Annotated in this window: 41 protein-coding genes and 3 pseudogenes (2 of these 44 running past the window's edge); 26 read left to right on the top strand and 18 right to left on the bottom strand. The window is 71.3% G+C overall.

The genetic code is table 11. The annotated features are described in order from the left end of the window. The 4 genes from ACWCPI_RS09575 to ACWCPI_RS09560 all read right to left on the bottom strand — a co-directional run. The coding region annotated (locus ACWCPI_RS09575; RefSeq protein WP_451037570.1) for a type I polyketide synthase crosses the window boundary (this coding region is incomplete at its 3' end): on the bottom strand, positions 1 to 5,856 show 5,856 of its 9,498 nt. Its footprint begins 3,642 nt before the window's first position. Between the two features lie 76 nt (positions 5,857 to 5,932). Next, positions 5,933 to 6,205: an acyl carrier protein gene (locus ACWCPI_RS09570; protein ID WP_451037569.1), complete on the bottom strand. Its 273-nt coding sequence runs from the start codon at positions 6,203 to 6,205 to the stop codon at positions 5,933 to 5,935. Further along, entirely contained in the window at positions 6,202 to 7,728 is a 1,527-nt protein-coding gene (locus ACWCPI_RS09565) for an amino acid adenylation domain-containing protein (protein WP_451037568.1), read from the bottom strand. The genes ACWCPI_RS09570 and ACWCPI_RS09565 overlap by 4 nt, the downstream gene beginning before the upstream one ends. Beyond that, the gene (locus tag ACWCPI_RS09560) at positions 7,725 to 8,867 is read right to left on the bottom strand and encodes an acyl-CoA dehydrogenase family protein (RefSeq protein WP_451037567.1); all 1,143 of its coding nucleotides are present in this window, start codon (positions 8,865 to 8,867) and stop codon (positions 7,725 to 7,727) included. Before ACWCPI_RS09560 ends, ACWCPI_RS09565 begins: the two co-directional genes overlap by 4 nt. 276 nt (positions 8,868 to 9,143) lie before the next feature. On the opposite strand from ACWCPI_RS09560, the gene ACWCPI_RS09555 reads away from it, so the two are divergent. Both ACWCPI_RS09555 and ACWCPI_RS09550 read left to right on the top strand, forming a co-directional pair. Next, complete coding sequence (locus tag ACWCPI_RS09555) at positions 9,144 to 10,160, top strand: threonine ammonia-lyase (protein WP_451037566.1); 1,017 nt, start codon at positions 9,144 to 9,146, stop codon at positions 10,158 to 10,160. Positions 10,161 to 10,265: 105 nt separating this feature from the next. Continuing rightward, the gene (locus ACWCPI_RS09550; protein WP_451037565.1) at positions 10,266 to 12,014 is read left to right on the top strand and encodes a 3-hydroxyacyl-CoA dehydrogenase family protein; all 1,749 of its coding nucleotides are present in this window, start codon (positions 10,266 to 10,268) and stop codon (positions 12,012 to 12,014) included. Between the two features lie 661 nt (positions 12,015 to 12,675). On the opposite strand, the gene ACWCPI_RS09545 is transcribed toward ACWCPI_RS09550, so the two are convergent. Then, positions 12,676 to 14,229: an MFS transporter gene (locus ACWCPI_RS09545; RefSeq protein ID WP_451037564.1), complete on the bottom strand. Its 1,554-nt coding sequence runs from the start codon at positions 14,227 to 14,229 to the stop codon at positions 12,676 to 12,678. A 78-nt stretch (positions 14,230 to 14,307) separates the two neighbouring features. On the opposite strand from ACWCPI_RS09545, the gene ACWCPI_RS09540 reads away from it, so the two are divergent. Continuing rightward, positions 14,308 to 14,964, top strand: a complete 657-nt coding sequence (locus ACWCPI_RS09540; RefSeq protein WP_451037563.1) for a TetR/AcrR family transcriptional regulator — start codon at positions 14,308 to 14,310, stop codon at positions 14,962 to 14,964. 40 nt (positions 14,965 to 15,004) lie between these two features. On the opposite strand, the gene rffA is transcribed toward ACWCPI_RS09540, so the two are convergent. Both rffA and ACWCPI_RS09530 read right to left on the bottom strand, forming a co-directional pair. Then, complete coding sequence (rffA, locus tag ACWCPI_RS09535; protein ID WP_451037562.1) at positions 15,005 to 16,198, bottom strand: dTDP-4-amino-4,6-dideoxygalactose transaminase; 1,194 nt, start codon at positions 16,196 to 16,198, stop codon at positions 15,005 to 15,007. Continuing rightward, entirely contained in the window at positions 16,195 to 17,439 is a 1,245-nt protein-coding gene (locus tag ACWCPI_RS09530; protein WP_451037561.1) for a nucleotide disphospho-sugar-binding domain-containing protein, read from the bottom strand. The genes rffA and ACWCPI_RS09530 overlap by 4 nt, the downstream gene beginning before the upstream one ends. 207 nt (positions 17,440 to 17,646) lie before the next feature. Here ACWCPI_RS09530 and ACWCPI_RS09525 point away from each other — a divergent pair, with 207 nt between their 5' ends. Beyond that, entirely contained in the window at positions 17,647 to 18,768 is a 1,122-nt protein-coding gene (locus ACWCPI_RS09525; RefSeq protein ID WP_451037560.1) for a DegT/DnrJ/EryC1/StrS family aminotransferase, read from the top strand. Here ACWCPI_RS09525 and ACWCPI_RS09520 read toward each other — a convergent pair. Further along, the gene (locus tag ACWCPI_RS09520; protein ID WP_451037559.1) at positions 18,688 to 19,515 is read right to left on the bottom strand and encodes an NAD-dependent epimerase/dehydratase family protein; all 828 of its coding nucleotides are present in this window, start codon (positions 19,513 to 19,515) and stop codon (positions 18,688 to 18,690) included. The two genes, ACWCPI_RS09525 and ACWCPI_RS09520, sit on opposite strands and share 81 nt — an antisense overlap. 197 nt (positions 19,516 to 19,712) lie before the next feature. Between ACWCPI_RS09520 and ccrA the strand changes: the two genes are divergently transcribed. Both ccrA and ACWCPI_RS09510 read left to right on the top strand, forming a co-directional pair. After that, complete coding sequence (gene ccrA, locus ACWCPI_RS09515) at positions 19,713 to 21,089, top strand: crotonyl-CoA carboxylase/reductase (RefSeq protein WP_451037558.1); 1,377 nt, start codon at positions 19,713 to 19,715, stop codon at positions 21,087 to 21,089. Beyond that, positions 21,086 to 21,856, top strand: a complete 771-nt coding sequence (locus tag ACWCPI_RS09510; RefSeq protein ID WP_451037557.1) for a thioesterase II family protein — start codon at positions 21,086 to 21,088, stop codon at positions 21,854 to 21,856. Before ccrA ends, ACWCPI_RS09510 begins: the two co-directional genes overlap by 4 nt. Positions 21,857 to 21,992: 136 nt before the next feature. Here ACWCPI_RS09510 and ACWCPI_RS09505 read toward each other — a convergent pair whose 3' ends face one another. Beyond that, complete coding sequence (locus tag ACWCPI_RS09505) at positions 21,993 to 25,163, bottom strand: non-ribosomal peptide synthetase (protein ID WP_451037556.1); 3,171 nt, start codon at positions 25,161 to 25,163, stop codon at positions 21,993 to 21,995. Positions 25,164 to 25,407: 244 nt separating this feature from the next. Here ACWCPI_RS09505 and ACWCPI_RS09500 point away from each other — a divergent pair, with 244 nt between their 5' ends. The 3 genes from ACWCPI_RS09500 (at position 25,408) to ACWCPI_RS09490 (ending at position 29,760) form a co-directional block, all read left to right on the top strand. Then, positions 25,408 to 26,229, top strand: a complete 822-nt coding sequence (locus tag ACWCPI_RS09500; RefSeq protein WP_451037555.1) for a hypothetical protein — start codon at positions 25,408 to 25,410, stop codon at positions 26,227 to 26,229. A 179-nt stretch (positions 26,230 to 26,408) separates the two neighbouring features. After that, positions 26,409 to 26,732, top strand: coding sequence for a hypothetical protein (locus ACWCPI_RS09495; RefSeq protein ID WP_451037554.1), 324 nt, complete (start codon positions 26,409 to 26,411; stop codon positions 26,730 to 26,732). A 166-nt stretch (positions 26,733 to 26,898) separates the two neighbouring features. After that, entirely contained in the window at positions 26,899 to 29,760 is a 2,862-nt protein-coding gene (locus ACWCPI_RS09490) for a helix-turn-helix transcriptional regulator (protein WP_451037553.1), read from the top strand. 77 nt (positions 29,761 to 29,837) lie between these two features. Here ACWCPI_RS09490 and ACWCPI_RS09485 read toward each other — a convergent pair whose 3' ends face one another. The 3 genes from ACWCPI_RS09485 to ACWCPI_RS09475 form a co-directional block, all read right to left on the bottom strand. Continuing rightward, positions 29,838 to 31,064, bottom strand: a complete 1,227-nt coding sequence (locus ACWCPI_RS09485) for a cytochrome P450 family protein (RefSeq protein WP_451037552.1) — start codon at positions 31,062 to 31,064, stop codon at positions 29,838 to 29,840. Between the two features lie 39 nt (positions 31,065 to 31,103). Further along, positions 31,104 to 32,441, bottom strand: a complete 1,338-nt coding sequence (rfbH, locus tag ACWCPI_RS09480; protein WP_451037551.1) for a lipopolysaccharide biosynthesis protein RfbH — start codon at positions 32,439 to 32,441, stop codon at positions 31,104 to 31,106. A 65-nt stretch (positions 32,442 to 32,506) separates the two neighbouring features. Beyond that, a complete protein-coding gene (locus tag ACWCPI_RS09475; protein ID WP_451037550.1) occupies positions 32,507 to 33,841 on the bottom strand; it encodes a cation:proton antiporter in 1,335 nt (444 codons plus the stop codon). 613 nt (positions 33,842 to 34,454) lie between these two features. Between ACWCPI_RS09475 and panD the strand changes: the two genes are divergently transcribed. Both panD and ACWCPI_RS09465 read left to right on the top strand, forming a co-directional pair. After that, positions 34,455 to 34,877: an aspartate 1-decarboxylase gene (gene panD / locus ACWCPI_RS09470; RefSeq protein ID WP_388806013.1), complete on the top strand. Its 423-nt coding sequence runs from the start codon at positions 34,455 to 34,457 to the stop codon at positions 34,875 to 34,877. Between the two features lie 44 nt (positions 34,878 to 34,921). Beyond that, on the top strand, positions 34,922 to 35,269 hold the full coding sequence (locus ACWCPI_RS09465; RefSeq protein ID WP_451037549.1) for a GNAT family N-acetyltransferase: 348 nt from the start codon (positions 34,922 to 34,924) through the stop codon (positions 35,267 to 35,269). 1,082 nt (positions 35,270 to 36,351) lie between these two features. On the opposite strand, the gene gndA is transcribed toward ACWCPI_RS09465, so the two are convergent. Next, positions 36,352 to 37,791 carry an NADP-dependent phosphogluconate dehydrogenase gene (gndA, locus tag ACWCPI_RS09460; protein ID WP_451037548.1) on the bottom strand — a complete coding sequence of 480 codons (1,440 nt, stop codon included), beginning with the start codon at positions 37,789 to 37,791 and terminating at the stop codon, positions 36,352 to 36,354. A gap of 295 nt (positions 37,792 to 38,086) precedes the next feature. Between gndA and ACWCPI_RS09455 the strand changes: the two genes are divergently transcribed. After that, the gene (locus tag ACWCPI_RS09455) at positions 38,087 to 39,277 is read left to right on the top strand and encodes a transglycosylase family protein (RefSeq protein WP_451037547.1); all 1,191 of its coding nucleotides are present in this window, start codon (positions 38,087 to 38,089) and stop codon (positions 39,275 to 39,277) included. On the opposite strand, the gene ACWCPI_RS09450 is transcribed toward ACWCPI_RS09455, so the two are convergent. Then, a complete protein-coding gene (locus ACWCPI_RS09450) occupies positions 39,267 to 40,391 on the bottom strand; it encodes a DMT family transporter (RefSeq protein ID WP_451037546.1) in 1,125 nt (374 codons plus the stop codon). The two genes, ACWCPI_RS09455 and ACWCPI_RS09450, sit on opposite strands and share 11 nt — an antisense overlap. A 210-nt stretch (positions 40,392 to 40,601) precedes the next feature. Here ACWCPI_RS09450 and ACWCPI_RS09445 point away from each other — a divergent pair, with 210 nt between their 5' ends. The 5 genes from ACWCPI_RS09445 (at position 40,602) to ACWCPI_RS09425 (ending at position 47,443) form a co-directional block, all read left to right on the top strand. Continuing rightward, the gene (locus tag ACWCPI_RS09445; RefSeq protein WP_451037545.1) at positions 40,602 to 41,357 is read left to right on the top strand and encodes a (2Fe-2S)-binding protein; all 756 of its coding nucleotides are present in this window, start codon (positions 40,602 to 40,604) and stop codon (positions 41,355 to 41,357) included. 41 nt (positions 41,358 to 41,398) lie between these two features. Then, positions 41,399 to 42,550, top strand: a complete 1,152-nt coding sequence (gene glgA, locus ACWCPI_RS09440; RefSeq protein ID WP_388806001.1) for a glycogen synthase — start codon at positions 41,399 to 41,401, stop codon at positions 42,548 to 42,550. Between the two features lie 51 nt (positions 42,551 to 42,601). Next, positions 42,602 to 43,822, top strand: a complete 1,221-nt coding sequence (gene glgC, locus ACWCPI_RS09435; RefSeq protein WP_388805998.1) for a glucose-1-phosphate adenylyltransferase — start codon at positions 42,602 to 42,604, stop codon at positions 43,820 to 43,822. A gap of 661 nt (positions 43,823 to 44,483) precedes the next feature. Then, positions 44,484 to 45,821, top strand: coding sequence for a wax ester/triacylglycerol synthase family O-acyltransferase (locus tag ACWCPI_RS09430; protein ID WP_451037544.1), 1,338 nt, complete (start codon positions 44,484 to 44,486; stop codon positions 45,819 to 45,821). A gap of 101 nt (positions 45,822 to 45,922) precedes the next feature. After that, positions 45,923 to 47,443, top strand: a complete 1,521-nt coding sequence (locus tag ACWCPI_RS09425; RefSeq protein ID WP_451037543.1) for an SDR family NAD(P)-dependent oxidoreductase — start codon at positions 45,923 to 45,925, stop codon at positions 47,441 to 47,443. Here the strand turns inward: ACWCPI_RS09425 and ACWCPI_RS09420 are convergent. After that, positions 47,422 to 48,321: an SDR family oxidoreductase gene (locus ACWCPI_RS09420; RefSeq protein ID WP_451037542.1), complete on the bottom strand. Its 900-nt coding sequence runs from the start codon at positions 48,319 to 48,321 to the stop codon at positions 47,422 to 47,424. The genes ACWCPI_RS09425 and ACWCPI_RS09420 overlap by 22 nt on opposite strands. A 25-nt stretch (positions 48,322 to 48,346) precedes the next feature. Then, positions 48,347 to 48,796 (bottom strand): hypothetical protein, encoded by a 450-nt coding sequence (locus tag ACWCPI_RS09415; RefSeq protein ID WP_451037541.1) that lies wholly within the window; start codon positions 48,794 to 48,796, stop codon positions 48,347 to 48,349. A 472-nt stretch (positions 48,797 to 49,268) separates the two neighbouring features. Here ACWCPI_RS09415 and ACWCPI_RS09410 point away from each other — a divergent pair, with 472 nt between their 5' ends. From ACWCPI_RS09410 to ACWCPI_RS09390, 5 genes and pseudogenes are all read left to right on the top strand, one after another. Continuing rightward, positions 49,269 to 49,442 (top strand): hypothetical protein, encoded by a 174-nt coding sequence (locus tag ACWCPI_RS09410; protein ID WP_019759059.1) that lies wholly within the window; start codon positions 49,269 to 49,271, stop codon positions 49,440 to 49,442. Positions 49,443 to 49,494: 52 nt separating this feature from the next. Continuing rightward, positions 49,495 to 49,719, top strand: a pseudogene (locus tag ACWCPI_RS09405) (N-acetyltransferase family protein); the annotation flags it as partial. A 150-nt stretch (positions 49,720 to 49,869) separates the two neighbouring features. Then, positions 49,870 to 50,448 (top strand): TetR/AcrR family transcriptional regulator, encoded by a 579-nt coding sequence (locus ACWCPI_RS09400; RefSeq protein ID WP_451037540.1) that lies wholly within the window; start codon positions 49,870 to 49,872, stop codon positions 50,446 to 50,448. A 31-nt stretch (positions 50,449 to 50,479) separates the two neighbouring features. After that, positions 50,480 to 51,697, top strand: a complete 1,218-nt coding sequence (locus ACWCPI_RS09395) for a GDSL-type esterase/lipase family protein (RefSeq protein ID WP_451037539.1) — start codon at positions 50,480 to 50,482, stop codon at positions 51,695 to 51,697. Positions 51,698 to 51,705: 8 nt separating this feature from the next. Continuing rightward, entirely contained in the window at positions 51,706 to 52,023 is a 318-nt protein-coding gene (locus tag ACWCPI_RS09390) for a hypothetical protein (RefSeq protein WP_451037538.1), read from the top strand. Positions 52,024 to 52,026: 3 nt separating this feature from the next. Here ACWCPI_RS09390 and ACWCPI_RS09385 read toward each other — a convergent pair whose 3' ends face one another. After that, the gene (locus ACWCPI_RS09385) at positions 52,027 to 53,385 is read right to left on the bottom strand and encodes an amidase (RefSeq protein ID WP_451037537.1); all 1,359 of its coding nucleotides are present in this window, start codon (positions 53,383 to 53,385) and stop codon (positions 52,027 to 52,029) included. 268 nt (positions 53,386 to 53,653) lie between these two features. Between ACWCPI_RS09385 and ACWCPI_RS09380 the strand changes: the two genes are divergently transcribed. After that, complete coding sequence (locus ACWCPI_RS09380; protein WP_451037536.1) at positions 53,654 to 54,475, top strand: N-acetylmuramoyl-L-alanine amidase; 822 nt, start codon at positions 53,654 to 53,656, stop codon at positions 54,473 to 54,475. 100 nt (positions 54,476 to 54,575) lie between these two features. On the opposite strand, the gene ACWCPI_RS09375 is transcribed toward ACWCPI_RS09380, so the two are convergent. Continuing rightward, positions 54,576 to 55,280, bottom strand: coding sequence for a FadR/GntR family transcriptional regulator (locus tag ACWCPI_RS09375; RefSeq protein ID WP_451037535.1), 705 nt, complete (start codon positions 55,278 to 55,280; stop codon positions 54,576 to 54,578). A gap of 196 nt (positions 55,281 to 55,476) precedes the next feature. Between ACWCPI_RS09375 and ACWCPI_RS09370 the strand changes: the two are divergent. The 3 genes and pseudogenes from ACWCPI_RS09370 to ACWCPI_RS09360 all read left to right on the top strand — a co-directional run. After that, positions 55,477 to 56,157 (top strand): annotated as a pseudogene (locus ACWCPI_RS09370) (sugar ABC transporter substrate-binding protein); the annotation flags it as partial. Next, a pseudogene (locus tag ACWCPI_RS09365) lies at positions 56,154 to 57,000 on the top strand (ABC transporter permease); the annotation flags it as partial. The pseudogenes ACWCPI_RS09370 and ACWCPI_RS09365, both read left to right, overlap by 4 nt. A 45-nt stretch (positions 57,001 to 57,045) precedes the next feature. Then, positions 57,046 to 57,671 carry the 5' portion of an L-fuconate dehydratase gene (locus ACWCPI_RS09360; protein ID WP_451037534.1) on the top strand. Its footprint extends 727 nt past the window's final position, so only the first 626 of its 1,353 coding nucleotides appear in the window; its start codon is at positions 57,046 to 57,048; the stop codon falls past the right edge of the window.

Below are 57,671 nucleotides of genomic sequence, written 5' to 3'. Positions count from 1 at the left end.
ACCGTGCACATGGACCTCGGCCAGACTGGTGTGGAAGCGCCGCCACCCGCCGTCGTCGCGGCGCAGCGACCCGGTCACCACCGCCTCCGCCGCCGCACGGGCGCTGTCACCGGCCGTGGCCGCGACGTCGTCCAGGGTCTCGCGGACGCCGACGGTGAGCACCGGGTGGGGGCTCGACTCGACGAAGGTGGTGAAGCCGTCGGCGCACAGCCTGCGGACCGCCTCCTCGAACCGTACGGTCTGACGCAGGTTCCGGTACCAGTACGCGGTGTCGAGCCCGGCCGTGTCGACACGGCCGCCCGTGACCGTCGAGTAGAAGGCCGTCGTGGCGGACCGGGGCGCGATGCCGTCGAGGACCTCCATCAACTCGTCGCGGATCGCCTCCACCTGCGGTGAGTGCGACGCGTAGTCGACCGGGATCCTGCGGGCCCGTACTCCGTCGGCCAGGTACGCGGACACCAGCGCGTCCAGCGCCTCGGGGTCGCCGGCGACCACCGTCGAGGAGGGTCCGTTCACCGTGGCGACGTTCAGCCGGCCCTCCCAGCGGGCCAGATCATCCGCCACCCGGCCGGCGGGCAGCGGAACCGACACCAGCCCGCCGCTGCCGGCCAGCCGCACCAGCGCGCGGCTGCGCAGCACCACGATCCGCGCCGCGTCCTCCAGGGAGAGCGCACCGGCGACGCACGCGGCGGCGATCTCGCCCTGCGAGTGCCCGACGACCGCGTCCGGCACCACCCCGAAGGAGCGCCACAGCTCGGCCAGGGACACCATCATCGCGAACAGCGCGGGCTGTACGACGTCGACCCGGTCGAAGGACGGCGCGCCCGGTACGCCGCCCAGCACCTCGGTCAGCGACCAGTCGACGAGGTCCGCCATGGCCCGTTCGCACGCCTCGACACGGCCGCGGAACACCGGAGAGGTGTCCAGCAGCTCCCGTGCCATGCCCATCCACTGCGAGCCCTGACCGGGGAAGACGAACACCGTCCCGCCCGGGGCCGCGCCGACGGCGCCCGAAACGAGCTGCGGCGCGCTCTCTCCCGCCGCCAGGGCGCGCAGGCCCCGAACGGTCTCGTCCGGGCCGGCGGCGACGATCACCGCCCGGTGGTCGAACGACGAGCGGGCCGTGGCGAGCGCCGCGCCGAGGGGCGGCACGGGATCCGGGCCCGGCTCGTCATCGGTGGCTGGGGACAGGCGCTCCAGCAGCCGTTCCGCCTGTCCACGCAGCGCCTTGGCGGATTTCGCCGAGACCAGCAGGGGCACCGGCGTGGGCGCCGTGCGGTCGGCGTCCGCGGCGGGGGCGACAGCGGACGGGGCGTCGCTGCCGTCGCCGTCGGGGGGAGCTTGCTCCAGGACGACATGGGCGTTGGTACCGCTGATCCCGAACGAGGAGACACCCGCGCGACGGGGGCGCCCGGTGTCGGGCCACTCCACGGCCTCGGTGAGCAGCCGTAGACCGCTGCCGTCCCAGTCGATGTGCGGGGACGGCGCGTCGACGTGCAGCGAGCGCGGAAGCACCCCATGCCGCAGGGCCTCGACCATCTTGATCACACCACCGACACCGGCAGCGGCCTGCGTATGGCCGATGTTGGACTTGAGTGAGCCCAGCAGCAGCGGCCGCTCCGCCGGCCTGCCCCGGCCGTACACGGCGCCCAGCGCCTCGGCCTCGATCGGGTCGCCGAGCACCGTGCCGGTGCCGTGCGCCTCCACGGCATCGACCTGGTCGGCGGTCAACTCGGCGGCGGCCAGGGCCTGTTCGAGCACGTCACGTTGGGCGGGACCGCTGGGCGCCGCCAGCCCGTTGCTCGCACCGTCCTGGTTGACGGCCGAGCCGCGCAGCACGGCGAGGACCGGGTGGCCGTTGCGCCGGGCGTCCGAGAGCCGCTCCAGGACGACGATTCCGGCGCCCTCCGCCCATGACGTACCGTCCGCGGCGGCGGCGAACGCCTTGGCCCGCCCGTCCGGCGCCAGGCCCCGCTGCCGGCTGAACTCCACGAACATTCCGGGCGACGCCATCACGGCCGCGCCGCCCGCGAGGGCCATCGCGCACTCGCCCTGCCGCAGTGCCTGGCTCGCCAGATGCAGAGCGACCAACGACGAGGAGCAGGCCGTGTCAACGGTGACCGCGGGACCACGCAGGCCCAGCGTGTAGGCGATGCGGCCCGAGGCGACACTCACCGTGCCGCCGGTGAGCAGATAGCCGTCGAGTCCCTCAGGCGCCTCGTGCAGCCGCGGCCCGTAGTCCTGCGCCATCGCGCCGACGAACACCCCGACCCGCTCGCCGTGCCAGGAAGCGGGTGGAATCCCGGTCCGCTCCAGCGCCTCCCACGACGTCTCCAGCAGCAGCCGCTGCTGCGGGTCCATCGCCAGCGCCTCGCGCGGGCTGATCCCGAAGAAGGCAGCGTCGAAGAGATCCGCGTCGTACAGGAACCCGCCGGACCGCGCGTAGGAGGCGCCCGGCGCCTCAGGGTCCGGGTCGTACAGTCCCTCCAGGTCCCAGCCACGGTTCTCGGGGAAGGCGCCGATGGCGTCCCTGCCCTCGGCCACCAGCCGCCACAGATCCTCCGGCGACTGCACGCCGCCCGGGTAGCGGCACGCCATGGCCACCACGGCGATCGGCTCGTCGCCGGGTGCTGCGGACATCGCACCGGGGCCTTCGGTCTCCTCGGCGGCGCCGAGGACCCGGGTGCGGAGATGGTCCACGACAGCGGTGGGCGTGGGGCAGTTGTAGGTCAGGGCGGCCGGCAGGCGCAGGCCGGTGACCTCGGTCAGCCGGTTGCGCAGTGCCACAGACGACAGCGAGTCGAAGCCGAGCTCCTTGAACGCGAGCCGGGTGTCCACGTCCTGCGGTGAACTGTGCCCCAGGACCTCGGCGACCGCCGTGCGCACCACGTCGAGCAGCACCCGTTCCCGCTCGCCGCCGGCCAGTGCCGTCAAGCGTCGCGCCCAGGAAACCTGCGCGTCCGGGGCAGCGTCCGCGCCTGCGGCGGTTTCCCCGTCGGCCGTCTCCGCGGCCGGTCGCCCTGCCGTGACGGCACCAGAGGCCGCGCCGAGCCGTGGCCAGTGGCTCCGCCGCTGGAAGGCGTACGTGGGCAGCGGCACCCGCGAGGCGGTCGGCCCGTCAGAGGGCGAGGCGACCGCGTCCCAGCGCACCGGGATGCCGTGGACGTGGACTCGGGCGAGGGCGTCCAGCAGTGTTTCGGGCTCCACGCGGTCCGACGCCAGCGTCGCCGCGAGCACGTCCGGCCGGTCGACGGCCGCGGTCGGCCCGGCCAGGTCGTCGAGGCAGTGCTCGGCGATACCCGTGAGCACCCCGCCGGGCCCCAGCTCGAGGTACGCCGTGGCACCTTGGGACCTCAAGGTCGCCATACCGTCGCGGAACCGGACGGTTCGCCGCACGTGGCGGGCCCAGTAGCCGGGCGAGCACAGCTCGTCGGCGTCGGCGAGCCGACCGGTGACGTTCGACACGACGGGGATCCGCGCCGACGCGTACGACAACGAGCGGGCGACCTCCTCGAACTCGGCCAGCATCGGCTCCATCCGGGGCGAATGGAAGGCATGGCTGACCCGGAGCGGCTTGACCTTGCGTCCCAGGCCCTGCCAGTGGGCGGCCAGTTCGGCCACGGCCTCCTCGTCACCCGAGAGCACGACGGCGCCGGGGGCATTCACCGCGGCGACCGAGACACGGCCGGATTCCGGGAGCGCGGCGAGGACTTCGTCCTCCGACGCCGCCACGGAGAGCATCGCGCCGCCGCGCGGCAGGGCCTGCATCAGCCGGCCCCGGGCCGCGACGAGGGTGCAGGCGTCGTCGAGCGAGAGCACCTCCGCCACATGGGCCGCGGTCAGCTCGCCGACCGAATGCCCGAGGACGAAGTCCGGCCGTACCCCCCAGTGCTGGACCAGCCGGAACAGCGCGACCTCGACGGCGAAGAGCGCCGCCTGGGTGTACGCGGTCTCGTCGAGCTGTTCCGCCCCGGCCGAGCCGGGCTCGGCGAAGACCACCTCGCGCAGCGGCCGTCCGAGGTCGGGGTCGAGCCTGTCGCAGACTGCGTCGAAGGCCTCGGCGAACACCGGGTACGTGTCGTACAGGCCCCGGCCCATGCCCGCGTACTGGCTGCCCTGCCCGGTGAAGAGCACCGCGAGCCGCGCGTCGCCACGGACCCGGCCGCGCACGGTTCCGGTTCCGGTGCCGGCCACCGGGTCGGCGGCGAGGGCCGTCAGTCCGGCGAGGAGCGTCTCCCGGTCACCGCCGAGCACGACGGCACGGTGGGTGAAGGCGGTGCGGGTGGCGGCCAGCGACCAGCCGACATCCCGGGGGGCGAGACCGGGGTGGGCGTCGACGTGCGCGCGCAGGCGCTCGGCCTGGGCGGCCAGTGCCTCCGGCTCCCGCGCCGACAGCACCCACGGCACGGGCCCGGCACCGCGCCGGTCACCGTCCACCGCCCGGCCGGCCGGGCCGTGCCCGGCCTCCGAGAGCCCGTCCGCCGCGCCACGTCGCTCGTCGGTGCCGTACCCGGCCGCCGCGGCGGCCGGCGGCTCGGTGAGCACGACATGGCAGTTCGTGCCGCCCATGCCGAAGGAGCTGACGCCCGCGAGCAGCGGTCGATCCGGCGCGGGCCACGGACCACGGCCCGTCACCACCCGGAGCTTCAGCGCCTCCTGGTCGATGCGCGGGTTGGGCGACGCGAAGTTCAAACTGGCGGGGATCTCGCGGTGCCTGATGCTGAGCACGGCCTTGACCAGACCCGCGATCCCGGAAGCCCCTTCCAGGTGACCGATGTTGGTCTTCACCGAGCCCACCAGCAGAGGGCTCCCGGCGTCCCGCCCAGGGCCGTAGGCACCGCCCAGGGCCGCGGCCTCGATCGGGTCGCCGACCTTGGTGCCCGTGCCGTGCAGTTCCACGTACTGCACCTCGGCCGGGTCGACCGCGGCACGCAGACAGGCCTGCCGGACCACGTCCTCCTGGGCTTCCCGCCCGGGCACCGTCAGCCCGTCGGTGGCGCCGTCGTTGTTGACGGCGCTGCCCCGGATCACACCAAGGACGGTGTCCCCGTCCGCGAGCGCGGCGGTCAGGGGCTTGAGGGCGACGAACGCGCCGCCCTCGCCCCGGACGAAGCCGTTGGCCCGGGAGTCGAAGGTGTAGCAGCGTCCGTCCGGGGACAGCGCCCCGAACCGGGCTGTCCGGGCGGTGCTCTCCGGCCCGATGATGAGGTTCACCCCGCCGGCGAGGGCCAGCGTGGACTCCCCGGTCCGCAGGCTCTCGCACGCCATGTGGACGGCGACCAGGGACGATGCCTGGGCCGCGTCGATCGTCATGCTCGGGCCGCGCAGCCCCAGCGTGTACGAGACCCGGTTGGCGATGATGCCGCGACCGGTGCCCGGCAGCGAGTGCGAGCCGTAGGCGTCGGCGCCGCGCCGGCCCAGCAGGGCCGCATAGTCGTCCGCCATGGCCCCGACGAACACACCGGTACGGCTGCCCGCCAGGCTCCCCGGGACGACCCCGGCGTCCTCCAGCGCCTCCCAGCCGAGCTCCAGCATCAGCCGCTGCTGCGGGTCCGTCTCCACCGCCTCCAGCGGTGAAATCCCGAAGAAGCCGGCGTCGAAGCCGTCCACGCGGTCCAGCAGTCCTGCGTGGCGGACGTCCTGCGCGGCTGCCGGGACGTCCGTACCGGGGTTCCACGTCTGCTCCCACCGGCCGGCCAGCGTCTCCGACACAGCGCTGTGGCCGTCCCGGAGCAGCCGCCAGAAGGCCTCTGGCCCGTCTGCCCCCGGCAGCCGGCAGGCGATTCCGACCACAGCGATCGACGAAGCGTCGGTAGTGTCCAGAGGGGAGGATTCAGGACTGCGCCCGAGGGACATCTGTGCTCGCCCTTCTCCGACCGGTTGAATTCCCCTCGATGTTCACCAGTGGGGCTAAGGGTCCACTTGGAGCGACCTAAAGCGGGGAAGTGCTGCACACCAGCGCCGAAATGCTCCGCACGTTCTTGAAGTTACCGCCGCTGATTTTCGCCAGCGGAATATCGGCGGCGAGTTCCTCCCGTATGAAGTTCAACAAAATGGCGACCTTCAGTGAATCGAGGACACCGTATTCGAGGAGCGGGGTCTCCTCGTCCAGTTCACCCTTCGGGTCGCCGGACAGGAACTTCTCCCTGATGAAGGCGATCAGCCGCGCGGTGACGTCGACCTCGGACCGTGTGCTGGAACTCATGGGACCCTCTCCTGGTTGGTTTCCGCTGGGGTGTGCGCATCGCCGGCCAGCGCGGCCCGGTCGACCTTGCCGTTGCGGGTGCGGGGCAGGCATGCGACGAAGTGGAAGGTGTCGGCGACCATGTAGGGCGGGAGTCGCTCGGCCGCGTGCCGTTTGAGGGACAGCACGCCCGGGGCGGGGCGCCCGCGACGTGGTACGACGAAGACCTCCAGCCGGGCGTCCAGCCCCGTGCCGGCGACCACCGCCACGGCCTCGTCGACGTCCGGGTGCGCGGCGAGCGTGGCTTCCACGTCGCCGAGGTCCACACGGTGGCCGCGCACCTTGACCATGTGGTCGCGGCGGCCCAGGTAGTCGAAGGACCCGTCCTGCCGCACCCGGACGATGTCGCCGGTGGCGTACGGGCCCTCCTGCGGCTCCCGGCCCCAGTAGCCCGACATCACGGTCGGCCCGGACACCAGCAGCTCGCCCTCCTCGCCGGGGCCCACCCGGCGTCCCTCGGTGGTGACCGCCCAGACCGCGTCGCCACAGCAGGCGGTCCCGATCGGCGCCGGCCGGTCACGGTCCAGATCGGCGGGGCCGATCTCGTGGAACGTGCACACGTTCGTCTCGGTGGGACCGTACAGATTGAGCAGCCGCGCCCCGGTCCAGCCCGCCAGCTGCCGCACGCCGGTGATGGGGAACGGCTCCCCGGCGAAGAGCACGGCGCGCAGCGACGGCGGCGCGGGCCGGTCCAGCAGCCCGCCCCCGCGGATCATCAGCGAGAGCGCGGACGGCACGGAATACCAGACGCTGATCTCGTTGTGATGGACGAATTCCACCAACCGGTCCGGTGTGTAGGCCAGTTCGGCGGGGATCAGGTGGACCGAGGCGCCGACGGCGAGGGCCGCGTAGAGGTCGAGCACCGACAGGTCGAAGGTGAAGGGCGCATGGCTGGAGAAGCGGTCGGCCGGTGACGCCGCCAGCTCGGTCACCGCCCAGTCCACGAAGGCACCGGCGGCGCCATGACTGACGCAGACGCCCTTCGGGGCACCGGTGGACCCCGAGGTGTAGAGGATGTAGGCGAGATCCCCGGCGCCCGTCGCCCGCCGCAGCGGCGGGGCTCCCCCGGAGAGGTCGTCCGCCACGTGCCCGTCGATCAGGACCACGCGCCCTTCCCCGGTGGCGAGTTCACCGTCCAGACGGGCGGCGCCCTCCGCCGTCGTGCAGACGACACGGGCGGCGCAGTCGCGTACGACGGACATCGCCCGCCGCACCGGGGTGCTCCCGTCGACCGGCACATACGCCGCGCCGAGCCGCAGCACGGCCTGCATCGCGGCCACCACGGCCGCAGACTTGGCCGCCCACAGGACCACGCGGTCGCCCGGCCCGACGCCCTGCCGGGCGAGCAGCCGGGCCAGGACGTCGGCCCGGCGGTCCAGTTCGGCATACGTCATGGTGCCGTCGGGGCCCGAGACCGCGGTGCGGCCGGGGTGGCGGGCGGCGCTGTCGATGACCAGGTCGTGCAGGCCCGCGGTCACGCTCACAGTCCGGTCTCTCTCGCGATGAGCACCTTCTGGATCTCCGTCGTGCCCGAGAAGATCGTCGCCGGGACGCTGTCGCGCAGCTGCGCCTCGATCCCTGCACCGGCCAGATAGCCCGCGCCGCCGAAGAGCCGCACCGCGTCGAGGCTGTTGGCCACGGCGGCCTCGGACACCGCCACCTTCGACATCGCCACCGCCGCCGCGTCGTAGCGGTCCGCGTCCATCAGCCAGCACGCCCGGTACAGCAGCAGCCGCGCAGCCTCCAGCCGCTGCCGCATATCGGCGATCCGGTGGGAGACCGCCTGGAACTCGCCGATCGGGCGTCCGAACTGGCGCCGGGTGCGCGCATGGGCGACGCACTGCCCCAACTGGCGCTCCATACCGCCCAGGTAGAGGGCGAACAGGCAAGCCCGCTCCCATGCCATCGAGTGCTGGAAGACGCCGCTGCCCTGGCCCTCCTCACCGAGCACGTACCGTGCGGGCACCCGGCACCCGTCGAAGCGGACTTCGCCCGCCGGGCAGCCCCACAGGCCCATCTTCGTCAGCGGGCCGCTCACGGTGATCCCGGGCGTCTCGCGCGGTACGGCGAAGGCGCTCACCCCGAGGAAGCCCGCCTTGGGGTCGGTCGTCGCGTAGGTCACCAGCACATCGGCCACCGGGGCGTTGCTGGCGAAGCTCTTCACACCCGTCAGCACGTAGTCGTCGCCGTCGCGCACCGCGGACACGGACAGCGTGCCCACGTCCGAGCCGGCCTCGGCCTCCGTCATCGCGTTCGCCGCGATCAGCCGGCCGTCGGCCAGACCCGGCAGCAGAGCGGCCCGCACGTCCGCGCCGGCGAAGTCCCGGACGGGAACGGCGCAGGCCAGCAGGTGCGCCGCGACACCGAACACCAGTCCGGTGTCGGTGCAGGCCTCGCCGAACGCCTCCATCGCCAGAGCGGTGTCCAGGGCGCCGAGTCCGCCGCCGCCGTACTCCTCGGGCAGGCACAGACCGGTGAGCCCCAGCCCGGCCGCCGTACGCCACTCCTCGCGGGTGAAGTGCTCGCCGGCCGCGGCGCGCGGCCGACCGGGAAGCAGCTCCCGCACACCTTCCATGATGGTTTCGCGGCGCTTGAGCTGCGCCGCCGTGACATCGAATTCCATCGACTCCGCCACCATTTCTCTCGCTGCCAGGAAAGGCCGGTGAGGCGGGCCGGAGCGAGGGCGCTTTTCCCCGTCGAAAGGGCTGTCCACCAGAATGCGACCAGTGTCCGTGCCGCGGCTAAAGCGCCTCTAGGGGGACGCTGTTCCCGAAGACCCGGTGGCGTTTCCACCAGCCGAAAGTCCAGGGTTAGCCGGAGTTTAGGCGCCGTGCGGACCATCCAGGAGGACCACTGCCCCGAGGGCACTCCGCCATCATGCGGCGAGAAGGAGAGATCCATGTCCGGGATCACGACGAGCGGTGCGTCGATATCCGGCGACCGGCCCCTGCTGAGCCACGCCGGTGTCCACGCCGCCCAGCGGCGGCTCGCCTCCCGGCTCGCGACGACCCCCGTCGTACGCAGCGAACAGCTCGACCGGCGGGCGGGGGCGCGGCTGTGGCTGAAGGCGGAGAACCTGCAGCGCGGCGGCTCCTTCAAGATGCGCGGCGCGCTGGTGGCCCTCGACGAGCTGGTCCGCTCCAAGAGCCGCGGCGTGGTGGCCCAGTCCACCGGCAACCATGCGATCGCGGTAGCGCTGGCCGCTCACGACCACGCCCTGCCGGCCGTGCTCGTGCTGCCGCGGGACGCCGCGCCCGCCAAGGTGCGCGCGATCCGGGAGGCCGGCGCCACGGTGATCCAGGCAGGCACGACCTTGGCCGAGCGCGTGGCCCTGGTCGGTGAACTGAGCGCAGCCCGCGGCCTCGACATCATCGACCCGTACCAGAATCCGCACGTCGTGGCGGGACAGGGCACGGCCACCGCCGAGTTCCTCACCCAGGTGGCGGCCGAGGGCGGGCGCCTGGAAGCGGTGGTGCTGCCGGTCGGCGGCGGAAGCGCCGTGGCGGGTGCCTGCCTCGCGGTGGACGGCCTGGGCGTGGAGGTGATCGCCGCCGAACCGGCGTCGGTGCCCGCGCTGACGCAGGCTCTGCGCGCCGGACACCCGGTCACCGTCCCCGCCGAGGCGACGATCGCCGACGGCCTGCGCCCCGACCGGATCGGGCAACTGCCCTTCGACATGGCCCGCACGACGGTCTCCGAGGTGATCACGGTGGCCGAGCCGGCCATCGCGGACGCCATGTGCCTGGCGCTGTCCCACACCCGGCTGCTCATCGAGCCCGCGGCCGCGACCGCGCTCGCGGCCGCACTGCGCGTCGCGGCCGACCGGCCGACGAGCGACATCGGAGTCATGCTCACCGGCGGCAACGTCGATCTGAGCCTGGTGGCGTCGCTGTTGTCCGGACGGCCGGAGAACTGACCCACCACAGCTGGAGGCAACCACCATGACAAGGCCCCTGCATCCGGTCCCGCCGTGTTCGGCGGACCCGAGGGAGACGAGGTACCCGGTGGGAAGGCGCCGCTCATGACCGAGCAGACACGGCCGGCCTCCGCCGTGGGGGTCATCGGCCTGGGCAGCTGCGGCGAATCCCTCCTCCGGCTGCTGGCCGGGACAGGGCGCGGAGTGGTCGGGGTCGACACGGACCGCGCCGTCCTGCACCGGGTCGCACGACGCCTCCGGAACGACGACGGGACCGCGGCCGACATCACCCTGAGCCATGACATCGCCGACCTCGCGCACGCGGAACTGGTCGTCGAAGCCGTGCCCGACGACGCCAAGAGCTCCGTGCTCCGCGGACTGCACACGGTGTGCGCCGCGGACACGATCCTGGTGACCACGGCGACGGCACCCCACGTCCTTGCCCTGGCGGCCGAATGCGGCCGCCCCGCCAGGACACTGGGACTGCGCTTGACGGCCCCCGTCCCGCCCGGCGGCACGGTCGAAGTCGTCCGTACCGCGGTGGTCTCGGACGACGCCGTGGCCACCGTCGAGAAGCTGCTGGACGAGGCGGGAGTGCGACGGGTGGCGGTCGGCACCCGCCCGGGCGGGCACGCAGACCAACTGGTGTACGCCTTCCTCAACCGGGCGGCGATGCTGTACGAGAGCGGCTACGCCACGCCTGGCAGCATCGATACCGCCATGAGGCTGGGCTGCGGACTTCCGTCGGGGCCCCTGGAGTTCCTGGACCGGGTCGGGATCGACACGGCACACGCCGTGCTGACGGCTGAACATGAGCGTACGGGCCGTGCCTGTTTCATGCCGGCGGCCGTCCTGTCCGACCTCCTCGCATCCGGCCGTCTGGGCCGGAAGTCGGGTCAGGGCTTCCACAGGTACGACCAGACGGGCGACCTCGTGGCCGGGCACGGGGAGGCGAGCGCCGTCGGTGACGCGCGGCCCGTGGGGCGCGTGGGGATCCTGGGTTCCGGCACGATGGCGACGGGCATCGCGGAGGTGATGGCTGTCGCCGGGTATCCGACGATCGTCGTGGCGCGCGACCGGTTGAGGGCCGACCGGGTCGTCTCGTCGGTGGCGGACTCGCTGACCCGGAAGGTACGGCGAGGTCGGGTGTCCCCGCAGGACAGGGCGGCGGCGCTGGGGCGCCTGGAGCCTGCCGAGCAGGTCGCGGTGCTCTCGGACTGTGATCTCGTGATCGAGGCGGTGGTGGAGGACCTGGACGTCAAGCTCGGCCTGTTCCGCCGGCTGGGAGAGGTCTGCAAGACCGATGCCGTCCTGGCCACGGTGACCTCCAGCCTGCCCGTCACCCCCTGCGCGCAGGCCTCAGGACGCGCGTCCCAAGTCGTGGGGATGCACTTCTTCAACCCTGCTCCGGCCATGAGACTGGTCGAGGTCGTCCGCACCGAGGAGACGACCGCGGAGACCCTTGCCACGGTGCACGGCCTCTGCAGGTCCCTGCGCAAGACGGTTGTGGACTGCGACGACCGGGCGGGCTTCATCGTGAACTTCCTGCTGTTCCCCTACCTGGGGGATGCCGTACGCCTGGTGGAGAGCGCCGACGCGGACATCGAGGAGACGGACGCCGCGCTGGAACTGGGGTACGGCTATCCCTTGGGCCCGTTCGCTCTGCTGGACACCATCGGGCTCGACGTGTCCCTGCTGATACTGCGGCGGCTGTACGCGGAGTTCCGGCAGCCTGACTTCGCCCCGCCCCAGCTGCTTGAGGGCCTCGTCCGGAGCGGCGTGCTCGGGCGCAAGAACGGGCACGGCTTCCGAAGTTCGCTGTGGCAGGCGACGCGCCGGCGTGCGCTCAGCTGACGAAGCACTCCGGGTGCTCCGCGACCGGCTGCCGCCGCTCGGCCGGGAAGCGTGATCGGACCGCAGGTCGGCAGGCGCCATCTCAGGTCGGCGGGAGGCGCCTTGCGGAGGCGCGGCATCGTCCCGCCCGCAGGACCGGTGCCCGCGCTCGCCCGGCGCCCCGGGCGCCGGTCCTGCGGGCGTCACCGGTCGATGAAGTCCGCCACGAGACGCACCACTTCGGTTCGCGCTCGAACACGGCCATGTGCCCGCAGTCGAGTTCGGCGTACCGGCTACCGCGGATGCCCCGTCGGGTTTCGCGGACGTGCTGGACGGAATCCCAGTGGGTGTACGACATCGTCGACGACCAGGGTGGAGCCTTGATGTTGTGTGAGCCCGGCACGGATGTGCACCGCGGTCCCGAGCTCCAAGCGGAGGGTCTTCTGATGGCTCTTGCGAACCGCCCGCTCGGGGCGGGTACCGTCGCGCCCAGCGAGTTCGACCGGACGCCGTGCGCCGAGCGCCGCCAGGCGGACTCGGGCGACACACCGAGGTAGACCCAAGCTCGAACAACGGCTGGACACCGGCCGGTCAGGTCGGCACCGCCCCTGGCGGAACGGCTCGCGGCGCCGGGCCCGTGCGAGCCAGGCGCCGCGAGCGGGGGAGTGGCGGCCTCGCCGTTTCAGGCGGCCGGGGCGGGGTCGGCCGCCGGGGTCCGCTCGCTGGGCGTGGGCTCCGGCAGGAAGAAGTACGTGATGGCGAGCGTGAGCGCCGCGATCCCCGCCCCGACCAGGAACACCGTGTTGGTGGCCGCCACCAGTGCGTCGACCACCCGGGGCTGGACGTCCGCCGGCAGTTCCTGGATCCGGGCGGCGCTCGGCTCGCCGCCCTGCGCGTCCTTGAGCGCGTCGGGCAGGTGCGAGGCGTACGAGCGGGCGAGGACCGTGCCGAGGATGGCTGTGCCGATGGCGCCGCCCAGCATCTGGCTGAACCGCACCGAGGTGATCGCCACGCCCATCTGCTCCTCAGGCGCGGTGAGTTGTACGGCCACCAGGGCAAGGCCCAGCACCTGTCCGAGGCCCGCGCCCAGGAGCAGCAGGGAGCCGTTGAGCAGCCAAGCGGAGGTGTCGGCCCGCAGCAGGCTCAGCAGTCCCATGGACACCGTCACCATGGTCATGCCGCTGACCATGACCTTCCGGAACCGGCCGGGTTTTTGCACCACACGGCCGGAGACGATCCCGGACACCGTCATGCCGACGGCCATCGGCAGCAGGTAGAGCCCCGCCTCGGCGGCACGCACGTCACGTGCCGTCTGGAGGTAGAGCGACACATAGACGACGGCACCGATGATGACCATGCCGGCGAAGAACTCCTGCGGGCTCGCCACCCGGAAGACCCGGTTGCGGAACAGGGTGAGCGGGAAGATCGGCTCGGGCGCGGTGAACCGGGACCACACTCCCTGCCGTACGAGCCCCTGCCGCAGGAGGAATGCGATCAGCAGCGCCAGCCCGGTGGCACCGAGCAGCAGGATGACGGGCGACCCCCAGGCGTACTGGTGACCGCCCCACTCGGTCAGCAGCAGCAGCGCACCTGCCGCGCCGGCGATCAGGCCCGCGCCGAGGAAGTCGATCCGCTCCGAGCCGCGCCGCTCCGGCAGACGCAGACAGGTGGCGACCAGCACCCAGGAGATCAGGCCCAGCGGCACGTTGATGTAGAAGATCCAGCGCCAGGAGAACTGGTCGGCGATGAATCCACCGGTCAGTGGTCCGACGACCACGCCGACGCCGACCATCACGCCGCCCATGCCGACGCCGGCGCCTCCGGTGGAGCCTCCCTCGGCCGTCTCCTTGGGCGGCCAGATGCTCATCACCATGATGAGCGTGACGCCCATCAGGCCACCGCCGCCGACGCCCTGGACAGCCCGGTACGCCACCAACTCGCCCATGCTCTGGGCCAGTCCGCACAGGGCGGACCCGGTCAGGAACGTGGCCAGCGAGAAGAGGTAGATCCGCTTGGGGCCGTACATGTCGCACAGCTTCCCGTAGAGCGGCTGGGTGACCGTGGCGGCCAGTCCGTACGCGGTGATCACCCAGGGGAAGGACTCGAGGCCGTGGTCGGGGTCAAGGCTCTTGGCTATCGGCCACACGGCCGTCGCCACCACGTTCGTGTCGACGATTCCCAGGATCATCGCGATGACCGCGCCGATCGTCGCCAGTCTCATCTGCGTCAGCGTCATGAAGAAAACTTAGCCGTGGAAAATCTATTTATCAAGTGCAAAAATTTACCGAGGTCAAGCGCATGGTAAGCTGGGGCCATGACTGAGGGTGCTGCGCCCGCCCCCGTTCTGGGGCTGCGGGAGAGGAAGAAGCAGGAGACGCGGTTCGCGATCTTCCGAGCCGCCATGGAGCTCTTCGTGGCCAAGGGGTTCGACCAGGTCTCCGTCGCCCAGGTCGCCGATGCCGCCAATGTCTCCAAGGTCACCGTCTTCAACTACTTCCCGACCAAGGAAGACCTGGTCATGGTGCCGATGGCGGAGCGGATGAAGGACCCGGGACGGCCGGTGCGCGAGCGCGCCCCCGGGGAGTCCGCGCTCTCGGCCCTGCGTCGGGAGTTCATCGCCGAACTGGACCGGCGCGAGTCGCACGTCGGCCTCAGCCCGGAGGGTCTCGACTTCATGCGGGTCGTCCGCGGCAGCGCCGCCCTGACCGGCCGGACCATGCTCCTCGAGCGCAAGAACGAGCTGGACCTCGCCGAGACCCTTGCCGCCGAAACCGGCGCCGGACCGGACGACATGACCCCCCATGTGGTGGCGGCCGCGGTCATGGGCGCCATCCATGCCGTCGTCGGGGAGAACTGGCGCCGGCTGGTCGCCGGGGAGCCCCCCGACGCCATCCACGCCGACGCCGTCGCCAACGCCGAACGGGCCTTCGCGATCCTCGAAGCCGGGCTCGGAGACTACGCGGTGCGCTGACCCTTGTCGCCGGGACAGCGCACGGCGGATCCCCGCGGTCTCAGGCCCCGGTCCGGAACGACGTGACCGCCGCGACGATCCGGTCCACGTCGGCCTCACTGAGCCCGGTGTACAGCGGAAGCCGGATCACCTGATCGGCCACACGCTCGGTGACCGGGCACCCTCCCGGCGCCGTACGCCCGTACCGCAGTCCGGCGGGCGCGCTGTGCAGCGGCTGGTAATGCGGGGTCGCCTGTACCCCACGCTCCGCCAGATGCCGCTGGAACGTGCCGCGCACCACCGGGTCCGGCGCCAGCAGGTAGTACAGATGAGCCGGATGCACACACCCCTGTGGCACCGCCGGCCGGCCGAAACCGGTTGCGGAGGCCCATTCCGCCAGCCGCTCCTGATACGCGTCCCACACCTGAAGCCGGCGCACCTGGATCGTGTCGAAGTTCTCCAACTGCGCGGTGAGGAAGGCGGCGAGCAGTTCGGACGGCAGATAGCTCGAACCCAGATCGACCCAGTGGTACTTGTCGATCGTGCCCCGGTAGTACTGAGTGCGGTTGGTGCCCTTCTCGCGGATGATCTCCGCCCGCTCGACCAGGTCCACCTGGTTGATCACCAGGGCGCCGCCTTCGCCGCAGTGAGCGTTCTTGGTCGAGTGGAAGCTCTGCGTCGCCAGCGCCCCGAACGCGCCGAGTGGAGTGCCGCGGTAACTCCCGCCCAGACCATGGGCGTTGTCCTCGATCACCATCAGGCCATGGCGCTCTGCGATCTTCATGATGGCGTCCATCTCGCAGGCGACCCCCGCGTAATGGACGATCACGATGGCCTTGGTCCGCTCCGTGATCGCCGCCTCCACGAGCCGCTCGTCGAGATTGAGCGTGTCCGGGCGGCAGTCGACGAAGACCGGCACCGCGCCGCGCAGCGCGTACGCGTTGGCCGTCGAGGGGAAGGTGAACGACGGCATGACGACCTCGTCGCCGGCCCGCAGGTCGAGCAGCAGCGCCGTCATGTCCAGCGCGTGCGAGCACGACGTGGTCAGCAAGGTGGCGGCGGCGCCGATCATCCTGGTGAGCACCGCGGTGGCACGTGCGGTGAAGGGACCGTCCCCCTCCAGCGTTCCGCTCGCCAGGGCGGCTTCCATGTGCGTCGTCTCGGCACCCGTCACATACGCCCGGTTGAAGGGGATGACGGTGCTGTCCGGGTCCTCCAGCAGGAGCTTCCCTCGGGCGCTGACCTCGTTGTTCACACAAGCTCCTCGATGCTCTTCAGGACCTGGGCGGGAGTGGGCTGGGCGAGGTTCTCCGCCTGCAGCTCCGCCGCGGCCTTGCGGACGGGCGAGTCGCCGAGCAGTGACGAGACGGCCGCCGCCACGTCGTCGGCGTCGATCGGATCGGCCGGCAGAGTCACGGCGGCACCCGCCCCGGTCAGGAGCCGCGCGTTGAACGTCAGACCGGGGTTGTACGGGACGACGACCTGCGGTACGCCGTAGTAGGCCGCAGTCAGCGTGGTGCCCGTCCCGCCGTGGTTCACCGCGACGGCGCAGGTCGGCAGGACCGCGTTCAACGGCAGGTCCACCACCACCCGTACGCCGTCGGGCACGGGCCCGATTCCCTCGCGGTCGGCGGCGCGCACGGCCACCACCGTCTCCACGCCCAGCTCTGAGAGCGAGGTGATCAGCGGAGTGAGCGGATGGGCGGCGCCGGGCTCATGGGACACCGTGTTCAGCGTCAGCCACGACAGGCACACCCGCGGCCGGTCGGCCGGTACCCGTAGCCAGTCCGGCACCGGGGCCGAGCCGTTGAACGGCAGATACCGGGCTGCGAGACGACCGGGCACCCGGGCCGGCTGGAGGCTCGGGGGACCGGGGTCCACCGTGCCGACACCGTGGTGGGCGGCCGGTTCCACTGCGAACCGGCCGTAGAGCTCGCGCAGTTGTCCCGGCCAGTTCTCCGGGTCCGCACCGTAGCCCGGGAAATCGGTCAGCGTGGCCGGCTGCGGTCCCCACAGGTGGTGAACCAGGGGTGCGCCCGCCACCGCCGCCACCAGGGGTGCCACCATGGTGATCGGATCCGACACCACGAGGTCGGGACGCCAGGCGCGGACGAACGTGACGAGTTCGTCGACCATCGCGAACGCCGTCCGGACATGGGGCTCGACCCGTAGCTCCGCATACCGGCGGAACGCCTCCGGGGACATCGCCGAGACGTCACCGGAAGCGGTGGGTCCCTCCCCGGTCTCCCGCCGCACCGCTTCCCCCGCCGCGGTGATATTGGCCATCAGGTCGTAGGAAGCGCCCACCGGAATGGCGTTCAGTCCCGCCCGGACAATGGAATCCACCACGGGTGGTTGACCCGCGATGTACACGTCGTGGCCGGCGCTGCGAAAGGCCCAGGCCAGCGGAACCATCGGAAAGAGATGGCTGGGTACGGCAGCTGGAATAAAAAGTACGCGCATCGCCGCTCCAAATTCGCCGGTGTCGTACACCACGGCACCAGCGGTCGCTAAAAGGCGGACGAAGCGCGGCTAAACCCGCATTCGCAGGGCGAGACCTGGCAGGTCCGAGCGTGTACTGTCGGCGGAGCCCGCTGCCGCGTGGCTCATTCCCGCGGTATCTGGCACTTACGTCTCTTTCAACGGTATGGTGCCGAAGAACCGTGCGACACCCATCCGGGACTCGAATCGTGAGGAGCCTCCGTGGCCATTCGCATATGGGATTACCTGGCTGAATACGACGAAGAGCGGAGCGATATTATCGACGCCGTGGAAACGGTGTTCTCCTCCGGTCAGCTCATTCTCGGTCAGAGCGTCGAGGGATTCGAACGGGAATTCGCCGCCTACCATGGCGTCCCGTACTGCACAGGCGTGGACAACGGCACCAACGCTCTCAAGCTGGGCCTGGAGGCCCTCGGCGTCGGACCGGGCGACGAAGTCGTCACCGTCTCCAACACCGCGGCGCCGACCGTGGTCGCCATCAGCGGCACCGGGGCGACACCGGTCTTCGTCGACGTCCGTGAGGAGGACTTCCTCATGGACACCGAGTGCGTCGCCGAGGCGATCACGGCCCGTACCAAGGCACTGCTGCCGGTGCACCTCTACGGTCAGTGCGTCGACATGGCGCCGCTGCGGCGGCTCGCCGACGAGCACGGCCTGAAGCTCCTGGAGGACTGCGCCCAGGCCCACGGCGCCCGCCGCGACGGCCGGATCGCCGGCTCCATGGGCGACGCCGCCGCATTCTCCTTCTATCCGACCAAGGTCCTCGGTGCCTACGGGGACGGCGGCGCCGTCATCACCTCCGACGCAGAAACCGACCACGCGATGCGGCAGTTGCGCTACTACGGCATGGAGGAGGTGTACTACGTCGTCCGCACCCCGGGCCACAACGCCCGCCTGGACGAGGTCCAGGCCGAGATCCTGCGTCGCAAACTCGGCCGGCTCGACCGCTACATCGAAGGCCGCCGCCGGGTGGCCCGACGCTACGCCGAGGGCCTCGCGGACCTCGCCGGGCCGGGCGGGCTGCTCCTGCCCGAGGTGACCGAGGGCAACGAACACGTCTACTACCTCTACGTGGTCCGCCACCCCCGGCGGGACACGATCATCGAGGAGTTGAAGAAGCACGACATCGCGCTGAACATCAGCTACCCGTGGCCCGTGCACACGATGACGGGCTTCGAGCACCTCGGCTACGCCAAGGGGGACCTGCCCGTCACCGAGCGGCTCGCGGACGAGATCTTCTCCCTACCGATGTACCCCACCCTGCCCGAGGCGGCTCAGGACCGGGTCATCGACGCCCTGCGCGACGTGCTGTCCAGGTTCTGACGGCGGCGTCTGCCGTTCCGTGACGTACCGGTCGAGCAGCACGTTCAGGTACGGCAGACCGCCGGGCGGGCACGCCGCGGGCACCAGCCGGCGCAGCTTCTCCACCGAGACCACGGTCCGGTTGAACGGCACCTCGACGATCTCCCGGGTGGCGGCACAGCCGAGCCTGGCCTCCACGCCGTCCACGATGTCCTCGATCCGATACGCGGTCCCGGAGGCGACGTTGACGATCTCGTTGCGAATCCCCGCCGCCAACAGGCCGTCCAGGGCAGCCACCACGTCACGGACGTCGATCAGATCGCGGTGCACACCGCGGAACAGCTGGACCCGGCCGGAGCGGATCTGGCGCATGAGCGAGGTCAGCAACTGGTGCCCCCGCTGGCCCGGACCGACCGTGTGGCTCAGCCGCAGTGTCAGCCAGTCCGTTCCGCTCTCGCTGAGCTCCTGCTCCATGGCCAGCTTGTGCCGTCCGTAAGGGGACGAGGGAGTCACCGCGTAGGTCTCGTCCGCGGCCGTGTCAGGGCTGCCGTACATGGCGTGCGACGCGCTCGACAGGAACACGAGCAGCCGGCCTGCCCGGCGGCACCGCTCGGCCTGCTCGCGCAGCAGCTCCGCCTCACGCCGGAACTGCACCGGGGAATCGGCCACCGTGGTGGACACACCCGCCGCCAGCACCGTGGCGCGAGGATGGCGGTCGATGACCGGCTCCAGGTTGTGGGCCAGGAAGCCTTTCCCGACAACTTCCATCAGCGGATCTCCTCGCACCGAGCAGGGTTGCACATCGTCACAGCAGGGTCTCAGCCCCGCTCCGTGGGCGAAAACCCCTAGATCCCCCAGTCCCCCCGAGTCCGAAGAACCCCAGGCGAACGTAGGGGTTCTGCCGTGGCCCACCTACTCACCGGCGTCCGACGCAGGGACGCCACGACCCAACGTTGGGGAACCGAATGCAAGAGATCATCAGCGCCGTCCTCTCCGGTGACGCGGTCTCGGACGACTTCACCGCGCTGCCGCTGCCCGAGTCCTACCGCGCGAACGTCGTCCAGAAGGAGGACGTCGGGATGTTCGAGGGCACTCCGTCCCGCGACAAGGACCCGCGCAAGTCGCTCCACGTCCAGGACGTGCCCACGCCCGAGCCCGGGATGGGCGAGGCGCTCATCGCGGTCATGGCGAGCTCCGTCAACTACAACACGGTGTGGTCGTCGATCTTCGAGCCGCTGCCGACGTTCGGCTTCCTGGAGCGGTACGGCAGGCTGTCGCCGCTGGCCGCGCGGCACGACCTGCCCTACCACGTCCTCGGCTCCGATCTGGCGGGGGTGGTCCTGCGCACCGGCCCCGGGGTGAACGCCTGGAAGCCGGGCGATGAGGTCGTCGCGCACTGTCTGTCGGTCGAGTTGGAGGCGTCGGACGGCCACGGCGACACCATGCTCGACCCCGAGCAGCGCATCTGGGGCTTCGAGACGAACTTCGGCGGCCTGGCGGAGATCGCGCTGGTGAAGTCCAACCAGCTGATGCCGAAGCCCGCGCACCTGAGCTGGGAGGAGGCCGCAGCGCCCGGTCTGGTGAACTCCACGGCCTACCGCCAGCTTGTCTCCCGCAACGGCGCCGGTATGAAGCAGGGCGACAACGTCCTCGTCTGGGGCGCGAGCGGCGGACTCGGCAGCTACGCGACCCAGTTGGTGCTGGCGGGCGGCGCCAACCCCATCTGTGTGGTGTCGAGTGAGCGCAAGGCGGAGATCTGTCGCTCGATGGGCGCCGAGGCGGTCATCGACCGCGGCGCCGAGGGCTACAAGTTCTGGAAGGACGAGAACACCCAGGACCCCAGGGAGTGGAAGCGCTTCGGCAAGCGTATCCGCGAACTGACGGGTGGTGAGGACGTCGACATCGTCTTCGAGCACCCGGGCCGCGAGACCTTCGGCGCGAGCGTGTTCGTCACGCGCAAGGGCGGCACCATCACCACCTGCGCCTCGACCTCGGGCTACATGCACGAGTACGACAACCGCTACCTGTGGATGTCCCTGAAGCGGGTCGTCGGCTCGCACTTCGCCAACTACCGCGAGGCCTGGGAGGCCAACCGGCTCGTCGTCAAGGGGAAGATCCACCCGACGCTGTCGAAGGTCTACCCGCTGGAGGAGACCGGTCAGGCGGCGTACGACGTGCACCGCAACCTCCACCAGGGCAAGGTCGGCGTGCTCTGCCTCGCCCCCGAGGAGGGCCTGGGCGTACGCGACGAGGAGACGCGCGCCAAGCACATCGACGCCATCAACCGCTTCCGGACCGGCCGCGGCCCGACACCGGCACACGAGGAGGAGTTCAGCGCATGACGGCATCAGGGAACCCCGCAGGGGAGTGGGTCCGCCGCTTCCACCCGTTCGACAGCGCGGCGGTGAGACTGGTGTGCTTCCCCCACGCGGGCGGCGCCGCCAGCTACTTCTACTCGCTCTCCGAGACTCTCGTGCCCGCCGTGGACACGGTCGCCCTGCAGTATCCGGGCCGGCAGGACCGGTTCGCGGAGGGGTGCGTCGAGACTCTCGCCGAGCTCGCCGACCGTGCCTTCGCCGCGCTGGCCGGGTGGGACGACCGCCCCTTGGCCTTCTTCGGGCACAGCATGGGCTCGATCGTCGCCTTCGAGGTGGCTCGCCGGTTCCAGGACCGTGGAAACCCCCCGGCCCGGCTGTTCGCGTCCGGGTACCCGGCCCCGTCCCGGCTGCGTGGCGGCACCGTACACCTGAGAGACGACGCCGGTCTCGTACGGGAGCTGACCGAGGCCGGCGGCACCGATCCGGTCTGGCTCGACGACGAGCACCTGCTCGCCTCGATCCTCCCCGCCGTCCGCGGCGACTACCAGGCCGTCGAGACCCACCCCCGCACCCCCGGCGTGCGGCTCGACTGCCCCGTCACGATGCTGGTCGGGGACACCGATCCGCACACCACGGTCGACGAGGCGGCGGCCTGGGGGGACCACACGTCGCGGGAGTTCGACCTCCGGGTCTTCCCCGGCGGTCACTTCTACCTGGACCAGCACGGACCGGAGGTGGCCGACACCCTGGCGACCTCGCTGCAGGCCCTGACCCGCACCGGCTCCGCATGAGGTGAGGGGTGTGCGACGCCGCTCGGGACGGTCCCGTGACCGTCCCGAGCGGCTTTCTTCTCATGCTTTCCCTTACACGCCCCGTACGTGCCTCGCGCGTACTTCCGTGCGATCAGTCGTGCGAGTTCTTACGCGATCAGCTGTCCCCGGCGGAGCGGATGTGAGCCGCGAGTGCCACCGGTGTCGGCGCGGCGAACAGATCGCCGAGTTTCAGGGGCACACCGACCGCCTCCTCGATCCGCTGCACCAACTGGGCGCCGAGCAGCGAATGCCCGCCGCTGGTGAAGAAGTTGGACTCGGGTGCCACCTCGTCCCGGCCGAGCAACTGCTGCCAGAGCCCCATCAACGTCCGTATCAGCTCGTCGGCCTCCTCGCCGGGCTCCGCGTCCACTGCCCGCTCCGCGCCCTGCTCCGCACCCCGCCCGGGGGCCGCTTTGGTGCCCGCCCGGCCGGTGGCCAGCGCTTCGAGCGCGGGGTAGTCGACCTTCTCGTTGGCAGTGGTCGGCAGTGACTCCAGGACGACGAAGTCCTGCGGGATCGCCGAGCGCGGCAGCTCCGAGCGCGCGTGTTCCCACAGCTCATCGGTGATGTCCCGGCCGTCCGCGGCCGCCTCGACGAACGCCACGAGACGGCCGTCGGCGCTGCGGTCCCCGACCACCACTGCGGCGACGGCCCTGACGCCGGGTCGGGCCGCCAACGTCGCCTCGACCTCCCCCAGTTCGATGCGGTTGCCGCGCAGCTTGACCTGCCGGTCCGCCCGCCCGAACAGCTCCAGGGTGCCGTCCGGGCGCCACCGGCCCAGGTCGCCGGAGCGGTAATAGCGGCCGTGCACGGGGTGCTCCCCGAACCGTTCGGCGTTCAGGTCGGGCCGGCCGTGGTAGCCGAGAGCGACACCGTCCCCCGCGATGCACACCTCGCCGCTGACACCGATGGGCAGCTCCCTGCCGTCCGGCCCCATGACCATGACGCGGGTGTTCCAGATCGGTACGCCGATGTCCAGCCGGCCGTCCAGCCGAGCGGGCAGTACTCCCCAGGTGCACCAGGTCGTGGTCTCGGTCGGACCGTAGGCGTGGTGCACCTCGCAACCCGTGGCGAGCAGCCGCTCGGCGAGCGGAACGGGCACGGGCTCCGCGCCGATGACCACCCGGCGCCCCGCGAGGCGGTCGGCCACCTGGTCCAGGACGAGCCGCATGGTCGTCGGCGTGGCCTGGACGATGCCCGGGTCATGGCGTTCTATCAACTCCCGCAGCACCGCACCGTCGGTGCGCGCCTCGTCCGGTGCGACCACGATGTGGCCGCCCGAGTAGAGCGGGACGTAGTGCTCCAGGTTGGCCATGTCGAAGGCGAACGTGGTCATCCACAGCGTCGCGTCGCTCGCGGTGGCACGCAGCCGCACGGTGTAGTCGGCCGCGATGTTCGAGACGGCGCGATGCGGGATGACGGCGCCCTTGGGCCGCCCGGTCGACCCAGAGGTGTAGATGAGGTAAGCCGGGGAGCCGGGGTCGATCCGGCTCGGCACGTCGATCTCGGGCAGGTGTGCGGCGGCCTCGGCAACCGGCGGCAGCGCCAGTGTGACCACGTCCTCGTCAACCGGCCCCGGCAGGTCGCGGTCGGTCAGCACGACCTTCGCACCGGAATCCGAGAGCAGATACGCCACGCGGTGCGCGGGATGCTCCGGGTCCACCGGCAGATACGCGGCCCCCGCCAGCCAGGTGCCGAGCACGGCGGCGGTCAGGGACGCGCTGCGCGCCGCGGCGAGCGCGACGACGTCCCCGGCGCCGACCCCGGACGTGGCGAGCAGGTCGCGCACGCGCAGGGCCGAGTGCCACAGCCTGCCGTACGTCACATAGACATCGCCCTGTCGAACCGCCACCGCGTCCGGGGTGTCGAGGGCATGCCGGCGTACGGCCTCCACGACGTTCGGAGGATCGAAGGCGCGGGCCGTGTCGTTCGCCGCCTCGATGACCGCCCGGTCCTGGTCGTTCCAGATCCGCAGGCCCCCGGTCGGCCGGTCCACGTCCTCGCCGAAGGACAGCAGCAGGGCCTCGTAGCGCAGCAGGAGCGCCCGTACGCCGTCCTCGTCCAGCTTCTCCGTGGAGTAGCGGGCGGTGATCCGGACGGCGTCGGCCGAGGACGCGACGAAGAACTCCAGGTCGAACTTGCTGTAGCCGCTCTCGACGACCACCGGCCGGGCCCGCTGGCCGGACACCTCGAACTCCGCCTTGCCCAACTGAGGGAAGTAGTTGAACAGATGACGGCAGAGCCTGTTCCGCCAGGATGCCCCGGCGCGCGGGACCAACTCGGAGACACTGTCGACCGGCACGTCAGCGTGGGACAGCGCGGCGAAGTAAGTGTCGCGGGCTTTGCGCACCAGCGTGCGGAAGCTGTCGGCCGGGTCGACGAGGACCCGCAGGGGCAGGACGTTGGTGTGGTGACCGACGGTGCGGGGGGCCTCCCTGGGGCGCACGCTCACCGGGGAGCCGACGGTGATGTCGGGACCGGCTCCGTGCGCCGCGAGGAGCAGATCGAACGCCGCGAGCAGCACGACGGCCTCCGGTGCCCGCACCTGAAGGGGCAGCCGTTTCACGACGGCCACCGCCTCGGGGGACAGGGAATGGGTGATCTGATCGCCCTTCAGCGTCGGGTCCGCCGCGTCCGGCGCGGTGCACCACAGGTCGAGGGAGGACGGGTCGAAGTCCGCCATCCGGCCGCGCCAGAAGTCGAGGCTCGCCGGCGACGGCTCCGGCTCGTGGAAGGCGGGGACCACGGTCAGCAACTCCCCGGCCGGGGGCCGGCCGGCCACTGCCGCCTCGTAGGCGGTCAGCAGCTCTTCGAGGAGGACGGTGCCGGAGATGATGTCGTAGACGAGATGGTGGAACGCCAGGCAGACGACATCGCCGTCGGGGTGGTGGAACAGGCCTGCGCGGACCAGCGGGCGTCCGTCGAGGACGAAGCGCCGGGTGACGAACGGCCGCAGCGCCCGGTCCATCTCCTCGGGCGCCGCGGAGAAATCGTCGAACTCGGATATTCCGACGGAGAACTCGTCGGCCGGCACGACGTTCTTCACGAGCTCGGCACCGGTCGCGAAATAGACGGTACGGAGAACCTCATAGCGGTTGAGCAGGATTGTGAGGGCCTTGTGCAGAGCCGGAGCGTCCAGCTTGCCGTCGACCTGGAATGCCAGCGCCAGATTGTTGGCCGCGCTTTCGGGAACGAGCCGCTCCAGCAGCCACATGGCCTCTTCCTTGCGCGTGGCCACGGAAAATGCGCTGGCGGCTCGGGCGGTGGGCTTCGCTGCGGGTTCCACGTGGGTTCCTCTCCTGCGGGGTCGCACGGCCGACGCGGCGCGCGGGGCGCTGTCAGGCGTAGCCTGTCAAAAGCAAGATATGAGAGTCGCGCCAAGAGCGGATACCCCTACCTGTTACGGGAATTGAGGCCGTGGAACACTACTCTGGACAAGGGTCCGCATAGGGGCAGTAGGGGCTGTCCCGCGCTATCCGGTGGGTTCTACACTCGTCGTCGCTCCAGCCGTCTGCGAACAAGGGATGACGATGACGGAAACAGCGGCATGGAAGATTTTGAGCGACAGCGACCCGTCGGGGTCCGTGGTCCTGGCCGTGGACTTCGACACCACAGGACGGCCCGAGGCGCGGTTCACCGACCTGGTGGCTCACCTCAAGGTCGCCGCGACCGTCTGGGAGACCGTGCCGCCGGCCGCGGGCAGTGCGTTCACCGCGTCGGGCGCCGGCTACATCGATCAGTGGGCGCGCAAGCCGGCGGAGGAACGCCCCCATGTGAAGGCGCTGCTGGGATTCTGCGCTGGTTCCGTGTATGCCGCCGCGCTGGCGGAGCGCATCGCCCAGTGGCAGGCGAACGAGCCCCTGCTGGTGCTGTTCGACCCCGAACTGTCCACGGCGCAGACGCTGATGTGGCAGTTCCAGAAGGTCACCGGGTTCATGAACTCCGTGCTGCCGGCGCAGGACATCGCCGAGGCCCGGGAGATCGGCCGGCGCGCCTACGAGCAGACCGAGGACCTCGGTGACCTGAAAGACGCACTGATCTCCCTGATGTGGGACTTCGGCGAACCGGCGCTCGCCAAAGCCGGGTTGGACGAGAAGCGCCGGGCGGAGCTCTTCGAGGTCTTCGCCACGTTCCTGAACTACCTTGCCGCAGCCGGCGACATCGACCCGCGCGAGCGCTGGCGCTCCGCCGTCGCGTTCAGCTCCAACACCCCGCTGAGCGGCCTCAACGCGATGCGGTCCGCGGGTACGGAGGTGACGGTGGCGCGCGAGATCAGGTGCGACGTGGACCACGGCGGCATGCTCGCCGATCAGTCGCTGGCAGCCACTGTCTCCGAGCTGCTGAGCGAGTAGGCGGTACGCCGTCCGGCCCCGAGGGGGCAAGGGGCGCCCGGAGCCTTGCCGGCCCTGGGCGCCCCTACGGCTTTAGAGAGAGACAATGCCCGCTTCCTAGCCTGAAGTCGATCGAGCACACCACTACTCGTACGGATGAACGCCGCATGAGCGTCATGCGGCGCGGGGCAGGGGGCACGATGAGCATCGCGGGTGACTGGCAGATCCAGGTGCACACACCGAAGGGCGACTTCGAGTGGGTGCTGTCCATCGTCGAGACGGCCGACGCTTTCACCGGAACGCTCGACATGGTCGAGAGCAAGGTCGCCCTCGAAGAGGGCGCGGTCGACGGAGACCAGTTGACGTGGAAGTCCACGCTGCGCAAACCGCAGGTCCTGAGGTTCTCCGGCCGGGCCACAGTCGACGGTGACAGGATCAGGGGTGAGTTCCGCATGGGTGCGTTCGGCACCCGTTCCTTCGGCGGCAGGCGGGTGAGCCCCGCGCCCACGGCGATTCCCGAGTAACGGAATCCTGCCCCCCGCTTATCCGGCCGCCGGAAAATTTCGCACCAGCAGTGGATCACTCGCTTCCGAGGCCCTACCCGTATGGCAGACTCGCAAAGGCTTGGTCAAGTCGTCAGGGGGTTTCCGGCCCCGGGCTGTACGCGTCGTCGTGAGATGCGGGGGAATCATGCACTTAGTCGGAAGGGAAAGAGAGCTCAAAACCCTACGGCGGTTGTTCACCGAGGGGAAGAAGGGAAGTGTTCAGCTGGCGGTCGTATCGGGGGCCGTGGCCAGTGGAAAATCTGCTCTGTTGCACGCCTTTGCGCGAGAAGTCGTCAGTGAAGGCGCCGTATTTCTTCAGGCGACCGGCTCGCGGACCGAACGGGCCCTGCCGCTCGGAGTGATCGGCCAAATTATAGCGAGTTCCGCGCCTTTTGCGGAGAACGATGACAACGTCCGGCGTCTGACGGAGGCGGCGACACACAGTATTTCCACTGCGGAGGCAAAAGGGCCTCGGTCGTTATGGGAATCGCAAACCGATGTGACCGGCGGATTAGATGTGCGTGCGCCGTCCGTGGTGAGCCAGGCGCTCTATGCGCTCAGCAATCGCGCACCGGTGGTCATAGGAGTCGACGACGTCCACTATGCGGACGTGCTGTCACTCGAGGCACTCCTGTATCTCATACGGCGGGCCAGTCTGCGCCCCGCACGGGTGTTTCTCGTCCTCAACCGATGTGACGAACCGGAATTCAGTCATCCCCGTTTCGACGCGGAGCTCCTGCGCCACCCGCACTGTCACCAGATCCGGCTGAAACTGCTTTCCAGGGACGGTGTCGCCGAGATCCTCGCCGAGGACCTGGGCATGCGCGCCTCGCGTCGTGTCGCGGCCTCGTGCCACGACGCGACCGGCGGCAACCCCTTGCTGGTCCACGCCATGCTGGAGGACCACCATGCCGAGGCCCGGGCACCGGGGGCCGAGCTGATCCCGGGTGACGCCTTCGCGCGTGCGGTCTCCGCCTGTCTCTACCGCGGGGCCCCGCTGACCCTGAACGTGGCGCGGGCGATGGCGGTGATGGGCAAGCACGCGACCCTGCCCGTCCTCACCGACGTCCTGGGTTCCGACCCGGAGTCGCTGGCCCGGGCCATCAGCGCCCTGCACGGCCTCGGACTGCTCCGCTCAGGGCGGTTCCGCCACGACGCCGCCCGCGAGGCCGTCCTGTGGTCCCCGGACGGCGCGGACCGCTCCGACCTGCACGGCGAGGCCGCCCGCGTACTCCATGAGCACGGGGCGTCGGCCACCGTGGTGGCCCAGCACCTGTCCAGCGCCGGACGGGCCGACGGCGACTGGACCGTACCCGTGCTGCGGGAGGCCGCCGACGAGGCGCTCGCCGCGAACGATTCCGACTCCGCCATCGCCTGGTTGCGGATGGCCGGCCGTGCCTCGACCGACGAACGCGAGCAGGCGGCCATCACCGCGGCACTCGTGCGCGCCAAGTGGCGCGGCAGCCCGGAGGCGGCCCTGCCGTACATGCCGGGCCTGAGCGCCGCCGCACTCGACAACCGGCTGGAGTTCCGTGACGCCGTCGCGCTGGTCGGGCATCTGCTCTGGTTCGGCCAGACGGAACAAGTCCTCGACATCCTCGAGGCCATGCAGCGGCACGGCAGCGGCACCACCAAGGAACTCGACCCGATCCGAATGGGACTCGGCTGGGCGTTTCCGGGGCTCTTCGCCCGTCACCGGGTGGGTCACGTCAACTCTGGGCTCGAGGCGCACGCCCCGGCGGCCCGGATCTCCACCGGCAACGCCTTGTACGTGAGCCCGGTGCTTCCGCAGAGCGCCGGGGACGACGCGCTGGGCGCCGCCGAGCAGACCCTGCTCGGGGCCAGACTGGACGACCACACCCTGCCGACACTCTCCGCCGCCCTGGTGTCGCTCATCCACCTCAACCAGCTCGACAGGGCCGTGCACTGGGGCGACTCCCTGCTGCGGCAGGCGGCGCAGCGGCGGGCCTCGATGTGGCAGGCACTCCTGGCCAACCTGCGCGCGTTCATCGACATCCGTCGGGGACGGATGGCCACGGCCGAGCGGTTCGCCCGGGACGCACTGACCCTCGTCTCTACCAAGAGCTGGGGCGTGGCCGTGGGATCGCCGATCGCCAACATGGTGCTCGCGGCCACGGCCCTGGGGAAGCTCGACAGCGCCGCGGCCTACCTGAGCATCCCGGTGCCGGAGGCCATGTTCGACACCATGGGTGCTTTGCACTATCTGCAGGCCCGGGGCCGCTACCACCTGGCCATGGACTGTCCGCACGCCGCCCTCTCGGATTTCCAGGCCTGCGGCGACCTGATGATGAAGTGGGAGCTCGACGACCCCCGTCTCGTCGCATGGAGGACGGACGCCGCACAGGCGTCTGCGGCGCTCGGCCACACCAACCAGGTGCGGGATCTGCTCACCGAGCAGCTGGCCGGCGCGTCGCCCGACGACTTCCGCACACGTGGCGTATCGCTGCGCATCCTCGGGGCCGTCGAGAAGGCGGAGGACTCCACGGCGCTCCTCGGCGAGGCCGTCGAGAACCTCCGCGAATCCGGCGACCTCTTCGAACTGGCCCTGGGCCTGGTGGAGCTCGCCCGCACGCACGATGGCCGCGGACACCGGGACGAGGCCCGTGAGCTGACCCGGATGGCCCGCGGCCTGGCCGAGAAGACGGGCGTCGAGCTGGTCGGCGTCCCCTCCCACAGGAGGACGCCCGGAGGGACGGCACCACGGCCCTCGGGCGCTCCCGAGGGGCCACCCGTCGGGACCGACCGGCGTTCGCAGCTGACCGATGCGGAGCTGAGGGTCGCGGTGCTCGCTGCCCGGGGGAAGTCGAACCGGCAGATCGCCGCCAAGCTGTTCATCACCATCAGTACGGTCGAACAGCATCTGACCAGCGTGTACCGCAAGCTCAACGCCAAGCGGCGCACCGATCTGTCCACTGAGCTCCAAAGCGTCCTGGTCACGGGCGGGAACGAGCTGCCGCCCACAGGCCCGGAAACGCCCACGGCGTGACAACCGCAGGCCCGGCTCCCGGTTTCACACCGGGCTCCGGGCCTGCGGCGGAGCCCGAAGGCGCCGCGCTGCGTTGCTCAGCCGAGGGCGACCCGCACCGGAAGGGCCGTAAGGCTCCGCATGACGATGCTCTGCCGATAGCGCAACTCCTCCGGGGCCACGGCCAGTTCAAGGGTGGGGAAGCGGCGCAGCAGCGTGCCGATGGCCAGCTCGCCCTCCAGCCGCGCCAGTGGTGCGCCGATGCAGTGGTGGATACCCCGGCCGAACGCGATGTGGCGGTTGCCGCCCTGGCGCGTGATGTCCAACCGGTCGGCGTCGGGGAACGCCGCCTCGTCCCGGTTGGCGGAACCGAGGATGACGTTGACGAAGCTCCCCTTCGGCACGGGCGTGCCGGCGATCTCCATGTCCTCCACAGCCCAGCGGGCGGTGGCGCGCTCCAGCGGGGCGTCGTATCTCAGGAACTCCTCGATCGCCTCCGGCAGCAGCTCGGGGGAGTCCCGCAGCAGCTTCAGCTGTTCGGGGTGGCGCAGCAGAGCGAGCGTCCCGTTGGCGATGAGGTTCACCGTGGTGTCGTGACCGGCGATGATCATGAGGATCGCGGTGCCGATCAGTTCCTGTGGGGACAGCTTGTCGTCGCCCTCGGCCGCGGCCAGCGCGCTGAACAGGTCATCGCCGGGGGCGGCCTTCTTGGCCCCCATCAGCTCGGCCAGATACGCGCTGAACTCCTGGACCCCCTCCGCCTTGCCCGGTGTGCCGAGCGGCAGCAGTACGGCCTGCGACCATGCTCGGAACTTGTCCTTGTCGGCCAGCGGAATGCCCAGCAGATCGGCGATGACGGTCATGGGCAGCGGGAAGGCGAACTCCGTGAGCAGGTCCACCACGCCCTGCCCGTCGGACAGCCGGTCCGCCATGCCGTCGACGAGTTCGTCCGCCGTCCGCTGGATGCGCTCGCGCATCACCTCGACCCGCCTGGCGGTGAATTCCCTGGCGAGCAGCCCGCGGAGCCGGGTGTGCTCGGGTGGATCGCTGGCGAGCATGTGACCGGCCAGGTTGGAGCCGCCCTCCTTGGGCAGCGGAGCGCCGCTGGCGGCCAGCATCGCCGCACCGTGCTTGGGGTTCTTCCCGAGCCGGACGTCGTTCAGAGCCGCCCGGGCGTCCTCGTACCGCGTGACGAGGTACATCTCCATCCCGTTGCCCTGGCGGACCTTGGCCACCGGGCACTCCCGCCGCAGCTCCGCGTAGTACGGGTAGGGGTCGCCGCCCGCGTCCCCGGCGGCGTCGTGTCGCGGATTCCGTTCAGTCATGACAGCAGTACCTCCTCGGTGAAGTGGATGGCGCGCCGGTCAGGCCGGTACGCCGGCGCCGCTCCCACGACGGCGATAGGCGGCCTCGACGAACTCGCGGACCGAGTCGGCCAGGTAGTCGACCATCTCGGCGGTGAGCCGGGGGTGGACGCCGATCCAGAAGGTCCGCTCGGTGATGATGTCGCTGTTCGTCAGATCGCCCGCGATGCGGTGCGGCCGGTCCTGGAAGGCTGGATGGCGCGTGAGGTTTCCGCCGAAGAGGCGACGGGTCCCGATGTTCCGCCCCTCCAGGAACGCGACCAGCTCGTCGCGGGTGAACGGGGCGTCGTGCGCGACGGTCAGGACGAAACCGAACCAGCTGGGGTCGCTGTGTGCGGTCGGACGCGGCATGAGCAGGCCCGGCAGGTCCTCGATCGCGTCGTGCAGCTGCCGCCAGTTCCGCCGGCGGGCCCGGCCGAAGTCGTCCACCTTGGTCAGCTGTGTCAGCCCCAGCGAGGCCTGCAGGTCCGTCGACTTCAGGTTGTAACCGACGTGGGAGAAGATGTACTTGTGGTCGTAGCCGTACGGCAGCGTCCCCATCTGGTACCCGAAGCGCTTACGGCACTTGTTGTCCTCGCCCGGCTCGCACCAGCAGTCCCGACCCCAGTCGCGCAGCGACTCCACGATGCGGGCCAGCGCGAGGTTGTTGGTGAGGACACAGCCACCCTCACCCGTGGTGATGTGATGCGCGGGATAGAAGCTGATGGTGCTCAGATCCCCGAAGGTGCCGGTGAGCCGCCCCTTGTACGTCGACCCCACCGCGTCGCAGTTGTCCTCGACGTGGAACAGCTCCCGCTCCTCGGCCAGCCGGGCGATCTCCTCGACCGGGTACGGGTTGCCCAGCGCGTGCGCGATCATGATGGCCTTGGTCTTCGGCCCGATCGCCGACTCGATCCGCTCGACGGTCGTGTTGTACGTGCCGAGTTCGATGTCGACGAAGACGGGAACCAGGCCGTTCTGCAGGATCGGATTGACCGTCGTCGGAAACCCGGCCGCCACGGTGATGACCTCGTCGCCGGGGCGTAGTTTCCGGTCCCCCAGCAGGCTGGAGGTGAGCGAACTCAGCGCGAGCAGGTTCGCCGAAGAACCCGAATTCGTCAGATGTGCCTTGCGCAGCCCGAGGTAGCGGGCCATGGCGCTCTCGAACCTGCGGGACGCCGCGCCCGCTGTCAGGTTCAGATCCATGGCCGCCTCGACCACGGCCACCCGGTCGTCCTCGTCGAGCACGGCCCCGGCCGACAGCAGCGGCGTGACGCCTGGAACGAAGGGCTGGACGGCCGATTGTTCCTGGTGGTACTTGCGGATCTGGTCCAGCACCAGGTTCTTCAGTTCGCTCACAGTCGTCCTTTCACCGGCCTGTGCAAGTCCGCGCGCCACGCTAACCACGTCGGCTCAAGGCCCTCTTAAGGGCGCGTAACCCGGTCGTGCGCGGGATCCCGGCTTCCGGCGTCCCGCTGCTTCGGGCCGGTCGCGGCGTCCTGGCCCCGCTCGATCAGGGTCAGCAGCGGCCCGGCCATCAGCGTGGTGACCAGCGCCATGATCACCATGGCGGTGAACAGCCTGGTGTCGATGACGCCCAACGCCAGCCCCACGTTGAGGATCACCAGCTCCGTGAGCCCTCGCGTGTTGATCAGCACACCGAGCGTCGCCGCCTCTCGCGCGGGCGCCCCCGTCAGCCGGGCCGCGCCTGCCGCCCCGGCGAACTTGCTCACGCACGCGACCAGGAGCACCGCAACCACCATCAGCACACCCTGCGTGCCCAACCCCTGGACATGCACCGACAACCCCGTGACCGTGAAGAACACAGGGAGCAGCAGCAGGCTGGCCTGTTCGATGCGCTCGGGTACCTCCGGCGTCTGCGCGTCGATGTGCCGGCGCGGCACGGCGAGACCGAACACGAAGGCACCGAAGACCGTGTGCAGCCCGATGGCGTGCGTCGCCCACGCGCTCAGCAGTAGACCCGTGATCAGCAGCACATGGGTCAGATGCGCGTTGCCTCCCCAGCGCCGCTCGGGCGCCAGCAGCCTGTTCAGCCCCGGCCGTACGACGAAGACCATGACCAGGAGGAACACCGCGGACTCCAGCGCCATCCGCACCAGAAAGCCGGAGCCGGTGGAGTTCACGACGACCACGACACCCGCCAGGATGCACCAGGCGAGGAGGTCCTCCAGCGCCGCGCAGGCGAGTGCCAGCGTGCCGACGCGTCCTTTGGCCAGACCTCGCTCGGTGATGATGCGCGCCAGCACCGGAAAAGCGGTGATGGACATGGCCGCGCCCAGGAACAACGCGGGACCGAGCCCCTCCGTGGTCTTCAGCTCCGACCGATCGACCCAGGGCTGGAGTGCCACGGCGAGACCCGAGCCCATCGCGAAGGGCAGTGCCACCGAGCCGAGGGACACCACGGTCACCTGCCGGCCGCTCCTGCGCAGCTGACCGATGTCCAGGTGATATCCGACGCCGAACATGAACAACACCAGGCCCAGTTGGGCCAGCACCTGTAGATACGGTCTGACCTCTGCCGGGAACAGCACAGCGGGAAGGTCCCCCGGGAGCAGCCCGAGGAGACTGGGGCCGAGCGCGATCCCAGCGACGATCTCCCCCATCACGCTCGGCTGGCCCACCTTCCGGGCGGCCCAGGCGAACAGGCCGGCCGTCGGGATGAGAACCGCCAGGGCGGTCAGCACACTCGCGGTGACCGATGCGGCAGATCCGGCGCTCAGTACTATGTGCGATTCCATAGCGGATGAACTCCCTGAGTCGGGGTGGCGTGTTCGGGCATGGCACGGCCGGCAGCGGAAGAAGGGGCCGCGCGAAGCCGACGTGATGTCCTGAAAGGCTCACCACCGCCCGGGATCCGCGGGCGGTCGGTGGTCCGGCCGAGGCGAGCCGGACCTGCGTGCCGCGGCCGGATCTGTTCGACGGCGCGCTGTATCTCCTCATGGTGGACATGCGGGTCGCTCAAGGCTGAACGGCCTCCCCTTTCGGTGAGGCCTGAACGAGCGATTTGAGACTGGCAGCGACAAATTGGCCGGACAACCCCTGTCCGGCCCCTGCCGGACCCCGTAGAGCACGACATCGACGTCGTCACGGATGACCGCCAGGAACCGGCCATGTAGGGGTAGTTACCCCTACCGTCCGCGCAGGTGTGAGGAGGCTACGTGGTCACGGCGGCCGGCTTGGCCGGACAGCGCGGCTCGGTGGACGAGGGCGAGTGGGCCGACGCCGACCGTTGTTGCGTGGGGCGCAAGAAGCGATGTTCCTCACAATCGTCGACCGGGACGTGCCCGTGTAGAGTGAAGACCGCCCTTGACCTGCACAAAGCAGGCAGGGAGCCGTCTTCCAGGAGTCCAGATGCTGCGTACTCTGTTCAAGTCCAAGATCCACCGCGCCACCGTCACCCAGGCCGACCTGCACTACGTGGGATCGGTGACCATCGACGCGGACCTTCTCGACGCCGCCGACCTGCTGCCCGGCGAGCTGGTACACATCGTCGACATCACCAACGGCGCCCGTCTGGAGACGTACGTCATCGAGGGCGAACGCGGCTCGGGGGTCGTCGGCATCAACGGTGCCGCCGCCCATCTCGTGCACCCCGGTGACCTGGTGATCATCATCAGCTACGCTCAGATGACCGATGCCGAGGCTCGGGAGTACGAACCGCGGGTCGTGCACGTGGACGGTGCCAACCGCATCGTGGCCCTGGGCGCCGACCCTTCCGAGCCGGTGCCCGGCTCCGATCAGGAGCGCAGCCCGCAGGCCGTGCCGGTGGCCTGACACCGGCCGCTCGGCCCGGACGGACAACGGACCAGGAGCGTGCCATGAGCAGCGAGACGAAGATCCGCGACGACCGGCCGGCCGGCCGCCTGGAGGCAGTCCAGGGGGACGAAGTGGTCGGCCACATCGAGTACTTCGTCCTCGAAGCCCCGGCACGCGCCCTGGTCCCGGTCCACACCATCGTGGAACCGGCCCACGAGGGGCAGGGCATCGCCGGGTCCCTGGCACGTGAGCTGTACGGCACGGCGGCGCGCGAAGGAGCCGTCGTGGCGCCGCTGTGCCCGTACGTCGCCAAGTGGGCCGAGCGTCACCCCGACGAGGCCCCCGTGGTCGCCCCCGCAGTGCTGGAGGCCGCGAAGGACTGGCTGCGGGCGCATCCCGGCCGCTTCTGACGCCGGCCCTGCTGCACTGCTCGCCCCCTGCACGTCCCCGCCTTCGACGCACCGTGCGACGAAGACCGTCCGGGCCTGGAACTGCGGCACTTCGTCGACGAGGAGCCGTGCAGCCGCAGCCCGCGGCGAGGGACCGAGGCCGTCGCGAAGGGCGTTCGCGAGGCTCCGCGCCGGGCCGTGTCGGGCGTGTGCTCGACCCGGTCGTCGTCCTCGCCACGGTGCGGAGCACGGTGGTCCGACCGAGCCCCTGGCCGAGGAGGAGACGCAACGCGCCGACCGTTGCGTCGACGTACGGGCCCGCCTCGTCGAGGGCGCCGGGGAGCGCTTCGAGGCGGTGACACGGAAGGCCGGCTGCGCCCAGCCGGTGTGGCCACCGCCGACGACCTCGCGGACGCAGCGCCGTCGTCGTCCTGGCGCAGGCGCCCGTGGCCCCCGCTCTGCACCTGACAACGCCTCGGTCACGGTCCTGTCCGGTCCACGCCGGGGCCGGAGGCGGTGCGGGGCTGGTGAGCCGGGGGAGCGGCCCCGTGGGGGGAGTGACGCTGGATCCGGGTCCGGTCTGTCACGTTCCTGCCGTCGATGACCCACCTGGCCGCCCGCATTGACGCCGGGTGAGTGACTGGTGGCTCGGCCCCCGGGTACGCGGGGGAGTAGTCCAGAGCCGACGCGACCCATGGGCTGGAGGACGCCATGACGAACCCTTACCCGGACCCCGTCCATCCGGGACCGACCCCGGGCCCGGAGCCGGTGCCGCCCCCGGAGCCCCACCCGGTCCCGCCCCCGGAGCCGGGACCCGCCCCCGAACCGCCGCCCACGCCGGGGCCGCCCCCACCGTCACCGCCGGGCCCCACACCGCCGCCCAACCCGACACCCCCGAGCCCGACCCCGCCCCCGGGCCCCTCCCCGTCCCCGATCCCGCCGGGACCGGAGCCGGTGCCGAACCCGGAGCCGGGTCCGCCGCTGAGCTGAGCGGCGGCGGGCGGTGACCGCCGCGTGGTGGGCGACCGGACGACGGCGCCCACCACGCGACACGTCAGGGACAGGGGCCTGGCCTTCGGAGTGTCAGGCGGGCCCGCGGAGTGTCAGGCCGACACCTCGGACCGGTCCCCGCCCCACAGCGTGTGGAACGACCCGTCCCGGTCGGTGCGCCGGTAGGTGTGCGCCCCGAAGTAGTCCCGCTGCCCCTGGGTGAGCGCCGCCGGCAGCCGCTCGGCGCGCAGGGCGTCGTAGTACGCGAGGGCCGCCGCGAAGCCCGGCGTCGGCACACCCTGCCGCGTCGCCGCGATCAGCACCTCGCGCCAGTCGTCCTGCGCGGCCGCGATCTCCTGCGCGAACGTCTCGTCCGCGAGCAGGCTCGGCAGGTCGGGCCGGGTGTCGTACGCGGCGCGGATGCGGTCGAGGAACGCCGCGCGGATGATGCAGCCGCCGCGCCAGATGGCCGAGACGGCGCCCAGGTCGATGTCCCAGTCGTACTCGGCGCGCGCCGCGTCGATCTCGTGGAAGCCCTGCGTGTACGACACGATCTTCGAGGCGTACAGCGCCTGCTCGACCCGGTCGGCGAAGGCCGCGGCCTCCGCCTCGCTCAGCGGCGTCGCCTTCGGACCGGCCAGCCCGCGCGAGGCCTCGCGCAGCTGGGCGTGCCCGGACAGGGAGCGGGCGAAGACCGCCTCCGCGATCCCGGACACCGGTACGCCCAGGTCCAGCGCGATCTGCACGGTCCACCGGCCCGTGCCCTTCTGCTCGGCCTGGTCGACCACCACGTCCACGAACGGCTTGCCCGTCGCCGCGTCCACGTGGGACAGCACCTCGGCCGTGATCTCGATCAGGTAGGAGTCGAGACGGCCGGTGTTCCAGGTCCGGAAGATCTCCGCGATCTGCGCGGGCTCGTACCCGGCGACATCGCGCAGCAGCTGGTACGCCTCGCCGATGAGCTGCATGTCGGCGTACTCGATGCCGTTGTGCACCATCTTCACGAAGTGCCCGGCGCCGTCCGGTCCCACATGGGTCACGCAGGGGGCGCCGTCCGCCGCCTTCGCCGAGATCTTCTCCAGCATCGGGCCCAGTGAGTCGTACGACTCCTTCGGGCCGCCCGGCATGATGCTCGGCCCGTGCAGCGCGCCCTCCTCACCGCCGGAGACGCCCATGCCGACGAAGTGGATGCCCTGCTCGCGCAGCTCCCGCTCGCGGCGCCGGGTGTCGGCGAAGTGCGCGTTACCGCCGTCGATGATCATGTCGCCGGGCTCCAGCAGCGGCGCGAACTCCTGGATCACCGCGTCGGTCGGCTCACCGGCCTTGACCATGATGACCAGCCGCCGCGGCCGCTCCAGCGCCGCCACGAACTCCTTCGCGGTCTCGGCCGCGACGAACTCGCCCTCGCTCCCGAACTCCTCCACCAGCGCGCGCATCCGCGCCGGGGTCCGGTTGTGCACCGCGACCGTGTAGCCGTTGCGGGCGAAGTTGCGGGCGAGGTTGCGGCCCATGACCGCCAGACCCGTGACGCCGATCTGCGCCGAAGTGCTCATGCGTTGGCTCCTAGTGACCTCGATATATCAGCGGTGCCGGTCATGCCCGCCAGTGTTGCCCCATCGTCCATCCTGACGTGCTGGTATTCCGGCCGCACATCCGGGGTGGCGCGATGTCGCGCAGGCAGATACGCACGGAAGGCCCCCTCGCACTCAGCGGTACCGGGGTGCCGGACAACATGCGCCGGTCCCTCGCCACTTGGCGTGAACAGGCGGCTGAATTGCTGTCTTGTCATGGCCTGTTCGCGGCGCTTACTTTTGCCCCTTCTGACGCATGTCAATGGGGGGCTCCGACATGGCCGTACGCGGCCGGCACCGCCGGTACCAGCCGAACAGGATCAACCGCGCCTCACTCACCGTCACCGCGGGCGGCGCCGGAATGGCGCTGCCGTTCATCGGCACCGGCGCCGCGCAGGCGGCCGACCTGGACACCTGGAACAAGGTCGCCGCGTGCGAGTCGACCAGCAGGTGGGACGTCAACACCGGCAACGGCTACTACGGCGGGCTGCAGTTCGCCCAGTCGACGTGGGAGGCCTACGGCGGCACCGAGTACGCCGCGCGCGCCGACCTGGCCACCAAGGACCAGCAGATCGCCGTGGCGGAGAAGGTGCTGGACGGGCAGGGACCCGGCGCCTGGCCGGTGTGCTCGGTACGGGCCGGGCTGACCCGGGGCGGGGACACGCCGGACATCCGCCCCGCCGGCGCCACGAAGCCGACGAAGAAGACGAAGAGCTCGATCAAGGACGTCCAGCCGCAGACCACGCCCCAGTCCCGTGCGGGCAAGGCCGAGATGTACACCGTGGTCCACGGCGACACCCTCTCCGGGATCGCCGAGACGCAGCGGGTCAAGGGCGGTTGGCGGGGCCTGTACGCCGCCAACCGGAAGACCATCGGCACGGACCCCGATCTGATCCTGCCGGGCCAGCGGCTCGCGGTGCGCGGCAAGGCGGTGACCACGGCGGGCGAGGCGCCGACGCGGACGGCCGAACCCAAGTCGCCGTCCCGGAAGGCCCCGCCGAAGCGGCAGACGGAGAAGCCGGAACGGCCCACGGAGAAGAAGGAGCAGGCCACCACGACCGGCCGCTCCCTCGTCGCCCCGGTCAGCTCGCCCGCCGGCACCCCCTACCGCAAGGCCGGTCCCAACTGGTCGAAGGGCTACCACACGGGCGTCGACTTCCCCGTCCCGACCGGTACGTCCGTCCAGTCCGTCGGAGCGGGCAAGGTGGTCAGCGCCGGATGGGGCGGCTCCTTCGGCTACGAGGTGGTGATCCGGCACTCCGACGGCCGCTACAGCCAGTACGCGCATCTTTCGGCCATCTCCGTGAAGGCCGGGCAGTCGGTCGGGGCCGGCCAGCGCATCGGCCGCTCGGGATCCACCGGTAACAGCACGGGCCCGCACCTGCACTTCGAGGTGCGGACGGGGCCCGGCTTCGGGGCGGACATCGACCCGGTGGCGTACCTGCGCGCCGGTGGCGTCAGGATTTGACGCGGATGCGATGCCGGTCGAGGACCGGGGTCGGGACGTACGGCCCGCCGTAGTAGGGGCCGTAGAGGTTCGCCGGCTCCGCCTCGGCGGGCAGCGGCCGCCGGTCCTCGTACGCGCCCTCCGCGACCCGGGCGGGTGTGAGGATGTCCTCGATGCTGTCCGGGACGACAACCTCCCCGCGGGGCGTCGTCACGGCCGGCCGGGGAAGGCCGGGGAGCAGCTCCGGCGTGCGCGCCCCGGGCAGGGCCGCCACGGCCTCGGTGCCGGGTACGGCCTCCGCCTCCGTGCGGGCGATCCGCTCCGTGGTCAGCAGGATCAGTCCACCCGCCGCGACCACGCCGCAGCCGAGGGCGAGCACGGTGCCCGTGGTGCCGTACCGGAAGGTCTCGCCGAACATCGTGATGCCGACCGCGGCCGCCACCACCGGGTTCACGACCGTGAGTGTGGCCAGCGGCGCCGCGAGCCCCGCGCCCCGGTAGGCGGCCTGCGACAGCAGCAGACCGCCCGTGGCGAAGACGCCTATCGTGCCGAGCGCCGGCAGGTCGGCCGCCGACACCCCGCCGTTCCAGTCGACGGCGACGATCTTCGTGAACACCGAGGACATGCCGAAGGCTATGCCGGAGCCCGTCGCGAGCAGCATGCTGCGCACCGCCGGATGCCGGTGCGCGGCCCGGCCCGCGACCATCAGGGCCACGACCATGCCGCCGGTCACCAGGGCCACGCCCACACGCTGCGCCGTGTCCAGGGACTGCGACTCGGAGGAGCCGACCAGCGACAGCAGACCGGCGAGACCCACGGTCGCCATGATCGCGCCCCGCCAGGCCGTCGATCCGGCCCTGCGGCCCACGAACAGCGCCGCCATCGGCAGCGCGAACACGATCGTCAGAGCACCGAGCGGCTGCACCAGACTCAACGGCCCGAAGGCCAGCGCCACCACGTGCAGCAGACCGCCGAGACCGTTCAGCGCGATCGCCGCCCACCAGCCCGGCCGGCGCATCGGCGCGAACTGCTGCCCCGGCGAGGACACCGCGACACGCTCCTGCACGATCGCCCCGCCGGCGTAGGCGACGGCGGAGACGAACGACAGGAGCACGGACAACGCGAGGGCACTCATGAGCTGCTCCTCTGCGTGGAGCGGGGGCGGTGACCCCGGCGCGGCGAACGGTCGGCTCTCATGACCAACACGATGCCGCGAAAAGGTCTTCCCGTCGTCGTACCAGAGCACGCACTGTGTCGTACTGCCGATGGAGTACGGCGACGGCGTCCTCATCCCCAAGGCTGGTGCCCCCTGGGGGAGACCCCCAGGTGAATACCCCGAGGGGCCTTGGTACTACTGCTCTTCGTGGACCTCGACCCCGACCTCGCCGCCCTCCGCCCGCTCGGCGGCTTCTTCGTGCTGCGCACCGCAGGCGAAGCATTCCGGCCGCTGCCGACCCTGGCGCAGGCGTACGGGAGCCAGCCGTCGGACGCACCCGGCGACGCCCTGGCGTTCCGCGTCCGGAAGGTCGCGCACGCCCTGCGCGCCCCCGAGACGCGCGTCGCCGCCTCGGTGGCCCAGCAGGGGCTCGCGGCCCGCCTGTGGTCCATCGCGCTCGGCTGCGCCGCCCTCTACGGCCGCGTCCCCGACCTCGACCCGCGCCTGCTCCACTGGGACCCCGGCGCCGGCGCCCCCGACGACCTCCGGCTCACCGCGGTGCGCCCACTGCCCGCCGACCCGGCCACCCTCGCGCGGGTCGTCCTGCACGGCCATCTCGAACCACTGGCGGCCACCCTGCACACCCGCCACCGGGTCGCCCCCGGTCTGCTGCGGGGCAACGCCGCCTCCGCGCTCGCGGGCGCCGCCCGGCAACTCGACCAGTGGGCCCGTGCGCACGGCCGTACCGAAACGGCGGACCGGACCCGTGCCCTGACCGCAAAGCTCCTCGGCCATCCCCTCCTCGCCGGCACCGGCACCCTCACCGAAACCGCCTTCCGGCGCCGCAGCTGCTGCCTCTACTACCGGGTGCCGGGCGGCGGCGTGTGCGGTGACTGTTGCTTCACACGACCCCCGCGCTCTTCCCCACGCGCTCCGTCTGAGTGACCATGAAAGGGCAACCAGCCGCTGAGAACAGGGGGTTCCGGGTGCGAGTGGGACTGCTGACCCGGGAGTACCCGCCGGACGTGTACGGCGGCGCGGGCGTCCATGTCGAGTTCCTGGCCCGGGAGTTGCGGGATCTCGTCGACCTTGAGGTGCACTGCTGGGGCGAGGGCCGAGCGGTGGGCGTACTGCGCCATCGTCCCTGGTCCGCGCTGGACACCGCCAACGACGCGCTGCGCACCTTCTCCGTGGACCTCGCCATGGCGGCCGGCCTGCAGGGCCGTGAACTCGTCCACTCCCACACCTGGTACGCCAACCTCGCCGGCCACCTCGGCAAGCTCCTGTACGGCATCCCGCACGTGATGACCGCCCACTCCCTGGAACCCCTGCGCCCCTGGAAGGCCGAGCAGCTGGGCGGCGGCTACGCCCTGTCCGGCTGGGCCGAGCGGACCGCGATCGAGGCCGCCGACGCGGTGATCGCCGTCTCCGGGGCGATGCGCGAGGACATCCTCGGCTGCTACCCGGCGCTGGACCCGGACCGGGTCCACGTGGTGCACAACGGCATCGACACCACCCTGTACCGCCCGGACCGCGGCACCGACGTCCTGCGCCGGTTCGGCCTCGACCCGGACCGCCCGTACGTGCTGTTCGTCGGGCGCATCACCCGCCAGAAGGGCGTGCCGCACCTGCTGCGCGCCGTACGGGACATCGATCCGGCCGCCCAGGTCGTGCTGTGCGCCGGCGCCCCCGACACCCCTGAGATCGACCAGGAGTTCCGCGATCTCTACCAGGAACTGAGCCGGGTACGCGAGGGCGTGCACTGGATCCCGCAGATGCTGCCGCGCCCGGAGGTCATCCAACTCCTCACGCACGCCGCCGTGTTCGTCTGCCCCTCGGTGTACGAACCCCTTGGCATCGTCAACCTGGAGGCGATGGCCTGCGGAACTCCTGTGGTGGCCTCGCGGGTCGGCGGTATTCCCGAGGTGGTCGACGACGGCAGGACGGGCCTGCTCGTCACGCTGGACGACGGCTTCGAGGCCGGTCTCGCGCAGGCACTGGACTCGGTGATCGGCGACCCGGAGACCGCCCGCCGGATGGGCGAGGCCGGACGGGAGCGGGCCGTGGGGGAGTTCGGCTGGGACGCGGTGGCCCGGCGGACCGCCCGGCTCTACGGGGAGATCCTCAAGCAGGCTTAGCGCGCCCCGCACAGGGGCAGGCTGGCACCAACCAGGTGAGGGGAGCGGCCCATGCGTCGTGGCGGACCTTCGGTGCTCGGAATCGTGCTCGCGGGCGGAGAGGGCAAGCGCCTGATGCCCCTGACCGCGGATCGCGCGAAACCAGCGGTCACCTTCGGAGGAACGTATCGCCTCGTCGACTTCGTCCTCTCCAACCTCGTCAACGCCGACATCCTGCGCATCTGCGTCCTCACGCAGTACAAGTCGCACTCGCTGGACCGGCACATCACCACCACCTGGCGGATGTCCAGCCTGCTCGGCAACTACGTCACACCGGTCCCGGCACAGCAGCGGCTCGGCCCGCGCTGGTACCTGGGCAGCGCGGACGCGATCCTGCAGTCGCTGAACCTGGTCTACGACGAACGCCCCGAGTACGTCGCGGTGTTCGGCGCCGACCACGTGTACCGCATGGACCCGCGCCAGATGCTCGCCCAGCACATCGAGAGCGGCGCGGGTGTCACGGTGGCCGGCATACGCGTCCCGCGCGGCGAGTCCTCGTCCTTCGGTGTGATCAGCCCCGGTTCGGACGGCCAGAGCGTGGAGCGGTTCCTGGAGAAGCCCGCAGACCCGCCCGGACTCCCGGACGACCCGGAGTGCGTGTTCGCCTCCATGGGCAACTACATCTTCACCACCAAGGCCCTCATCGAGGCGCTCCAGCGGGACGCCGAGGACGAGAACTCCGTGCACGACATGGGCGGCTCGATCCTGCCCCAGCTCACCGAGCGGGGCGAGGCCCAGCTGTACGACTTCAGCGCCAACCACGTCCCCGGCGAGACCAACCGCGACCGCGGCTACTGGCGGGACGTCGGCACCCTGGACGCGTACTACGACGCCCACATGGACCTCATAGCCGAACGCCCCGCCTTCAACCTCTACAACCGCCAGTGGCCCGTCTACACCCACTCCAACCAGCTCTCCCCGGCCCGCTTCAACGCGGGCGGCATCGCCGGCGAGTCCATCGTCAGCGCCGGCTGCCTGATCCGCGGGCAGGTCACGCGGTCCGTGCTCTCGCCGGGCGTGGTGGTCGATCCGGGGGCCGTGGTGCAGGGGGCGGTCCTGCACGACAACGTGCGCATCGGGCGGGGCGCGGTGGTGCGGGGGGCGGTGCTCGACAAGAACGTCGAGGTGCCCCCGGGCGCGACGATCGGCGTCAACCCGGAGCGCGACGCGGAGCTGTACACCGTCTCCAAGGGCGGGGTGATCGCCCTGGGGAAGGGGCAGTTGGTCACGTAGCGGCTTCGTAGCGGCCCCGCGCCCCGCCTTCTGGTGTGCGGGACTCTCGCTCCCGCCCCGCACGGAGCCCGGCGGTCTCGAACCCACCGGGCGATCGCGGCCAACGCCCCTCGGCGACGACCGCACGCCCGAGCTCGCGCCCTCGCCGCACCCCCGGCCGACGTCACCCACGGTCCGCAGGTGGTCGTAACGGGCGGCCCGGCCGCCGGGGACCGCCGAGGGCGGACCCGGCAGCCCCGAGGGCCCACCTCGGCGCACGGAAGGAGCCCGTGGTCGGCAGCGGGACGGCACGGCACGCGGCACCGCCGACATCCCCCCGATCGCGTGGACGGCCTCCGGCTCGCCCCGGACGTGGCCGCCCGGACGTCGAGGGTGAGCCGAACGGCTGCTCACCCGCGAGAGCGCCGTACCGAAACCGGACGCGGACCCGCTCACGGCCGCCCCCGCGGCACTGGTCCGTGACGCCTCCCGGGTGACACCCACGGGATGCCCGGCGCCGCAACCTGTGCTGGAGTGACCTCATATGCACCATGAGTCCCGCCCCTTCGTGAGGGGTGGGACTTAATCTGCTGTTAACTGTCCGTAGCTTGGTCGTACTTGACCGTAATCGGTTGAGGACGATTGACTGCGGGTCCATCCTTCGTCGACGCGAGGCAAGCCATTGACTTCTGACCTGCTGGCACCTCTCGACCTGGCGTTCTGGAACATCGAGTCCGCCGAACACCCCATGCACCTCGCCGCGCTCGGCGTGTTCGCGGCGCACTCGCCCACCGCGGGTGCCCATGCGGCCGACCTGCTCGCCGCCCGCGCCGCCGCCGTGCCGGGACTGCGGATGCGCATCCGCGACGCATGGCAGCCGCGCGGCCTGCTGCGGCCGTTCTCCTTCGGCGGTGCCGCCCGCGAGCCCGCGCCCGACTTCGACCCGCTCGACCACGTCCGGCTGCACGCCCCGACCGACGACTTCCAGGCGATGGCGGGCCGGCTCATGGAGCGGCCCCTGGAGCGTGGCAGGCCGCCCTGGGAGGCGCATGTGCTGCCGGGGCAGGACGGTGTGTCGTTCGCCGTGCTGTTCAAGTTCCACCACGCCCTGGCCGACGGGCTGCGCGCGCTGACCCTCGCCGCCGCGGTCCTGGACCCCATGGACCTGCCCGCCCGCGCGCCGCGCCCCGAGGAGCCCCGGGCCGCCCGCCTCCCGGACGTGCGCAAGCTGCCGGACGTGCTGCGCGGCACCCTGTCAGACGTGGGCCGGGCCCTGGACATCGGCGCCTCCGTCGCCGTCTCCACCCTGGGCATGCGCTCGTCGCCCGCGCTGACCGCCGAGCCCAGCGGTACCCGGCGCACCGCCGGAGTGGCCGTCGACATCGACGACGTGCACGTGATCCGCAAGGCCGTCGGCGGCACCGTCAACGACGTCCTCATCGCCGTCGTCGCGGGAGCGCTGCGCCGCTGGCTGGACGCACGCGGCGACGGCAGCGAGGGCGTGGCCCCCCGCGCCCTCATCCCCGTCTCCAAGCGCCGCCCGCGCACCGCCCACCCACAGGGCAACCGGCTCTCCGGCTACTTGATACGGCTCCCGGTCGACGACCCCGACCCGGTGCGCCGTCTCGCCGCCGTCCGTACGGCCATGGACCGCAACAAGGACGCCGGACCCAACCGGGGCGCGGGCGCGGTCGCCCTGCTCGCCGACCACGTCCCCGCGCTCGGCCACCGGTTCGGCGGACCGCTGGTCGGGGGGGCCGCCCGGCTCTGGTTCGACATCCTCGTCACCAGCGTGCCGCTGCCCGGCATCGCCCTGAGGCTCGGCGGTCACGCGGTCACCGAGGTCTATCCGTTCGCCCCGCTGGCCCGCGGCCATGCCCTGGCGATCGCGATCTCGACGTACCGCGGACGGGTCCACTACGGCCTCGTCGCCGACGCCGAGGCCGTACCGGACCTCGACGTGCTCGCCGAGGCCGTCTCCGAGGAGGTGGAGACCCTCATCACGGCCTGCGGTCCTTGACCCTGACGGATTTTGGAGGACCGGCCCGGCGCTCCGTAGAATTCCCGGTTCGAAAGCGGGGCGCGGTCGGAGCGCCGCGGTGATCAGGGACGGCAGCGGCGATGACGGTGACACAGGACGGCTCGGTGACGACCACGGACGAGGTCGTGCACCAGCCCGGGGACGAGGTCGTGTACGGCCCCGGCATCGATCCCGAGCGGCTCGCCGTCTGCCTCAGCGTGCTGGAGGAGCTCGACAAGCTGGAGGTCGACCACCCGGACGCCATCGCCGTGCGCCGGGCCACCGCGGGCATCTACCGCACGGTCAAGCAGCGCCGCCGCCAGGAGCGCCGGGCCGCCAAGACCGCCCACGACAAGGCGGTCACGGAGGCCACGGCGACCGGCTCCGCCCAGCGCATCGACGACGAGACCGAGGGGCTCCTGCCGTCCTCGGTCACCGAGGAGGGCAGGGTCGCGGGGATACTCCAGCGCCCCCGTTCCTGCTACACCTGCAAGACCCGGTACGTGGAAGTCGACTACTTCTACCACCAGCTCTGTCCGGACTGCGCGCGCACGAACCGGTCCAAGCGCGATGCCCGCGCCGACCTCTCCGGCAAGCGGGCCCTGCTCACCGGCGGCCGCGCCAAGATCGGCATGTACATCGCGCTCAGGCTGCTGCGCGACGGCGCGCACACGACGATCACCACGCGTTTCCCCAAGGACGCCATCCGCCGCTTCAAGGCGATGGACGACTCCGCGGACTGGATGCACCGCCTGGAGGTCGTGGGCATCGACCTGCGGGACCCGGCGCAGGCGGTCGCCCTCGCCGACCAGGTCGCCGAGGCCGGCCCGCTGGACATCCTCATCAACAACGCGACCCAGACCGTGCGCCGGCTGCCCTCCGCCTACGCCGCCCTGGTGGAGGGCGAGAGCGCCCCGCTGCCCGCCGGTGAGCTGCCCGCCCACCACGTCATCGGCGCCTTCAACTCCGGCGCGGTCGACGGCCTCGCCGCCCTGCCTCTCGGCGCCAGCGGCCTCGACGCGCAGAAGGTCGCCGACCTCGCCCTGGTCGCGGGCAACGCCAGCGTCGAGCGGCACCTGGACGGCACGGCCATCGACGCGGGCGGCCTCGTCCCCGACGTCGTCGAGTCCAACACCTGGGTGCAGACCATCGACCAGATCTCCCCGGTGGAGCTGCTGGAGACCCAGCTGTGCAACTACACGTCGCCGTTCATCCTGATCAGCGCACTGCGCCCGGTCATGGCCGACGCCGCGAAGAAGGCGGCGAGCGGACGGGCGTACGTCGTGAACGTCTCGGCGATGGAGGGCGTCTTCGGGCGTGGCTACAAGGGTGCCGGCCATCCGAACACCAACGCCGCCAAGGCCGCGATGAACATGGTCACGCGGACCAGTGCGCAGGAGATGTTCCAGACCGACGGCATCCTCATGACATCGGTCGACACCGGCTGGATCACGGACGAGCGGCCCCACTACGACAAGCTGCGGCTCGCCGAGGCCGGGTTCCACGCGCCGCTCGACCTGGTCGACGGTGCGGCCCGGGTCTACGACCCGATCGTGCGGGGCGAGGCGGGGGAGGACCTGTACGGGGTGTTCATGAAGGACTACGCGCCGGGCAAGTGGTAGGGGGCGGAGGGACCGCGCGAGCGTAGCTGCTCGTGCACGGCGTCTCCCGCTGCCGTGCGTGCCGCCCGTACCCTCGTCCCCCCGTCGACCAGCAGGTCGGCGTCCGTCACCCACTCCGCCGCGTCCGACGCCAGCCACACCGCCGCCCGTGCCACGTCCTCGGGTTCCCCGATCCGCCCGAGCGGCAGCCCGGCGGCGACGCGGTCCTCGTCCGGCTCCCACACGAAGCGCGCCATCTCGGTGCGGACGAGCCCGGGGGAGACGGAGTTGACCCGCACCCGCGGGGCCAGCTCGCCCGTCAGCTGCCGGGTCAGGTGCGCGAGGGCCGCCTTGCTGGTGCCGTAGGCGCCGACGTGCGGGCCGACATGGGTCGCGCCCTCCGTGCCGACGTTGACCACGGCGCCGCCGTGCTCACGCATCCACGCCTGCCAGGCGTACTGCACCAGCCGCAGCGGCGCCTCGACGTTCACGGTGAACGCCTCGCGCCACGCCTGCGGGTCGACGTCCATCAGGGGACCGTACGGCAGGTTGGTCGCCGCGTTGTTCACGATCACGTCGATCCGGCCGAGCTCGCGCAGCGTGAGATCCACGACCGCCCGCAGATGATCCGGGTCGGCCACGCTCCCGGCCACTCCGACGCCCCCCAGCGCGGCGGCCGTCCGCCGCACCTCGCCCGCGTCCCGCGCGGTCACGCACACCCGTGCTCCCGCGGCGGCCAGCTGCCGGGCGACCGCGTGCCCGATCCCGCGCGTGGCGCCGGTGACGATCGCTGCCCTGCCCTGAAACCCGGCGTCCCCGCCCTCGCGACCGGCGTTGCCGCCCCCAGGACGCCCGCTTGACGAACCCGCGTCCCCGCCTCGTGACCCGTATGACGTCATCGCCGTACCGTCTCATGACGGTACGTCAGTCGACAGCCCTGAGCGGTGAGTCACGGGACGCCACCAGATCCAGTACGGTGCGCCAGTCCTCCAGCACCCCGGCGTCGAACTCGGCACCCCGGCCCTCCTCGTCGGCCTGGCGCAGGCACAGCACATCGTCGTCGGCCTGGTCCGGGGCCCGGCAGTGGTCCCGCACGAGCCGGGAGACCCGTTCCCCGAGGAGCGGGCGTACCACGTCCGCCGCGCGGTCGCAGGAGGGGGCCGCAGCTCCCGGGCGCAGCAGCGGACCGATGGCGTGGACCAGCCCGGCCACCTGGAGCTCCTTGTCGGCGGGGCGGGCGCGGCGCAGGAGCGCGGCGGTGCGCAGGGCGTGTTGGTACAGGTCGACCGGGCCGCTCCCGGGGCCCGGAGCGTGCCGGGTGCCTCGGCAGGCGTACAGCAGATTCATCAGCTCTTCGACACTGCGCAGCTCCATGCGCCGGTCCTCCCGCCGGACAAGCCGTTGTCGTCCGGCAGCAGATCATGGCCGCCTTGCGAATCGGCCAACGGGACCTGAATGCGCGGCGTGCTCGGCCCGGGCGATACCGGGGAAGCGGGCGTTGACCCGTACGAGTGATCTGTGAACCTGACTATTTCACAGCAAAACGGTACGCAACGGGCGGCTGAATGCCGTTTGAATCAGGATAGTTACACGTTGTTTGCAGCCCCATCGAGCGGGCGTCCGCTCATTTGGTTAATCTGTAGCGGACGGACAGCAATACAGGGTCCCAACCCACACCCATGGTCCGTCCCGGGACAAGCCGGTGCACAACGGCCTGCTTGCGCACCAGTTACCGGCGCCACCGCGTCCGAGCCGACTTCGAGTAAGACCCGAGCGGGCGTCACGTGCCGGACCGCAGACTGGGCCGGCCCGCCCCGAGGGTGATCCGACACATAAGGAGTGCGCGGTGACACCTGAGAAGACGAATCGCGAACAGCGCCCCAAGGAACGCACGGAGCGCGCCGGCCGCCGGTCGACGGAGATCGGCAGTCTCGACGTGTGGGCCAGGTCCGCCCCCATTCGCCTGGCCGGCTACGAGGACGACCTCGCCGAGCCCCACATCCTGCCCAGCGTCGACTGACGGGCAGAACCCTTCGCGATCGCCGACGCATGGGCGTGCGAGACTCACGCCCATGCTGGTCAGAGAAGCCGCGGCCGAGGACTGGCCGCGGATTTGGTCTTTCTGGCACCGGATCGTCGCCGCCGGCGAGACGTACACCTGGGACCCGGACACCTCCGAGGACGCCGCCCGGCAGCTGTGGATGAGCCCGGCCAAACGCGTCGTCGTCGTCGAGGGCGACGCCGCAGTCGTCGTCGCCTCCGCCTATCTCACCCCCAACTACGGCGGCCCCGCTGCCCACCCCGAGCGGGGTCCGGTGGGCCTGCACATCATGTACCGGGCGCTTTAGCCGATGAGTGCTGCGAGCAGCCTATTTGCCTAAGGGCTTTAGGTAAATGCATACTCGTTTACGGCAAGCGGGATGAACGGACGGGGCGGGAGGGCGGCTGTGGCACGCGTAGGACTCACCGCGCAGCGTCTGGTCCGGGCCGGCGCCGAACTGGCCGACGAGGTCGGCTTCGACCAGGTGACCGTCTCGGAGCTGGCCCGCCGGTTCGACGTCAAGGTCGCGAGCCTGTACTCGCATGTGAAGAACTCCCAGGACCTCAAGACGCGCATCTGCCTGTTCGCGCTGGAGGAACTGGCCGACCAGGCCGCCGACGCCGTCGCCGGGCGGGCCGGCAAGGACGCCCTGATCGCCTTCGCGAACGTCTACCGCGACTACGGCCGTGAGCACCCCGGCCGGGCCGCCGCCGCCCGGACGAGACTCGACCCCGACACGGCGGCGGCCGGTGCGGGCCTCCGGCACGCGCAGATGACGCGCGCCATCCTGCGCGGCTACGACCTGACGGAACCGGACGCGACCCACGCCGTACGGCTGCTGGGCAGTGTCTTCCACGGCTACGCCAGCCTGGAGATCGCGGGCGGCTTCAGCCACAGCGCCCCCGACTCCGAGGAGTCCTGGACCCGGATCCTGGACGCCCTCGACGCCCTGCTGCGCAACTGGCCCGCCGAGCCCACCCGTTGACCGACAGGCCGAGGACAAGGACGCGGAGCACATGGACACCGAGTACGACTGGATCAGCACGCCCCTCACGGCCGAGCTGCTGCGCGGCGCCCTCGACGTCGAACACACCGAACACGGCCTGCTGCCCCACCGGCTGCCCGCCCGGGCCCGCGCCCAGAACACCGACGAGCAACTGGCCATGGCCGAGTCGCAGCCCTCCGGTGTGCGACTGGCCTTCCGGACCCGGGCCACCGCGCTCGAACTGGACACCCTCCCCACCAAGCGCGTCTACGTGGGTGCCCCGCCCCGTCCGCACGGCAGGTACGACCTGACCGTCGACGGCCACCTCGCGGGGCAGGGCACCGTGACCGACGGCAACGTCGTGACCGTCGACATGACCGCCGGCACCGCCGAGCACCGGCCCGGCCGCCCCGGCACCGTCCGCTTCACCGGGCTGCCCGACGACGACAAGGACGTCGAGATCTGGCTGCCGCACAACGAGACCACCGAACTGATCGCCCTGCGCACGAACGCCCCCGTCGAACCCGCACGGGACCTGGGCCGCAGGGTGTGGCTGCACCACGGAAGCTCGATCAGCCACGGCTCCGACGCCGCGAGTCCCACCGCGATCTGGCCCGCGCTCGCGGCTTCGCTGGGCGGCGTGGAGCTGATCAACCTCGGTCTGGCCGGCAGCGCCCTGCTCGACCCGTTCACCGCCCGCGCCCTGCGTGACACCCCCGCCGACGCCATCAGCATCAAGGTCGGTATCAACCTGGTCAACCTGGACTTGATGCGGCTGCGCGCCTTCGGCCCCGCGGTCCACGGCTTCCTCGACACCGTCCGGGAAGGGCACCCGACGACACCACTGCTCGTCGTGTCGCCCATCCTGTGCCCGATGCACGAGGACACGCCCGGCCCCTGCGCCCCGGACCTCGGCGGCCTCGGCGAGGGACGACTGCGGTTCGTGCCCATGGGCGACCCCGTGGAGAGCGCGACCGGGAAGCTGACGCTGAAGGTCATCAGGGACGAGCTGTCCCGCATCGTCGCGCAGCGGGCGGCCGACGACCCGAACCTGCACTACCTCGACGGCCGTGACCTCTACGGCGAGACCGACTCCGCGGAACTGCCGCTGCCCGACGGCCTCCACCCGGACGCCGCCACCCACCGCCGCATCGGCGAACGCTTCGCCCGGCTGGTGTTCACCGGCGACGGGCCCTTCGCCGCGGCCCCACGTGCGTCGGCGGCAGCCGGCTCGCGCCGCAGGGGATGACCGGACGCGTGCGCGACCGAGACGATGACGACCGACTTCCCCGGCTCTGGGGGGAGCACCGTCGGGCCCCGTTCCCCGCGGGCTTGCGCGGGGTGGACCTCGACGGCGTGGACCTGATCATGCTGGACGCGGATGTCGCGGCTCTCGTCCGCGGTGAGCTCGCCGACGGCCTCGACGGCGAGGGCGTGGCGATGCTGTGGGCATGCGTCGCGGGCCTCGACAAGATCCTGCCCCTGATCGACGACAGGTACTGCGCGTCCTACTACGGCAGGCTGCGGACCATGGCCGGGATCACGGCGGCGAGGTACGTGCCCAGCGCGCTCTGAGTCCTACGACGGCACCGCCTGGTCCATCGGCGCCGTCCGCCGCCACGGCCGCAGCTGCTCGATCCGCTCGGCCAGCGCCAGCAGCTGCGCCTCCGCACCGGGACGCCCCGCCAGCTGCACGGCACACGGGGCGCCGGAAGGGAGGCGGCCGAACGGGACCGACATGGCGGGCCACCCCGTGAGGTTCCACGGCGGCGTCAGCGGCGAGTAACTGGTGTTCGCCGCGATGTTGCGCAGCCAGCCCCGCTCGTGCCAGGGCTCCGACCTGGGGGAGCGACGGGCGAGGGCCGGGGTGAGCAGGACGTCGTACTCGGCGAAGAACGGCTCCAGACGCCGACGCAGGGCCTCCCGGCTCGCTCCGCCCTGCGCCCGGGCGACGAAGCGCCTGCCGACCGAGGCGTGGACCCGGGTCCGGCGGGCGAGCCGGCGCGGGTCGAGGCCCCGTGCGTCCACGGCGGTGCCCGCCGTCCAGTGCGTCAGCGCGGTGACACCCAGCGACACCGGGTACGGCGGGTCGGCGCGCCGAACCTGGTGACCGGCCCTGATGAGCAGCCCGGCGGCCTCACGTACGGCCGCCGCGTACGGCTTGCTGATGGTGACCCCGGCGAGCGGGCTGCGCAGGGACACCGCGATCCGCAGGGTGCCCGGCGCCTTCGGGAGTGCCACCTCGGTGCCGGCGAGGACGGACAGCATCAGACGGGCGTCCCCGACGGTCGTCGCCAGTGGGCCGTTCTCCGACATGCCGAACCAGTCGCCGTCGCTGACACCCGCCGGGACCACACCGGTACCCGGCTTGATGGTGACCAGACCGCAGTTGGCGGCCGGGATGCGCAGGGAACCCATCCCGTCGTTGCCGAGGGCGATCGGCACCATGCCCGCGGCCACCGCCGCCGCGCTGCCCCCCGACGAACCGCCCGCCGTGCGCGAGGTGTCCCACGGGTTGCGCGCCGTACCGTGCACGCCCTCCGTGGTGCCGAAGACGCACAGCTCCGGCACGTTCGTCAGGCCCACCACCACCGCGCCGGCCGCCCGCAGCCGGGCCACGGTGACGTGGTCCTGTCCGGCCGGGGTGTCCGGCGTCGCCGTGGAGCCGACACGGTTGGACTCGCCGCGCACCGCGAGGTTGTCCTTGACGGCCACCGGCACCCCGGCCAGGGGCAGTTCGGCCAGGTCGGGCCGGGAGCCGACCTCGTCGGCCTCGGTGAGCGCCGCCTCGCCCCGGACCAGGCGGAAGGCGCCGACGCCGCCGTCGAGGCGCTCGATGCGGGCCAGGTGCTCGGCCACCACTTCACGGGGCGTGGCCCGCTTCTCGCGTACGGCGGCGGCGATCTCGACGGCGGTCCGGCCGACCCAACTGGTCACGGGCGCTCCTCAGGGCTTACTCGCGAGTACGTGGGAGCACTCTGCCCGTCCGCGGGCCCCGCGTCGAGAGGGCGCTCGGCAATGCCTCCATGACCCTCACCGAGGGCGACGCGTTCACGGCCTCCACGCCTCGCCTCTCCCCCCGCCACACCGTCGGAAAGGCGGTTCATCGTAGCTGCCGGCGTGTGGGGCGCGTCGTCGTGCGAGGGGCGTCGAACGGCCCCAGACTCAGGGCCGTTGGCGTCCCATTTGTACCTTGGAGGCACATTTGAAGCTTGTCACACGGGCCCAGCTCGGCTGGCCCGTATCCGCCGCACCCACGCAGACCTCGACCAAGGGTGTGAAGATCCACTACGAAGGCGCACCGGTCAGCCTCCAGCTGCTCGACGACCACGATCTGTGCCTCGCCAAGTGGAAGAGGATCCGGGTCGACCACCTGGCGGACACGACGGAGAACTACTCCGACATCGCCTACAACTACGGTGCCTGCCCGCACGGTTACCTTCTGGAGGGCCGCGGTCTGGGCAGGCGCAGCGGGGCGAACGGCAACCAGGACCTCAACCGCGCCCACTACGCGATCATGGGCCTGGTCGGCTCGGAAGGGCTGACCAAGCCGACCGACGCGATGCTCGGAGCGATCCGTGACGGCATCGAGCTGCTGCGCGACCATGGCGCCGGCGGCGAGATCAAGGGGCACCGGGACGGCCTCGCCACCGACTGCCCGGGCAAGCACCTGTACGCATGGGTGAAGAAGGGCGCCCCGCGGCCCGACGGTTCGGCACCGGAGCCGGAGCCGGGCCCGCGGCCGGTGATCGATGTGTCGAAGGTCGCCGCGGCCGCCCTGCACGACCCGGCCGAACCGGGCACGCCCGTGTCGTACACCGGGGTCAGGACGGTGGAGAAGGCGCTCGTCGCGGAAGGCCTCCTCGCGGCGACGCTCGCGGACGGCCACTTCGGCTCGGCCACCGTGGAGGCGTACGCCGACTGGCAGCTGCGCTGCGGCTTCACGGGCGATGACGCCAACGGCATCCCGGGCTTCGTGTCACTGGAGAAGCTCGGACGCAAGCACGGGTTCGACGTGCGGCCGTAGAGCGGTGCGGGCACCGCGCTGACGCCTCGTCCGGGCGGATGAGCGGGCCGTTTCCCTCGCGCGGCAGACGAGAAAACGGCCCTGCGCGACGCGGCTGCGATCAGCCGCCCAGCTGGGCCCGCAGCCACTCCTCCACCTCGCCCACGTGCGCGGCAGCCGCCGCCCGGGCAGCATCCGGGTCGCGGGCGACCAGGGCGCGGTGGATCGCGGCGTGCTCGCGGCGGGTGCGGGCGAAGGCGCCCTCCTCCTGGTAGCCGCGCCAGACACGGGCACGGAACGTACGGGAGGACAGGCCCTCCAGGATCGCGGCCATGGTGTCGTTGCCGGCGGCGGCCGCGATCTCGCGGTGGAAGGCCAGGTCGTGGGCGAGGATCTCCTCGGGGTCGTCCGTGGCGTTCATCGCCGTCAGGTGCTTCCCGACCTGCGCGAGCTGGTCCGGCGTGATCCGCGCCGCGGCCAGGGCCGTCGCCGTGGACTCCAGGACGCGGCGCACCTCCAGCAGCTCCACCAGGCGTGGGCCCCGGGACAGGTCGGCCACCACGCCGAACGTCTCCAGCAGGTCGCCGGCTTCCAGTCGCGTGACGTAGATGCCCGAACCGTGCCGCGCCTCCAGCACCCCCAGCACGGTCAGCGCCCGGATCGCCTCCCGCATCGAGCTGCGGGAGATGCCGAGCCGTGCCGCCAGATCGCGCTCGGTCGGCAGCCGCTGGCCGGGCTCCAGACGACCCTCGGCGATCATCGCCTTGACCGCCTCGATGGCGCGCTGCGTCACGGTGCCCTTCTGGGGGGCCGTCTCGTCCTCCACGCCGTTCCTCCCGTCGCCCCAGGCACCGGAGGGTTCCTGGTGAGCGGCAGTGTAATCACCAGGTTGGTCCGACCACTACGGCCGAAAACGGCGAGATCATGCCTCCCGAGGGTGTTGTTCCGGCGAAGTGGTCTGATAAATATGCGGGCATCTGCTCGAACCAGGTGCTCGAACCCGCTCGACGAGGAGCTGCCAGATGCCCTGCACGACAGCGCGGAAGCAGAACAGGTCACGGATGGTCAGGGCGGCGGCCGCGGTCGCCGGTGCCTCGCTCGCGCTCGCCGCGTGCGGCAGCACCAAGGACACCGGCGCAGCGAGCGCGGAAGGCGGCGGCAGCGGCGAGGTCGGGGTGATCCTGCCCTTGCTGACCTCGCCGTTCTGGCAGGCCTACAACGACTACGTGCCGAGGATGGCCGAGTCCGAAGGCGTCGACACCCTCAAGACGGTCAACCCCAACAGCGACCCCTCACAGCAGATCACCGACATCGACAACCAGCTCAACCAGGGCGTACGGGGCCTGGTCGTCGCCCCGCTGGACAGCGCCGCCATCGAGGCCGGGCTCGACCAGGCCGAACGCAAGGGCGTCCCCGTCGTCGCCGTCGACGTGGCCCCCGACAAGGGCAAGGTCGCCATGGTCGTCCGCGCGAACAACGTGGCGTACGGCGAGAAGGCCTGCGACTACCTCGGCAGGAACATCACCAGCGGCAAGGTCGTGCAGATCATGGGCGACCTCGCCTCGGTCAACGGCCGGGACCGCTCCGAGGCCTTCCGCGCCTGCGTGAAGAAGAACTTCCCCGAGCTCAAGGTGCTGGAGATACCGGCCAAGTGGGAGTCCGACACCGCCGCCTCCAAGCTGGACACCCTGCTCAACGCCTCGGCGCGTCCGCCGCCCTGGCGATGGTCGTGCTGGCCGAGTCGCTCGTCCTGATCACCGGAAAGTTCGACCTGTCACTGGAATCGGTCGTCGGTATCGCGCCCGCCGTCGCGGCGCTCCTGGTCCTGCCCGCCGCCGGCTCCGGCTGGGGCACCGAACTCCCCGCCGCCCTGGCCCCTGTCGGCGGCCCTGGTGGCCGGTGCGGCGGTCGGCGCGTTCAACGGCGTCCTCGTCGTGAGGTTCAAGCTCAACGCGTTCATCGTGACGCTGGCGATGCTGATCGTCCTGCGTGGTCTGCTGGTGGGCGCGACCAACGGCAAGACGCTGTTCGGGATGCCCGACAGCTTCTACTCCCTCGCCACGACGACCTTCCTGACCATCCCGATGTCGGTGTGGCTCGCGGCGGCGGCCTTCGCGATCGCCGGGCTCGTGCTGAAGTACCACCGCGTCGGGCGCGCCCTGTACGCCATCGGCGGCAACGCGGACGCCGCCCGCGCGGCCGGGATCCGGGTCGAGCGCGTGATGCTCGGGGTGTTCGTCGTGGCGGGCGCCCTCGCGGCGGTCGGCGGGATCATCCAGACCGGCTACGTCGGGGCGATCAGCGCCAACCAGGGCAACAACATGATCTTCACCGTGTTCGCGGCCGCGGTGATCGGCGGCATCGCCCTGGACGGCGGCAAGGGCACCATGTTCGGCGCCCTGACCGGCGTACTCCTCCTCGGTGTCGTCCAGAACCTGCTCACCCTCGCCCAGGTCCCGTCGTTCTGGATCCAGGCCATCTACGGCGGAATCATCCTGGTCGCCCTCATGATCGCCCGTGTGACGACGGGCCGGGCCCAGGACTGACCCGCGCCGAACCCTTCATCGACGTCACCGACCGAAAGGCCCTCTGTGTCCCCGACCCCCGGCCCCTCCTGTCGCATCTCAGCGCTCGACACCCACGACATCCGCTTCCCCACCTCACGCGAACTCGACGGCTCCGACGCCATGAACCCCGACCCCGACTACTCGGCCGCCTACGTCGTCCTGCGCACCGACGCGCCGGACGGGCCGGAGGGGCACGGATTCACCTTCACCATCGGGCGGGGCAACGAGGTCCAGGTCGCCGCGATCGAGGCACTGCGCGGGCATGTCGTCGGCCGGTCCGTCGACGAGCTGTGCGCCGACCCGGGGTCCTTGAACCGGGACCTGATCGGGGACAGCCAGTTGCGCTGGCTCGGCCCCGAGAAGGGCGTGATGCACATGGCGATCGGCGCGGTCATGAACGCCGTGTGGGACCTGGCCGCCAAGCGGGCCGGCAAGCCCCTGTGGCGGCTCCTCGCCGACGCCGACCCCGAGTGGATCGTCCGCCAGATCGACTTCCGGTACCTCACCGACGCGCTCACTCCAGAGGAGGCGCTGCAGATCCTGCGCCGGGGCCGGGAGGGGGCGGCGGAGCGCACCTCTCGGCTGCTGGAGCGCGGCTACCCCGCCTACACCACCTCACCGGGGTGGCTCGGCTACGACGACGACAAGCT

The organism is Streptomyces sp. NPDC001920, from assembly GCF_053594495.1.
The sequence above is the reverse complement of the archived record's forward strand: the minus strand, read 5'-3'. Positions and strand labels throughout refer to the sequence as shown.

Bases quoted from the DNA above. Each gene is read 5' to 3' on its own strand.
- glgC (WP_388805998.1), top strand. From the start codon at position 42,602: ATGCGTCGTGGCGGACCTTCGGTGCTCGGAATCGTGCTCGCGGGCGGA.
- ACWCPI_RS09500 (WP_451037555.1), top strand. From the start codon at position 25,408: ATGACGGAAACAGCGGCATGGAAGATTTTGAGCGACAGCGACCCGTCG.
- ACWCPI_RS09545 (WP_451037564.1), bottom strand. From the start codon at position 14,229: ATGACGCTGACGCAGATGAGACTGGCGACGATCGGCGCGGTCATCGCG.
- ACWCPI_RS09475 (WP_451037550.1), bottom strand. From the start codon at position 33,841: ATGGAATCGCACATAGTACTGAGCGCCGGATCTGCCGCATCGGTCACC.
- ACWCPI_RS09465 (WP_451037549.1), top strand. From the start codon at position 34,922: ATGAGCAGCGAGACGAAGATCCGCGACGACCGGCCGGCCGGCCGCCTG.
- ACWCPI_RS09455 (WP_451037547.1), top strand. From the start codon at position 38,087: ATGGCCGTACGCGGCCGGCACCGCCGGTACCAGCCGAACAGGATCAAC.
- ACWCPI_RS09540 (WP_451037563.1), top strand. From the start codon at position 14,308: ATGACTGAGGGTGCTGCGCCCGCCCCCGTTCTGGGGCTGCGGGAGAGG.
- gndA (WP_451037548.1), bottom strand. From the start codon at position 37,791: ATGAGCACTTCGGCGCAGATCGGCGTCACGGGTCTGGCGGTCATGGGC.
- ACWCPI_RS09520 (WP_451037559.1), bottom strand. From the start codon at position 19,515: ATGGAAGTTGTCGGGAAAGGCTTCCTGGCCCACAACCTGGAGCCGGTC.
- ACWCPI_RS09395 (WP_451037539.1), top strand. From the start codon at position 50,480: ATGGACACCGAGTACGACTGGATCAGCACGCCCCTCACGGCCGAGCTG.
- ACWCPI_RS09490 (WP_451037553.1), top strand. From the start codon at position 26,899: ATGCACTTAGTCGGAAGGGAAAGAGAGCTCAAAACCCTACGGCGGTTG.
- ACWCPI_RS09485 (WP_451037552.1), bottom strand. From the start codon at position 31,064: ATGACTGAACGGAATCCGCGACACGACGCCGCCGGGGACGCGGGCGGC.
- ACWCPI_RS09555 (WP_451037566.1), top strand. From the start codon at position 9,144: ATGTCCGGGATCACGACGAGCGGTGCGTCGATATCCGGCGACCGGCCC.
- ACWCPI_RS09560 (WP_451037567.1), bottom strand. From the start codon at position 8,867: ATGGAATTCGATGTCACGGCGGCGCAGCTCAAGCGCCGCGAAACCATC.
- ccrA (WP_451037558.1), top strand. From the start codon at position 19,713: ATGCAAGAGATCATCAGCGCCGTCCTCTCCGGTGACGCGGTCTCGGAC.
- ACWCPI_RS09420 (WP_451037542.1), bottom strand. From the start codon at position 48,321: ATGACGTCATACGGGTCACGAGGCGGGGACGCGGGTTCGTCAAGCGGG.
- ACWCPI_RS09550 (WP_451037565.1), top strand. From the start codon at position 10,266: ATGACCGAGCAGACACGGCCGGCCTCCGCCGTGGGGGTCATCGGCCTG.
- ACWCPI_RS09425 (WP_451037543.1), top strand. From the start codon at position 45,923: ATGACGGTGACACAGGACGGCTCGGTGACGACCACGGACGAGGTCGTG.
- ACWCPI_RS09510 (WP_451037557.1), top strand. From the start codon at position 21,086: ATGACGGCATCAGGGAACCCCGCAGGGGAGTGGGTCCGCCGCTTCCAC.
- ACWCPI_RS09415 (WP_451037541.1), bottom strand. From the start codon at position 48,796: ATGGAGCTGCGCAGTGTCGAAGAGCTGATGAATCTGCTGTACGCCTGC.
- ACWCPI_RS09570 (WP_451037569.1), bottom strand. From the start codon at position 6,205: ATGAGTTCCAGCACACGGTCCGAGGTCGACGTCACCGCGCGGCTGATC.
- ACWCPI_RS09450 (WP_451037546.1), bottom strand. From the start codon at position 40,391: ATGAGTGCCCTCGCGTTGTCCGTGCTCCTGTCGTTCGTCTCCGCCGTC.
- panD (WP_388806013.1), top strand. From the start codon at position 34,455: ATGCTGCGTACTCTGTTCAAGTCCAAGATCCACCGCGCCACCGTCACC.
- ACWCPI_RS09495 (WP_451037554.1), top strand. From the start codon at position 26,409: ATGAGCATCGCGGGTGACTGGCAGATCCAGGTGCACACACCGAAGGGC.